Origin of the sequence: Blautia sp. MSK.18.38 (assembly GCF_024460535.1) — a bacterium.
Classification (GTDB): Bacteria; Bacillota; Clostridia; order Lachnospirales; family Lachnospiraceae; genus Blautia_A; species Blautia_A fusiformis.
This window is the reverse complement of the sequence record NZ_JANFYP010000012.1, coordinates 1-57,671: the sequence shown is the minus strand read 5'-3', so window position 1 is coordinate 57,671 and position 57,671 is coordinate 1. Positions and strand designations below refer to the sequence as shown.

The window sequence follows — 57,671 nt, the reverse complement described above, 5'->3', positions numbered from 1 at the left end:
AGAAAGCGATAGGTCAGTGACAAAAGTCCATATCGGACCAACGGCCCCGCCCCCACCGCCAGGATCACCAGTAAAAGCGCAATGCCCAGACTGTTTCTTACAAGAACAGCTGTGGTAAGGACCAGTTCCGTAACTGCATTTACCGCGCTCCCGATCCCAGGAAGAGCACCTGCAGTTTTTCCTACAGCACTCCGCTTCAGAGAATCCATTACCGGAGCTACAAGCCCACGCACCACCTGCAGTCCTGCTGCCACTCCAAGTAATGTCCGAAGCCCCCAGGAGATCACAGTCTCGATCAGCTCAGCCATTTTTCCCAGCATTTCTTCCCTGGAAAGATGATTCACAAATCTCAGGAGAATATATAAACTCACTCCGGGAAGCAGTACTCGTTCCAGGATCCATTGAAAAAGCCACACCAGAAGCAGTACTCCCTGATAAAAAGCAGCTGCACTGGATGCACCTGACGCTGCTGCCACTGCCATAAAATACACCGGTGAGAGTTCCTTCATAAACTCCGTGATCCACGCAAGCATTGAAAGCAGTGATGCACTCAACCCGGAAAAACTGTTCATCAGAAGAGTAAAAACAAGAAGATACACCACATAAAAACTGATCTCTCCCACCTGCCCGTTATCAAAGGCACCGGCAAACCCGGAAAAAACGGCAGCGAACAACAGCAGAAGCAACAACTTCACGATCAGCTCTTTTTCTCTTTCAATACCATAAAAAAGGAGACTGTGCAAAAATTCCCGCACACTCTCCTCCGAAAGCACCTCTTCCCCTGACAACAGTCTGTGAAACGCTTCTGCAACAGAAAATGTTTTTTCTCCAAGCATCTCATCTACCATGGACTGCAGGTCGGTAAGCTCCATCTGATCTGTGATCTGTTGTTCCGCCGAAGAAGCATAAACGATCACACCGCCAAAACAGCTTATAACTACAGCCAGAAACAGGGCTGCACAAATCTCTGACCAATATCTTTTCATGCAAGAAATCCCTGTATGGTATCCAGCAGTGCCAGAAGAACCGGCATACTTAAAACCATTACAGATAACCGGCAGAACAGTTCGATCTGTGCACCAGTGGATGAATATCCTGCATCTCTGCATATACCGGATGAAAATTGTCCGATATAGGTGATCCCGATCATCTTCAGCAAAGTAGTAATATAGCTTCCATCAATCGGAAGACTCTGTTTCAGTCTCTCCAGAGACTGGAACAGATAGCTGATCTTCCCTACCGCTAATCCCAGTATCACAAGACCTATTCCCATCGTAACAAGGCTTACATACTCCGGTGCACGGTCTTTCAGAAGAATCCCCAGAAGAACCCCCGCTGTTCCCAGAACAGAAATCTTCAGAATATCCACGGTTCTTTCCCTCCCCTACAGTACAAAAAGCTGCTGGATATTTTTAAAAAGCTCATAAATATACGGCACGATCCAGAACAGTACTAAAAGAAGTCCTGAAAAACTCACCAGAAAAGCCTGTTCCTCCCTTCCGCTATGTTTCAGGATCTGAGAAAGAACAGAGACCAGGATCCCTACTGCACCGATCTTAAATATGATACTGACCTCCAAATGATCCCTCCTTTTCTTCTGAAAGCCTGTCCTTCTTACTACTGTCTGATAAACAATACTATACTAGGAGAACCGCAAGCAGCAGGCCTCCAAGAATCCCAATTCCCTGGTACAGTTTTTTCTTTCCGGAAACCTCCGCTTTCCGCTTCAATATCTCTGCTTCCAAATTATTTTCATACAGGGAAAGCTGTCGCATCTGCATTTCCAGATCCATATAGCCCAGATATTCTCCGAAAGAAAAAAAAGCGTCCTTTTCCCCATGGGTAAGGCAGCTTTTTTTCAGGGCGCTTTCCGCACATTCCCTGCATATCTGTGAAAGTTTTTCTCCTGTTCCCGCTTTCATCCTGTCCGCGGCACTGATGAGAAACTCTCTGTATTTTCCATTCATTCTTCCTGCTGCTCCATAAAAAGCATCCGGCAGTGATGCATTCCCGCAGCGGATCTCGCCTTTCAGGCAGATCACCATCTGAAGCAGTTTTTCCAGTATGCGGATCTGCTCCGAAAGTCTCATACTTCCGGAAAATCCCATTCCGGCTCCTGCCGCCACTACCAGAATACATCCTACAATCCGGTACATAGGCATTTCCCATTTTCATCATAGATTCCTTCCACGATTCCTGCACGTTCATGCTTTCCCAGAAAAATATATCTCTGGAAAACCCGCGCTTCCCACAATTTCCGGAAAAACGGCTGGGATAATGTTTCTTCCATGGAAGCTCCATGTGCAGTTGCGATCAGACGACATCCACAGTGGATAACTGATTCCACAGCCTTGAAATCTTCTTCTTTTCCAAGTTCATCCACAGCAACCACAACCGGCGACATTGACCGAATCAGCATCTGCATCCCTTCTGCTTTCGGACAGCCGTCCAGGATATCCGTACGCATTCCAAGGTCATTCTGAGGGATCCCCTGATAGCATCCGGCCAGCTCACTGCGCTCATCGACTACTCCTACCGTAACACCGGAAATATTTCCCCATCCATTACTCATCTGCCGGATGATATCCCGAAGAAGCGTGGTCTTCCCACATCTGGGCGGAGAAACGATCAAGGTATGCATGATCTGCTCTCTTGTCTGGATATATGGCAGCACTTCTTCTGCACATCCCTGGATCTCATGTGCCAGACGGACATTGATGCAGGAAATATATTTCATCCCACGGATACGGTTTCCGTCCAGGATCACCTTTCCGGTAACTCCTACACGGTGCCCACCCTGTACACTCAAAAACCCCTGGCGAATCTCATCTTCATAAGCATACAGGGAATAGCCGCTGACATACTCCAGTGTTTCCTTAAGATCCTCCCGCGTAACCAGATAAGGTTCTGTATCTTTTTGCCGGAGGAAACATTCTCCCCCATCATAAGTGAGGAACAGAGGTCTTCCCACGCGGAGACGTATCTCATATAATTTATCATAATCAAGGTCTGCATCCACCAGAAGCTGGCGGACATTACTGGCAAACAGGTTCTGGATCTGGTTTGCGTCCATGTTTTCACCTCTTACACTTAAATATATTGCGGACATGCCGGATTTAGTACCTGTTGTCTTTTTTGATGCTCTCTCGTTTTTTCTTTATTCCGACAGAAAAAAAAGACTTTCTTCTTCGTCATAGGTCTCCATCTTCGAAAGATTCAGCTTCAGGACCCGATCCACAATATTTACGGAGGACGCACGGTATGCATAGGCACAGGATTCAAACATCACATAAAGGCTGTCACCCTCCACCACGATCTGTTCCAGTCGTTCCGAAAAACGATAAGTTCTGGCAGAATTCTCGTTTACATACAAACGCTTATCGGATTGTTCATAAAACACCAGCCTGGATGGCAGGATTCCAAAAGAATGAGAGATCAAAAGCTTATCATTATAAAAAGCAATTCCCTGAACCTGCTCCGATATGGTGGAATAATCCAACGGAACTGCCATTTCAAAATCCATGCCCAGTTTCTCGTCCATGGTATTGATCAGTTTTCCCTCTTCGTCAACTCCGTATCGTGCAATTACACTTTCGTTATATTTTTCAAAGCAGCCTACATACAGACATCCCTTATAAAAGGTCATAAAAGAATCTCTCACGATCCCATAAAGACTGACTATCTGGAAAGTATCCACCGGCAGATGGCTGTCATCATAATCGTAGGCTTCTATTGTATCCATCTTTATACTCACTGCCTGTGCGATCCCGTTGATATTGGAGGAATACCATAATAACTTATGCTCCGGGTCATAGGCAAGTCCTCCCACATGAGGCTGTCCAGGCAGTATCACTTCTTTAATAAAATTATGTTTTTCCTTATCGATCACATAAATGACCGAATTATGTTTCTGTGTGCTGCAGTAAGCGCTGACCAGCACATAATCCTCTGTAACCGCCAGTCCCTGAGGCGTCATGGACGTACACATGGCAGGAGTGGCACCCTTTTTTGTGAGCAGCGTCCTGGTATTCTTCAGCCCGGGAATGACATATGTTCCATATTCCTTCTCTTTTTCTCTCCCATCAAAGGCAAAATAAGAGAAATCCTCTTTCTGGGAAAGCATCTGTTTCTGTCCCCGCAGTGTATACACTGCAGCACCTCGGTTTGTCACCACAGCTTTTGTGGGCAGCTCAGTTTTTGCACGGTAAACAAATGCATATAAAAAATAACATATGCACAGCACAAAAACAACTGCCAGGATCTTCAGAATGAAAATCCTGAAGCTGCGTTTCATCTCTTTGTTCATTTCATCGTCTCTATTTGCTATCTCAAAATGATGTCTTCGTATTCAAATCGTAATTCCAGGCTGTCTCTGGACCAGATTGCACCACTGTATCCCGGTTCCAGCTCCAGCATTATGTAATTTCCCTTATCCATGGAAATCGTACGCAGATCCCTGGACAGTCCCTCTCCGGTCCATTTGATATATGCCTCTCTCAAAACCCACTGGGCAAAAAAGGCTTTCTCCATATCATCTGCATCCAGGATTTCCCGTATCATATCTGCCGGCACCATTCTTTCAAGGAGCCGTTCGTAATTTACCTTCTTGTGGATCTGCACATCAATGCCCACCTCTTCTCCGGCAAACAGACACATCACATATTTTCCGGAATGTGTGATATTATAATGAATTCTTGGAAGCAGGGTAAAAAACGGTTTCCCATGTTCCCCCTTTGACCGAGGCTCAAAAGCAAGCTTCCGTCCAAATTCCCGCTCAAGTCCGATTTCCAGAAGCTTTTCCCCGATCATATGCTCCATGTTCTTGCCGTTATATTCATCTCTGATCTTCGTATAATAAATAATCCCATTCATAATCCGGCCTCCTCAAGAAAACGGGACGGTTCCCGTTCCTTCTCATACTGCTGTCTTACATAATACAGGCAGAGTTTCTTCTTTGCCCGTGTCATACCAACGTAGAAAAGCCTCCGTTCTTCCTCCAGATGTGCCTCCAGGACTGCCTTCCGATAAGGCATGCTACCTTCATTTACATTCATGATATATACATTGTCATATTCCAGACCTTTGACCGCATGAAGAGTGGATATCACCACTCCTTCCCGTTTCACATCCTGTTTCTTCGCCTGTTCTTCCAGCTTTCTGGTATACTCGTCCATATAGGCCATCCATTCTTCCAATGTTTTCATTCCTCTGGCACTTTCATGGATCCGGTTCAGGGTTTCCATAAGCTCTTCCGGTTTTATTTTACGATACCTTGCATATTCCTGCAAGTATTCTTCGTATCCCATGCCATTCCGGATAAAATTAATAGCTGCATAAGGGGCCATAGTCTTTAAGATCCGAAGATGTGTCTCCATCGTTGTGATCCTGTCACACATCCAGTCTTTGTCTTTGTAAAACTCTCCCAATGCTTTAAAATCAACGTTTTTTTCTGTCAGAGCGTCTCTGGCTATGTATCGGTTTGGCCGGTTCATGATCTCCAGAAATGTACTGCGGCTCCGGTCTCCTTCTGCCATTTTCAAATAAGCGATCATATTCCGGCAAATCCAGTGTCGGAACAGGTTGGGCAGTTTTTCCTTCATAGTGAAAGGAACCCCATACTCCATCAACGCAGCGACCAGTCCTTCGGTTTCCTGATTAGTCCTGAAAAGCAGCGCTGTATCTTCAATATTATCCCCTTCTTCCATCCGATTCCGCAGCAGGCCTGCAACTGCCATATATTCGTCTCTGGGATTTCGAAATTCTTTTATCTGCACCGGCTCTCCCGGTTCATTTGGTGTGGAAAGTTTTTTTGCATAACGGTTTTCATTGTAATTGATCACCTTCATAGCTGTATCCAGGATATTTCCACTGCACCGGTAATTGATATTCAGGATCACTGTCTCCGCATTTTTAAAATCTTCCGGGAAATTCAGCATGATCTCCGGGCGAGCGCCACGGAAATGATAGATAGACTGATCATCATCTCCCACCACAAACAGATTGTTCTCCGGTGCTGCCAGCATCTTCACGATATCATACTGAAGATGATTGATATCCTGAAACTCATCCACCAGAATATAGTGAAACTTTTTCTGCCATGCAGACAGGATATCTTTTCGTTTTTTCAGAAGTTCATAACAGCTCAACAGCATATCATCAAAGTCAAGTTTTCTTCTTTCATTCAGGAATTTTCGATATCCCTGAAAGATCTGTCGGAACACTTCATCCGGGCAGCAGGAAGAATAATAATGCTCCAGAGCGATTCTTCCACCCTTTACAACACTGATCTCCTTGGCAATATCTTCCACAAAATCCCCTTCCTGGGACTGTTCTGCAGCACAGTTTACCACCAGTTCTCTTAAAATCGCATATTTTTCTTCTTCTGACAGGATATTTCCTCCATTCAGACCATAAGCCTGTTTGAGGATCCCGTAAAACACTCCGTGAAAAGTCCCGAAAGTAACGCCGGTTCGCTGAACACTGGTAAATTTCAGAAACCGTTCTTTCATTTCCACTGCTGCTGCCCTGGAAAAAGTCACAACAAGAACAGAGGAAGCCGGTATCTTCCCTTCCTGGATCATATGTGCTGTTCTTTCTACTATGACGGAAGTTTTCCCCGAACCGGGGCCTGCCAGAACCATCATAGGTCCTGACAGGTGGGCGATCGCCCTTTTCTGAGATGGATTTCGTTTCATAACTGGATTATCGATCACACTCTTATTTATTTTCAAGCTTTTCGATTGCTGCATGTACACGTTTCAGTGTCTCTTCCTTGCCAATGATCTCCATGATCTCTGTTGCACCGGCCGGTGTCATCTGCTTGCCGGATACTGCTGTACGAAGTGGCCACATAACATAACCATTCTTATATCCGTGCTCCTTTACAAAAGCGCTTAAAGATGCATACAGCGGATCATTGGTATAATCCTCCTGTGCTTCCAGTACCGGAAGCACTTCCTTGAGAACTGCAAGAGAAGTCTCCTCTGTTGTTTTCATCTTTTTGTGGCGGTACATCGCACTGTCATACTCCGGAACTGCCTCAAAGAAATCTACAAGCTCCGGAATATCCGGGAATACTTCAATTCTGGTCTGAACCATTCCTGCGATCTTCTTAAGATCAAAGTCTTTTTTCAGAACTTCTTTCAGATACGGAAGTGCTCTCTCATAGAATGCCTCCGGATCCATCTTCTTGATATACTCACCATTCATCCATTTCAGCTTGGCAATGTCAAAAACTGCCGGTGATTTGTTGATATGATGATAATCAAATGCCTCCACAAGCTCCGGAAGAGAAAAGATCTCACGGTTGTCTGCCGGGCTCCATCCAAGGAGTGCAACATAGTTGATCACTGCCTCTGTCACAAATCCCTGATCGATCAGATCTTCATAGGAAGAATGTCCACATCTCTTGGAAAGCTTCTGATGTGTCTCGTCTGTGATCAGCGGACAATGAACATAGGTCGGGATTTCCCATCCGAATGCCTCATAAATACGATTATACTTCGGTGAAGAGGAAAGGTATTCGTTACCTCTTACAACATGTGTGATTCCCATAAGGTGATCATCAATTACATTTGCGAAGTTGTAGGTCGGATAACCGTCAGATTTGATCAGGATCAAATCCTCCATCTCCTCATTGTTAACGGTGATATCTCCGTAAATAACATCATGGAATGTAGTGGTTCCCTCTGTTGGCATATTAAAGCGGATAACATGCGGCTCACCTGCATCCAAACGGCGCTGAACCTCTTCCTTGGAAAGATGGAGACATCTCTTGTCATAAATAGAGATCTCCTTACCTGCAACAGTACGTTTCATGCTTTCCAGTTCTTCCTTGCCGCAGAAGCAGTAATATGCATCTCCCTGCTCAATAAGCTGTTTGGCATATTTCAGATACATGCCTGTTGCCTGACGCTCGCTCTGTACATACGGGCCAAATCCGCCATCCTTGTCCGGTCCCTCATCATGGAGAAGTCCTGTTTTCTCAAGAGTACGGTAGATGATATCTACAGCTCCCTCCACATAACGTTCCTGGTCTGTATCTTCAATACGGAGGATAAAATCTCCGCCTTCATGTTTTGTGATCAAATAAGCATAAAGAGCTGTTCTTAAATTACCCACATGCATTCTTCCTGTAGGGCTCGGTGCAAATCTTGTTCTGATCTTTGTCATTTCTTTTCTCCTCGTTTTTGTTGTTTCTCTTTATAGGTGCTATTATATACCCAAATCCTTCAAAATGTCCATAGGTTTTCCGGCGGAATACCCTGCCATCCCTCTCATGTATCTTCGCATATACAAAAAAAATCCTCTGAGACACTGTCGTCCCAGAGGATCCTAGATTTCTGCTTATGCTTCTACGCCTTTGTTCTTAAGATAATCGATCACATCTCCAACTGTGTTCAGATCTGTAAGCTCCTCTGCCGGGATCTCAACATTGTACTCATCCTCAAGAGCCATGACCAGTTCAAACAGGTCAAGAGAATCTGCACCAAGATCATCCTTGAAAGATGTCTCCGGTGTGATTGTAGATGCCTCACAATTTAACTGCTCTGCAAGCATTTCTTTCATTTTTTCTAACATGTCTTATTCTCTCCTTTAATCGTTACAGATCGAATCTGTTTCCTCTTTTTGAGCAAAGTATATAGTCTGCAAAAACAGTTGTCAAGAGGATTTTCCCAAAAAATGGCTCCAGGGCAAAAATATTTTGATTTTAAAACTATTTTACTCTTGAAATTTTATCTGACGGGCCACGCTGAGAGCTATTGCCATCTCCAGCATCAGGAACACAATGGACGTTCCTCCGTAACTGATAAAGGGCAAGGTGACACCTGTATTGGGCATCAGATTCAGTACAACGGCAATGTTAAGGATCACCTGCAGCGCAATATGTATAAAAATCCCGGTAACGATCAGTGAGCCAAACAGATCCGGTGCATTCTGCGCAATAAAAAACAACCTGTACAAAAGATATCCGAACAGGATCAGTACAAAAATCCCTCCGAAAATTCCAAGCTCCTCACAGATAATGGAAAAGATCATATCATTTTGTGCTTCCGGAACACTTCCAAGCTTCTGGATACTATTTCCAAGCCCGCGGCCAAAAAGCCCTCCGGAGCCAATGGCATACAATGCCTGCAGCGTCTGATAACCGCCTTCATCGGAATATTTCTCAGGCTGAAGCCATACAAGTACTCGCATAACACGGAAGCTGTCACTGTTCTTGGTCGTCGCAACCAGAAAAAGTACTCCGATCACAATAAGGATCACTCCTGCCGCTGCCACAGCAATAAACGGACGCATATCCGGATGTGCCACAAACACCATTCCAACTGTTATTCCCAGAATGATCATGGCTGTACTCAGATTATCTGTAAGTATATAAGCCGCAAGCGCAAGTCCTGCCCCCGGAAGTCCCAGGATCATACAGCTCTTTAAAGTTTTCACCTTTCGTCCCATTTTTCCGATCATGTAAGCCATCATGATAATAACCGCGATCTTTGCCAGCTCGGCAGGCTGGAAGTTGATCGGTCCGATATACAGCCATCTGGTAGCACCATGAGAGGAATGTCCCAGCGGAGTCCGCACAAGTCCCATAAGGATCAGCGAAGCCACATACAACGCAGTTGTAAAAGGAAGAAGGATATGATAATCCAGTATTTTTGAAATAAATAACGCTCCGATCAGACATGCTGCACTGATCAGTGCCTGTTTCTTAAAATAAAACATATCGTTGCCATAATTCACTTCTGCCATATATGAACTGGTGCTGTAAAGCATGACCAGTCCAAAGCACACCAGCAGTACAATAACAGCTACCAGATTATAATCATAATAATCAGATTTCTTATTCTGCTTTTTTCTGTTAAGCAGAGTTTTTTTCATTCTATCACCATCGCTTTCTGTATCTGCGAAGAATTTCCTGATATCCACGAGTAATAAAGAAAGTAAAAAAAATTCCCGGAAAGCCGCATAAATGCTGTCTTTCCGGGACGTTCCATAAATGGACCTGAGGGGAATCGAACCCCTGTCCGAAAGCCTATCCCTTAAGGCATCTCCCATCACAGTCGCTGATTTAACATTCCCTCGGCAGTACGCCCACCGACAGGCTTACTGCTTCAGTAGCTTCATGATACATCTACCGGGGCAAAGCTTACCCGGCAAGGTTTCTCACATGGTCGACGCCAGATTCCCGATGTGTGAGTGCAACGGGGCTGACGAGCAGCTTAGGCTGCTAACGCTAACTTTTCGTCTGCGTTTATATTTAGTTCCCGGTTGGTACGCAGTCCAGGAGTCTGCGGATGGCTTCCCTAACTTCAAAGCCCCCGTCGAAACCAGTACAAGCCCTTAAAAGACTTCTGTAACCGGATCATTTCCGGTCATCTCTGGTGGACAGACGAACTTCTTAGTCAGTTTTTTGACTGGGTTTAATTATACCAGAATGATTTTTCGTGTCAAGGATATTTCAAAAAAAGTCCAGACTGTACCGTTTTTTCTTACCTGTGCAGTCTGGAATATGCATTCAAACTTTGGTATTTTAAATACTGTCAAAATGATCTTTTAATTTTATGGCACAAAAAAACCCGCGTACGCGGGTTTTTTGCTGCATTATACACGTGAGAGATACTCACCTGTTCTTGTATCGATCTTCAGTTTGTCGCCCTGATTTACGAACAGAGGAACCTGAACCTGTGCACCTGTCTCAACAGTTGCCGGTTTGGTAGCACCCTGTGCTGTATTTCCTGCGAATCCTGGCTCTGTCTCAATAACCTCAAGCTCTACAAAAAGAGGTGGCTCGATCGCGAATACCTCTCCGTTATGAGAGCAAACCTTAACCATCTCATTATCCTTAACAAATTTCAGAGAATCGCCAACCTGCTCCTCTGTAAGACCAACCTGATCATATGTCTCTGTATTCATGAAGTAGTATAAACCACCATCCTGATACAGATACTGCATATCTACACGCTCAATACGTGCTACCGGGAATTTCTCTGTAGGACGGAAGGATTTCTCTAATACAGAGCCTGTGATAATGTTCTTGTATTTTGTTCTTACAAAGGCTGCGCCTTTTCCTGGTTTTACATGCTGGAATTCAACGATCTGACATACGTTTCCATCAATTTCAAGTGTGATACCATTTTTGAAATCACCTGCTGAAATCATAAATATTTCCTCCTTAATATATGCGGTTCTTTTTCGCTATGGATTATTCTATAATACCTTTTGCCATTTTTCAACTGTTTTTTTGTTTAAGCCTTCAATTTTTCTTCAATTTCTGCGATCAGTTCATCAAAAGGCTTCACTCCTGTGACAACTTTAATGTCCGCAAACTTCTCATAAACCGGATCTCTCTGTTTCAGAAGTTTCTTGATCTTCTCTTCTTTATTCTCAGTTCCTTCCAATGTGGGATTGTTACTTCCTTCCAGACGTTTGATCAACGTTGCGGCAGATCCCTTCAGATAGATGATCGTTCCCATACTCTGGAGATATTTCTGGTTCTGCTCCTGAAGAGGCAATCCCGCACTTACAGAGATTACCTTCCGTTCGCTGTCTGTGGACAGTTCCTTGACTGCCATAGTCTCCAGCGCACGGTAAAATGCTTCTCCAAAGCGTTCAAATATCTCCTTTACTGACATGTTCATTTTTTTCACGATCAGTCTGTCCACGTCAATAAACGGAAGCCCCAGGTCCTTCGCCAGTCTCTTTCCAACTCGTGTCTTTCCTGAACCCATAAAGCCGATGATTACAATATGGTTCATGAATTCTTTCCCTCCTCTTTTTGGTAAAAATGTAATACTATTTTTTCCAGATAACGCTTCAGCACGATCTGGATCTCCTCTTTTGGATGAATCGGTTTCACAAGGATCGTCCGGATCCCCGCCCTCTTTGCTCCATAAATATCCGTAAACAGCTGATCTCCTATAAAAATCGTCCTGTCAAGATCGGTTCCGATCACCTGGCAGGCTTTTTTATAATTTTTCCCAGCCGGTTTATGGGCATTTTCTATAAAATCCCCCTCTACTGCTTTGGCAAAGGGCTCTACACGAGGTTTCTGGTTATTGGATACAAAACAGTATCGAAACCCGAGAGCCCTTAGCTTTTCAAACAGTTTCTTTGCCCGGTCATCTGCCGGTGCCCCGTGGGGAACAATAGTATTATCGATATCGAAGAGCAACCCTCTGTATCCTTCTTTGTACAGCTTCTCATAATCGATCCCATACGCAGAATCCAGATATTCATCCGGAAAAAAACATCTGAACATCTATTCCACCTCAGTCCTTTCCTATCGCTCGCAAAGAGGAATATACTCTGCTTCCGGAAGGACATTCTTATATGCGGGACGGATGATCTTATCCACATTGATAAGCTCTTCCATACGATGTGCGCTCCAGCCTACGATACGTGCAATAGCAAACATCGGTGTGTAAAGCTCCAGCGGCAGATCCAGCATGCTGTAAACAAATCCGCTGTAAAAATCCACATTGGCACTGACACCCTTATAGATCTTACGCTCCTCTGCGATAACCTTTGGTGCAAGACGCTCTACTGCAGCATACAGCTGATAATCCTTCATTCTGCCCTTTTCTCTTGCAAGCTGTTCCACATAGCCTTTAAAGACTTCTGCACGTGGATCTGAAACAGAATAGATCGCATGTCCCATACCATAGATCAGTCCACGTTTATCAAAGGCCTCTTTATGAAGAAGCTTCTTAAGGTATGCACTGATCTCCTCTTCATCACTGTAGTCATGTACGTGTTTACGCATATCGTTAAACATTTTTACGACTTTGATGTTGGCACCGCCGTGTTTCGGGCCTTTCAGAGAACCTAGTGCTGCCGCGATCGCAGAATACGTATCTGTCCCGGAAGAGGAAACCACATGTGTAGTAAAAGTAGAGTTATTACCACCGCCATGCTCCATATGAAGGATCAGAGCAATATCAAGGATCTCTGCCTCCAGTGCCGTATACTTCTTATCCGGTCTTAACAGACGCAGGATATTCTCAGCTGTGGAAAGCTTCTTTTTAGGCTGATGGATATAAAGACTCTTGCCTTTCTCATAGTGGTTATAGGCCTGATATGCATAAACAGATAACAGCGGGAAAACGCTGATCAGGTTGATACACTGACGGAGCACATTCTCCAGTTCAATATTATCCGGGTCTTTGTCGTAGGAATAAAGTGTCAGCACGCTTCTTGACAGAGCGTTCATAATATCTCTGGATGGTGCCTTCATAATGACATCCCTTACAAAATTCCGCGGAAGCATACGCTGGTTCGCAAGAATCCCGGAAAATCCATTCAGTTCTTCCTGATCCGGAAGCTTTCCGAAAAGAAGCAGATAGGTTACTTCCTCAAAACCGAAGCGCCGGTCATTGATAAAACCATTTGTCAGATCCTTAATGTCATACCCGCGATAAGAAAGCTTACCTGCGCAGGGAACCTCTTTTCCGTCCACGATCTTCGTTGCCTGGACATTGGAGATCTGGGTCAGTCCTGCAAGGACACCCTTTCCATTCAGGTCACGCAAGCCTCGCTTGACATCGTATTTGCCATATAAAGACAGATCCAGTTTGTCATTCTCACGACAGATCTGGGTAAGTTTCTCAATCTCAGGTGTCACTTTCATGTTGAATTTGCTCATCAGTTATTTCCCCTTTCGATTTCTGTTTTATTGCTGTTCGATAACGGTCCCTCCTCATTCCCCTCTCAAGCAATTCTGGTCTTATTTGTATATCCCGGCGTAGCTGGCCGGGATATTTCAGATATATTATAACATTTTTTTCGGTTCCGGTCTATGCCGAAAATATAACCGAATACCTGCTTTACAGTTTATCGGTTATGAGCAGGCAGCGAATGCGGATCGCAAATCTCTTCTTGTCTATCTGCGATCAGCCCTGCTTATATGTAGCAAAGAACTCTTTCATCTTCTTCATTGCCTTGTCAAGCTGGCGGATATCCGGCAGATAAACAATACGGAAGTGATCCGGCTGGTTCCAGTTGAATCCCTTGCCTGGAACAACAAGCACCTGTTTCTCATGAAGAAAATCCAAAGCAAACTGTTCATCATTGAAAATATTGAATTTCTCAGTATCGATCTTCGGGAATATATAAAATGCCGCATGTGGTTTTACAACGGAAATTCCCGGAATATCATTCAGTGCCTTGTAAATAAAGTCTCTCTGCTCATAAACACGTCCGCCCGGCTGCGTATATTCATTGACACTCTGATATCCGCCAAGTGCAGTCTGTACAATAGACTGTGCCGGAACATTTGAGCAGAGACGCATGGAAGAGAGCATATTGATTCCCTCTATATAACCCTTCGCCTTACTTTTTGCACCACTTAAGATCATCCATCCGATGCGGAAACCTGCGATCATATGAGACTTGGACAAGCCTGAAAATGTTACACAGAACACATCGGGTGCAAGGGATGCAATCGAAGTATGTTTATATCCATCCATAACAAGACGGTCATAGATCTCATCAGAAAAGATGATCAGCTCATTTTCTCTTGCAATGTCTGCGATCTGTTCCAGGATCTCCTTCGGATATACTGCACCTGTAGGGTTATTGGGATTGATGATAACGATCGCCTTGGTCCTTGGTGTGATCTTGCTCTTGATATCCTCAATATCCGGATACCAGTCAGACTGTTCGTCACAGATATAATGAACTACATTTCCGCCTGCCAGTGTTGCAGTAGCTGTCCACAACGGATAATCCGGAGCCGGGATCAGGATCTCATCCCCGTTATCAAGCAGCGCCTGCATACAGAGGTTGATCAGTTCACTGACACCATTTCCCGTATAAATATCATTAATGGTAACTCCCGGGATCCCGCGAAGCTGTGCATACTGCATGATCGCTTTTCTTGCAGAAAAAATGCCCTTGGAATCGGAATATCCCTGGGAAGTACGAACATTACTCAGCATATCCAGGATCACTTCCTGAGGTGCTGAAAACCCAAACGGATACGGATTACCAATATTCAGCTTCAGAATCTCCATTCCATCTTCTTCCATTCTGGCAGCCTCATCCACAACCGGTCCGCGCACATCGTACAGCACGTTGTCAAGCTTTGATGATTTCCCGAATGTTCTCATAAAAACCACTCCTCTTCTAATTTTCACTATTATTTAACCATTTTAATTTCATAGTCAAAAAATATTTATTCTATATCATCTCACATTTAGGCTTTCAACGCAAGAAATAAAAATTTAAAAAAATTAAATTTAGCACTTCCCTTTTTTAGCATGTTAATGTATAATAGCACTCGAATTTAGTTTTCAACGCAATTTAATATGTGATGAGGAGGAAACAACAATGTCTTACACAGAAGAAGTTTATGAAAGAGTTGTAGCACAGAATCCTGGCGAGCCAGAATTCCATCAGGCAGTTAAGGAAGTTCTCGATTCCCTTAAAGTCGTAATTGACAAAAATGAGGAAGAGTATCGTAAACTTTCTATCCTTGAGCGTCTTGTAGAGCCAGAGAGGATCATCTCCTTCAAAGTACCGTGGATCGATGATAACGGAACTGTACAGGTTAACAAGGGATATCGTGTTCAGTTCAACAGCGCCATCGGACCATACAAAGGCGGCTTAAGATTCCATCCTTCTGTAAATCAGGGTATCCTGAAATTCCTTGGTTTTGAGCAGACCTTTAAAAACTCTCTTACAGGTCTTCCGATCGGCGGTGGAAAAGGTGGCTCCAACTTCGATCCTAAGGGTAAATCTGACAGAGAGGTTATGGCATTCTGCCAGAGCTTTATGACAGAGCTTTGCAAATATATCGGCGCAGATACAGATGTTCCGGCTGGTGACATCGGTGTCGGCGGACGTGAGATCGGTTATCTCTTCGGACAGTATAAGAGAATCCGTGGCCTTTATGAGGGTGTCCTTACAGGAAAGGGTCTTTCCTTCGGAGGTTCCCTGATCCGTACAGAGGCTACCGGTTACGGTGTTGTATACATGCTCAACGAGATCGCCAAAGCTCACAATGATTCCGTAGAAGGAAAAACAATCGTTGTAACAGGTTCCGGTAATGTAGCTATTTACGCTGTTGAGAAAGCTACTCAGCTTGGTGCCAAGGTTGTTGCAATGAACGACTCCAACGGATATGTCTACGATCCGAACGGAATCAACCTTGACGTCGTAAAGGATATCAAAGAAGTAAAACGTGGACGTATCAAAGAATATGCAGACCGTGTTGAGGGTGCTACCTACACTGAGGGACTTGGCATCTGGAATATCAAATGTGATATCTACCTTCCATGTGCTACTCAGAACGAGCTTGGTCTTGACGGAGCTAAAACACTGGTTGCAAATGGCTGCAAATACGTCGTTGAAGGTGCAAACATGCCTACTACTCTTGATGCAACAACATACCTTCAGGAGAACGGTGTTCTCTTCATGCCTGGTAAAGCCGCAAACGCTGGCGGTGTTGCCACATCTGCACTTGAGATGAGCCAGAACTCCATGAGACTTTCCTGGACAAGAGAAGAGGTTGATGAGAAACTCCACCACATCATGATCGATATCTTCCACAAAGCTGATGACGCTGCTAAACGTTACGGTATGGAAGACAACTATGTTGTAGGTGCAAACATCGCCGGCTTCGAAAAAGTTGTTGACGCTATGAAAGCTCAGGGTATTGTTTAATTAAGTTTCCTGAATCATTAATATATATTTATAGCAGGGACCGCAGAGGATTTTTCCCAGGCGGTTCCTGTTTTTTTGTATCCACTTTTACGATCTCTGAAAAATCGAACATTCATGTTTCAAAAAAGGCCGGTTGTCTTTTGACAATCGGCCTGAAATCTCCTGCATTTGCAGTCTATTCATTTAATCTCTTAATTGATCAGCTTCTTCAGCTCATCCATAAAGGTACTGACATCTTTAAACTCTCTGTATACAGACGCAAATCGTACATACGCCACCGCATCCAGATCCTTCAGATGCTCCATAACGATCTCTCCGATCTTGGTACTGCTGATCTCACGGTCTTCTGACCGGAAAATATCTCCTTCTATGGAATCGATCATCTCTTCCACTCTCTCAATGGGAATGGGGCGCTTATAGCAAGCACGAAGAACACCATCCTGGATCTTGGAACGTTTATAGCTTTCCCGGTTCTGATCCTTCTTGATCACAGTCAGCGGAATCGTTTCCACCTTCTCATAAGTTGTAAAACGCTTTCCGCAGGCATCACAGAGACGGCGGCGGCGGATGGAATTGGTATCCTCTACAGGTCTGGAATCTACAACTCTTGTATTATCCTGGTTACAGAACGGACATCTCACAGAACTCTCCCCCTTTCCGGATCAGTAAATCATTACTAAATTTGTTTTTATTATAAAATAAATGCACATAATGTGTCAATAATCGGACTTGCATAAATTTTACAGATTTTCCATAAAATCATACCAGGTGATGAATTTATGCGCATCTGTGAGCTGAAACAAAAAGAAGTGATCAATATCCATACCTGCCGCAGTCTTGGCTGCCCTCTTGATGTGGAATTCTGCTGTGAAACCGCACGTCTGAAAGCCCTGATCATGCCGGAACCGGGAAAATTTTGCTGGTGTTTTTCCAAAGAAAATGAATATTCCATTCCATGGGACTGCATCCGCCAGATCGGCGAAGATATCATCCTTGTTGATTTCCGTAATGAAAAACTGCTGTCCGGAGAATAAATACCTCCTTATTGTCAAGGCCCTTTATTTTTTATATTTTCCCTGAAAAAGTATATTTCAACCGCCCTCTGAGAATCATCTTAATGTACTGACAAGACAAGGAGGATTCTAAGATGGCACTGAATAAAGTTGAAATCTGCGGAGTAAATACCTCAACCCTTCCCGTTCTCGATCAGGAAGAAAAGGCGGAGCTCTTTAAAAGAATCAAAGCTGGCGATGAAGAAGCCAGGGAATTGTACATCAAAGGCAATCTGCGGCTTGTTTTAAGCGTGATCCGGCGTTTTCAGAACAGCAGTGAAAATCCGGATGACCTTTTTCAGATCGGCTGCATCGGCCTGATCAAAGCGATCGATAATTTCGACACCACTCTTCAGGTAAAATTTTCCACCTATGCAGTTCCCATGATCATCGGAGAGATCCGAAGATATCTCCGTGATAACAACAGCATACGGGTCAGCCGTTCTCTGCGGGATATCGCTTACAAAACCATCTATACCCGGGAAAACTATATGCGGCAGCATCTCAAAGAGCCTACCATTGCAGAAATCGCTGATGAGATCGGTATCGACAAGGAAATGATCGTCTATGCCATGGATGCGATCCAGAGCCCGGTAAGCCTTTTTGAGCCCGTGTATTCCGAAGGCGGAGATACCCTATATGTTATGGATCAGATCAGTGATAAAAAGAACCTGGAAGAAAACTGGGTGGAGGATATTTCTCTTCGAGATGCCATGAACCGGCTTGGAGAGCGTGAACGTCACATTATCGATCTCCGCTTCTACGAGGGAAAAACCCAAATGGAGGTAGCTGATGAGATTGGTATCTCCCAGGCTCAGGTCAGCCGACTGGAAAAACATGCTCTTCGCAGTATGCGAAACTATCTCCGGAATTGATTCATCTCTCTTCAGACAAAAAGCTGCAGCAGAATATCTGTTATCCTGCCGCAGCTTTTATCTCTTATTTCAGCGCTTTCTCAATTTCTTCGATCACGATCCGAAGCGCCTTCAGCCTTGCATATTTCTTATCTACGGATTCCAGAATGTGCCATGGTGCATAAGCAGTGCTGGTTTTCTGAAGCATCTCATCTACTGCTGTTTCATACTGATCCCATTTTTCACGGTTTCTCCAGTCCTCATCCGTGATCTTCCACTGTTTTTCCGGATTGCTCTGGCGGTCGTTGAACCTGGCAAGCTGGGTGTCCTTATCAATGTGGACCCAGAATTTCACGATCACAGCGCCCCAGTCAGAAAGCTCCTTCTCAAATTCATTGATCTCATTGTAGGCACGTCTCCAGTCATTCTCGCTGCAGAAGCCCTCCAGACGTTCTACCATCACTCTTCCGTACCACGTCCGGTCAAAGATGGCAATGTGACCATCCTTGGGAAGCCTTGTCCAGAAACGCCACAGATAATGACGGGCTTTTTCATGAGGCTCCGGACTTGCGATAGGATGTACCTCAAATCCACGGGGATCAAGAGCCTCCGTGATCCTCTTGATATTTCCTCCCTTTCCGGCAGCATCCCAGCCTTCATAGGTGATGATCACAGGCACTCTTTTTCGGTAAAGACGGTTATGCAGGCTTCCAAGCTTTGCCTGCAGTTCCTTAAGCTCAGCCTTGTACTCTTCATCCCCCACTTCTTTTCCATCCAGAGGAATCTCGCTTAATCTGGGCATCTCCATCAGAGGAAAAACATTCTGCAGGATCGGCACTGCATGTTTGCTGTTTTCCATGGCAACCTCTATATTGCTAATCATGGTTTCCAGTACCTGCAGTTCTGCCCACTTCCGGTCACCGGCATCGACAATATACCATGGAGCCGCAGATGTATTGGTATCCTGCATATACTGGTCGAAAATCTTTCTGCACTTCTTATAATGATCATTCTGCCAGAGATCATATTCATTGACTCTCCATCTGGTATCCTTGCTTTCCAGAAGGATGCCCATACGTTTTTCCTGTTCTTTCCGATCGATCTGCATAAAAAATTTCAGGAGTACATATCCATTATCCGTCAGCTGACGTTCAAATCTCCGGATACTGTCAATCCGTTTTGAATAATTGTCACCCTTCAGCTTTTTATCCATACGTTCACGACAGGTCTGATCCATCCATCCTGAATCCAGGAATGTAAACTTGCCCGCTTCCGGGATTTCCCTGAAATATCGGTAAAGAAATGGTTTCCGAAGTTCTTCCTCTGTAGGTGCTGACATAGTCGCAACTTTGAAGAAACGAGGATCGATATTCTTGATCACTTTACTTATAGTACTTCCTTTTCCGGAAGCTCCCCAGCCTTCAAACAGCACGATCACCGGAATCTTATGCTCTTTCAGAGCCATCTGCAATTCATATAATCTGGTTCTTGCAGCACTTAAACGCACTTTGATATCCTCTTTTTCCGGAATCTGTTCCGGGTTCCAGTTTTTCAACATCTGCATCGTCCTTCCTCGAATTTTTTGAATATTCTTATTATACCACAGGAGTCCCTGTTTTACGACGAATTTTACATAGATTTAACGCATCATTCCGAAAAAATATCCATATTGCACAATTGTAACTCTTGTTAAACAGCTAAAAATATTTTTTAACCTATTGACATTTTGATCTTCTCTTCATACAATATAGGCGCTGTTCGTTATTTTTTTAACTCGTAGTCAAACGGATATTCGCAACCCCGCAGGGGACTTCCTTGATTCGGTTAAAACAGCACAAAAAAGCTGCCCCAAGCAGCAAATCTCAAGGAGCCGATCATGAAACTTACAGAAGAACTTCTGAAAGAAATGGAAAAGAAAAAAGAACTCTACGGTGACGGCATCATCATGCCGGATGGGGATTACCGCCTAATCCAGGACGGACATTTGAAGACCCTTATGGCCCTTTTACCATATACGGAAAACGAAATCTGGAAAATGATCCCGGAAGATGATTCCGCTCTTTTCTGGCTGGTAGAAAAAACAGGCTGCGTGCTGACAGATGTCAATTCCGCCATTGGAATGAAAATGACCCCCGCACAGCAGAAAACTTACGAAGCACTTTCCAGCCGTGGGATCGTCTCTGATGAATACTATGACCTTACCAGGCAGCGAGAAAAAGCCCGCGCCCAGCATGCTGCAAAGCAGAACATATAGATCACGTAAATGTTCACAATACACATTTACCCCATAATTTCATATACCCAAAAGCAAAAACTGCCATCGGAACCGCAAGCCTCAAACAGGCCCATAACTCCGGTGGCAGCTTTTATTATTTATATCTCTCAGTCGTCATACCCTTCCAGGAAGGAATGTTTCACACCATCTTTCTTATAGGCAATGACTGTATGAAGATTCACATTTTCCACACTTCGGAAAATATTGCTTTCAATATGAGGATTTACCTTCTTAAGCTCTGCAATAAGATTCTTGATCTCCATTCGTTTGGAAACACTGGTTCCATCTGTACGACAGGTAGTACAGGTATCGGTAAACTTGCAGGCACACTGGATAAAATGCAGGTCATTGTAATCTCTCCAGTGCTTGATATCTGCCTCCCGGATCAGATACATAGGGCGGATCAGCTGCATCCCTTCGAAGTTTGTGCTGTGGAGTTTCGGCATCATGGTCTGTACCTGTGCTCCATAAAGCATTCCCATCAGGATGGTCTCAATCACATCATCATAGTGATGTCCAAGGGCGATCTTGTTGCATCCAAGTTCTTTTGCCTTGCTGTAAAGATATCCTCTCCGCATACGGGCGCAGAGATAACACGGAGATTTTTCCACATTGTAAACTGCATCAAAAATCTCAGTCTCAAATACTGTGATCGGGATTCCGAGAAGCTTGGCGTTGTGTTCGATCACCGCACGGTTGGCCTCATTATATCCCGGATCCATCACAAGAAATACCAATTCAAAAGGAAACTTGTTATGACGTTTCAACTCCTGGAACAGTTTGGCCATCAGCATGGAATCCTTACCACCGGAAATACAGACCGCGATCTTGTCTCCCGGCTTCACCAGTTCATAGTCGTTGATTCCTCTGGCGAATCTGGAAAACAGCTGCTTGTGGAACTTCTTGCGGATACTCAGCTCGATATCTTTCCGGCGCTGTTCCATTGCTTCATTTTCCTCTTCTTCACTGTCCCCTTTATTGGACTCTTTCCGCATCTGCTGGAAAAGCCAGCCTGTATATCCACCCTTCAGGCTCAGTGCGGGAATTCCTTTTTCCCGGAGCATCCCTGCCCCTTCCTGGCTGAAAAGTCCTCTGGTACAGTAAAGAACCGGAATCTTATCCCCTTTCAGTTCTTCTGCCCGTTCTTCCAGTTCCTGCTCCGGAACAGAAATCGCTCCCGGGATCATTCCATATTCCACAGTTACTTTATCACGGGTATCTACCAGAAGATATTTTTCCCGTTCCTTCTCTATTTCATCAAAAGAAATCTCCAGTGTTTCTTCACTCATGCTGTTTTTATTCCTTTCCTTACAGCTCCTCCCTGATCGTGCCGTCACAGGCAATGGTCACTACCTGCCATGGGATCATCTTTCCGCTTCGCTCCATGGCACGGATCACTGCATTCTCGATGCCTCCGCAGCAGGGAACTTCCATGCGGACGATACGGATACTCCGGATGGAATTATTTCCTATGATCTCTGCAAGCTTATCTGCATAATCTCCCTCATCCAGTTTGGGGCATCCGATCAGCGTCACATGATCTTTCATGAATTTCTCATGAAAACCTGCATAAGCGTAGGCAGTACAGTCTGCCGCGATCAGAAGCTGTGCATTTTCAAAATATGGTGCATTGACAGGAACCAGTTTGATCTGTACGGGCCACTGGGCAAGGCGGCTTGTCTGTTCCCCTGCATTTTGGGGAACTTTTTTCTGCTCTGCCTGCACCGGCGGTTCCTGCTTTTTATTAAGGCTTCTTGCCATACTTCCGGGGCACACGTGTGGCTTCCCTGCTGGCATCGAGGCCTCTGTTTTCTTAAGCTTCATTCTTTTTTCCACTGCCTCCGCGTCATAATCTGCGGCTTCCCGCTCTATAATACGGATCGCATCGGCAGGGCAGGCCGGAAGACAGTCTCCCAGTCCGTCACAGTAATCATCCCGGATCAGTTTTGCCTTGCCGTCTATCATGGCAATAGCTCCTTCGTGGCAGGCAGCTGCACAGGCACCACAGCCGTTGCATTTCTCTTCCTCAATGTGTACGATCTTTCTTATCATGATATCATCTCTCCCTGATTTTTATATTTCTGCAAATGTTTTTTTGTTTTCACTGACATCATACAAAAATCCCGGAGATTCTTCGGTAACATATGTTACCTTACAGATATAACTCCATTTTTTCCTGATCTTTCACAAGGATCTGACGCCTGTCAAGTTCCAGGATTCCTTCTTCCTGCATCTTTCCCAGTTCTCTGGAAAGAGACGGCCTGGTAATGTTTAAATAATCCGCCATCTCTTCTCTGGAAAGATTCATGTGGATCTGTCCTTCACTGTCCTGGCATTCTACAAGGAAACGGACGATCCGCTCCCGGAGACTGCCACTTCCAAGGATCCGAAGCTTCCGGTTCATATTGTAAGCCTTCCCGGCAAAAACCTCAAGAAGATTTTCCCGAAGTTTCCGGCTTAAACTATTTTCTTCCCTGTCTGTAAAGATCCGGCTGCTCATGATCAGAACGGAAACCTGCGTCAGCGCTTCCACATACATGTCATAGGAAGCTTTCTCCATAAAGGCATAAACCTCCCCGAACAGAGCCCCTGGATCTTCCAGCTGCGCCAGAAGGATCCTTTTTCCGGAAAACGTCTCTTTTGCGATGATCACACTTCCGTTAAGAAGCATATAAACCGAATCCGGCCGGTCTGTTTCCTGAAAGATCCGCTCCCCTCTGGAATAAGTCCGCACCGTTCCTTCCTGCTCCATGAGGTTTAGGAGTTCTTTTTCTTCCAGGTTTCTGCAGAGCCGGCTTTGTCTTAAAATGGCCATCCATTCTTCTCTTCTTTTTTCTTCCACTTTTTCACCTCATCTCTGTACAGGTTTTTATCACATTTCTGCAATCTCTGTCAACTCCCGTGAACTTCATAGGTTCCCAGCCTGTACTTTTTTCTGAAAATCAGTTATAATATTTTTGTTTGTAAAAAAATTTTCACCAAGGAGGATACCGGAAATGAAAACACAGAATCAGACTATGCTCTCTGAGAATACACTGACATCCCGGCCCACAGATATTATTGCGGGATTTCCTGTACGTCCCGGTTTTTTTGAATTAAATGGCGCTACTCCTCTTTCCAACGGAGTCAACTTTACCGCACATACCCGCCACGGTACATCCTGCGAGCTTCTTCTTTTCCACTCCGGAGAAGAGGAACCCTTCGCAGTCCTTCCTTTTCCCAATGCCTGTCGTATCGGTGATGTCTACTCCATGATCGTCATGGGACTGGACATCGAAGATCTGGAGTACGGCTACCGCATTGACGGTCCTTACGAACCGGAAAAGGGTCACATCTTCGATAAGACAAATGTTCTTCTTGATCCTTATGCCAAAGCCGTTGCCGGTCAGCGTGAATGGGGCCAGCAAAAGATCGGAAGCTATCATGCCCGTGTGGTACGTGATTCCTTTGACTGGGAAGACATGCCGCAGTCCACCCGTAAGATCAGTGACCTGATCATCTATGAGCTTCACGTCCGCGGCTTTACACAGGATTCTTCTTCCGGTGTTATGCACCCGGGAACCTTTGCCGGTCTTCGTGAAAAGATCCCTTATCTCAAGGAACTGGGGATCAACGCCGTAGAGCTGATGCCGATCTTCGAGTTCGACGAGAATATGAATGCCCGTACTGTAAATGGCAAACGGCTTCTGGAATACTGGGGATACAATTCTGTCAACTTCTTTTCTCCAAACACCAGCTATGCTTCCAAGCCGGAGCATAACTGTGAGGGAACTGAGCTGAAAGAGCTGATCCGTGAGCTCCACGAAAATGGCATCGAAGTAATTCTTGATGTTGTATTCAATCATACCGCCGAAGGAAACGAGCTGGGAAAAACCTTCTGCTTTAAGGGCTTTGACAATAAGGTTTATTATATGCTGACTCCAGAGGGAAATTACTACAATTTTAGCGGATGTGGAAATACGCTGAACTGTAACCATCCCATTGTACGTCAGATGATCCTTGAATGCTTACGTTACTGGACCATCAACTACCGTGTGGACGGCTTCCGCTTCGATCTTGCCAGCATTCTCGGACGCCATGAGGACGGTTCTCCACTTAACAATCCGCCCCTTCTGGAGCTTCTCGCTTACGATCCGGTCCTTAGAAATGTCAAACTGATCGCAGAAGCCTGGGATGCCGGCGGGCTGTATCAGGTTGGTTCTTTCCCTGCCAGCCGCAGATGGGCTGAATGGAATGGCCGTTACCGTGACTGCCTCCGTTCCTTCCTGAAGGGAGATTTCTGGAATGCCTGGGACGCTGCATGGAGTATTTCCGGTTCCGGTGATCTGTACGGAGGCTTTTATTCTGATCATAATGACAATTATGCAGGATACAATTCCTGTGTCAATTTCCTTACCTGCCACGATGGCTTCACCATGTATGATCTTTATTCCTACAATGAAAAACACAACGAAGCAAACGGCTGGAATAACACCGACGGTTCCAACGATAACCGCAGCTGGAACTGTGGAGAAGAGGGCGATTCCACCAACCCCGAAGTGCTCTCCCTCCGCTTCCGCATGATACGAAATGCCTGTGCTGTACTGATGTCCAGCCGCGGAACCCCGATGTTCCTTGCAGGTGATGAATTCGGAAACACAAAACACGGAAATAACAATACCTACTGTCAGGATAACGAAACCTCATGGATCAACTGGAAGCTTCTGGAGAAAAATCACGATCTTTTTGAATTTTTCAAATTTATGATCCGGTTCCGTAAAGACCACCCTGTTATCTCCCGGAAGCTTCCCAACGCAGTATGCGGTATGGAAAATATCCACACTCATAACATTGACGCAAGGGATGTGACCATTCCAAGAGATGCCCACACCTTCGCTGTAAGCTTTGCAGGCTATGATAAGAGCAAAGGCACTGATGACCTGATCTACATTGTGATCAACGCATACTGGGAGGACGTAACGGTCACACTTCCGGAGCTTGCCCGTCCCGGTGCATGGTATCTCTGTGTCAACACGTTCGGTGACGGAAATGGCCGTTATTTCTACGAAAAAGGCCAGGAGCCACGCATTGAACACGATTTCTGCATGCGGCCCAGATCCGTTGCCATCTTTACCGGCCGCAATTATTAGAATTTATATCAGGGGCAAAATTCTTTTTGTCCCTGTCTGAAAGAAATGGAGTATTTTGAATGGAATTAAAAAACAGAACTTTGTCCAATTTTGCAGAACTTGTAGAAACAGGTGAATGTAAAAAATTCCGCGGTCGTCTGAAGACAGGTATCGACCTTGGTACTGCCAATACCGTTCTTGCCGTTGTCGACCGGAATAACCGTCCCATAGCCGGAATTTCCGCACCATCCCATGCGATCCAGGATGGAGTGATCGTCAATTACTATGAATCTGTCCAGCTTGTGACAAAGCTTAAAAATGAGCTGGAGGAAAGGCTTGGCACAGAACTTACTTACGGTGCTGCTGCCATCCCTCCGGGAGTTTCTGAAGGCAGTGTCAAAAGCATCGGCTATGTTCTGGAGGGTGCCGGTTTCGAGGTTACAAATATCGTGGACGAGCCTACTGCCGCAGCTGCTGTCCTTAAGATCACAGACGGTGCTGTTGTGGATGTGGGTGGCGGCACAACCGGTATCAGCATCCTGAAAGACGGAAAAGTTATCTACACCGATGATGAGGCTACTGGCGGCAGCCATATGACCATGACAGTCGCCGGTCACTATAAGATCCCTTATGAGGAAGCCGAAGTATTGAAAACTACTCCGGAAAAAGAAGACGAAATTTTCCCTGTGATCAAGGCCACTGTAGAAAAAATGGCTGTGATCACCGAGAAATTTCTAAAGGGCTATCAGGTTCCGGCTGTTTATGTAGTTGGCGGTTCTTCCATGTTTAAGGAATTTACTACCGTTTTTGAAAAGAGGCTGAAGCTTCCGGTATACCGTCCGGTCCATCCGCTTCTTGTTACGCCCCTTGGCATCGCATATCACTGTGAGCTGCCAAAAATCTAAGCTCTTCCCGGTCTGGTCCTACGATTCTCCAGAAGGCAAACAACCTCCACTGAATCGGTGAGCGGGAACATATCAACCGGCTGCATCTTCTTTACCAGGTAATCTCTCTTAGTAAGGCAGGCAAGATCTCTTGCCAGGGTTTCCGGGTTGCAGGATACATAAACAATTTTTTCCGGTGAAAGAGTCAAAAGGGAGTGAAGGAATTTACGGTCACTTCCGGAACGTGGCGGATCCATGAGAACAACCTCCACCTTCTCTCCCTCTGCTGCCATTCCTTCCATAAACCATCCTGCATCTCCCGGAACAAAACGAACATTACGGATCTTGTTTTCCCTGGCATTCATTCTGGCATCACGGATAGCATCACGGTTCAGTTCTACACCAATGACATCCCTGGCATTCCCGGAAGCGATGATCCCGATAGTACCTGTGCCGCAGTAAGCATCGATCACCCTCTCTTTTCCTGTCATTGCCGCAAACTCCATAGCCTTTCCGTAAAGTACTTCTGTCTGCACAGGATTTACCTGATAAAAAGAAGATGGAGAAATACGGAAGGTCAGTCCCATAAGTCGATCTTTGATGAATCCCGGTCCGTAAAGTACGATATTGCGGTCTCCAAGTACCATGCTTGTCTGTCTGTCATTGACATTGAGAACCACCGTAGTGATCTCCGGATGCTCTTTACGGAGAGCTTTTACAAAGTTATTCTTAGATGGAAATATTGGAGAAACCGTAACTAATACCACCATGATCTCTCCTGTGGAAAAGCCTCTCCGCACAAGCACATGGCGGAGAAGTCCATATCCTGTATCCTCATCATAGGTCTTGATCTTAAAGGATTTCAGCATACCACGTATGGTACGGATGATCTCCTGACTTTTTTTATCTTCGATCATACAGTCATCTACGGAAACGATCCTATGACTCTTCTCCTCATAAATCCCGGAAATTACGTTTCCCTTCCGGTCACGGCCAAAAGCTGCATGAACTTTGTTTCTGTAATAATAGGGATCTTCCATTCCAATGATCGGCTCTACTTTTCCGAATTTTTTCAGAAGGCCTTCTGTAATTCTCTGTTTCCTGCGAAGCTGCTCCTGGTAGGATACACCCTGATAACGGCAACCGCCGCATTTCTTCGCAACTGAACAGACATTCTCTTTCTGTTCCATTTTTATCTCTCCTCTTTTATGGGCACAAAAAAGATGTTCCCAGTTATTTTCACTGAGAACATCTTATCAGACCTTTTCTTTTTTTACAAGAAAATCCTTGGCCTACTCCTGATATGGCTCATTAAATACAAGAATATGTTTCTTCACATTCTCGTAAGTACCCTGGACCATAGCCTCATTGAGGTCAAAGAAATTATGCTTGTCTGTTGATTCCATATATTTCTCCACATGAGCTGTCAGGCTGTTAAAGCTTGCTGTGGCAATATTCACCTTACGGATGCCAAGAGAGATCGCCTTCTGGAAATCTTTATCGGTGATGCCACTGCCGCCATGAAGAACCAGCGGAATATCCACTTTCTCATGGATCTTCTCCAATACATCAAAAGCAAGCGTCGGCGCTACCGGATAATTACCATGGGCATTCCCGATGGCAACTGCAAGCGCATCAATACCTGTCTCTCTTGCGTAAACGACCGCATCATCCGGATCTGTGCAGCGGATACCGTAGTCACAACTTCCATCCTCACTTCCGCCCACAAGTCCCAGCTCAGCCTCAACTGTAGCGCCGTATTTACGTGCTTTCTCCACAACGGCCTTTACTCTGGCGATGTTTTCTTCAAAAGGAAGCGTAGAAGCATCCAGCATAACCGATGTAAAGCCAAGCTCCAGAGCCTTGTCAACCGTCTCAAAAGTAAGACCATGATCCAGATGGACAGCCACATCCACCTTAGCCTCCTTTGCAGCCTGTACCATCATCGGTCCCATCAGGTGAAGCGGAGAATTTTTCAAACGCACCTCCGCGATCTGAAGGATGATCGGAGTATCCAGTTCTTCTGCTGCACGGATCGCACCTCTTACCATTTCCATATTACCAACACTGAAAGCACCGCAGCCAATATTTTTCTCTTCGGCACGTCTCAGCAGATCTTTCATTTTCACAAGTGCCATGATTTGGCCCTCCTGTCCTGTTTATCGTACACTGTTTGCATCTTACAGAAAAAAGCGGTGTCAAAGCACTACTGGCTGATACCGCTTTTTCTATGCAAAGCGGACATCTTTATTCCGCTTAACTGTACATCAGCATGCACCTATTTCCCTGTCGTAATTATAAGCCTGTCTTCTCAGCAATGAATTTTCTTGCACGGATCGCATACTCAAGCGGATTAGCCTTAGCCGGATCCTGCTCAGCCTCAACAACCATATATCCTTCGTAGCCTGCATCCTCGAGAACCTTGAAGATCGGATCATAGTTGATGCATCCATCTCCCGGAATCGTGAAGGCACCGGCTCTTACGCCTGCAAGGAAGCTCATGTTTTCTTTCTTAACCTGCTCAACAACTTCCGGACGGATATCCTTCAGATGAACATGTTTGATCCTGTGAACATATTTCTTTACAACCTCAAGAGGATCCTCTCCACAGTATGTAAAGTGACCGGTATCAAAAAGAAGACTTACATATTCAGGATCTGTATTCTCCATCATACGGTCAACCTCAGCAAGGCTCTGTACAACAGTACCCATATGATGATGGAAAGTAAGAGCAATACCATACTCCTCTTTTGCGATCTTACCAAGTTTGTTCATGCCTGTGCAGAAGGTATCCCACTCTTCGTCATTCATCTCATATTTATGTCCGAAAACCGGAGTATCCATCTGGCCCTGAACACTGTGGCTCTGCTCAGATGCGCCAATCACTTTCGCACCCATAGCTTTCAGGAAAGTAAGCTGTGCACGGAACTCCTTCTCAACCTCCTCAAACGGTTTGGTGATCAGGAAGCTTGAGAACCACTGGTTACAGATCTCAACACCACGAAGTTCAAGAGCCTTCTTAAGAACCTCAGGATCCTTCGGATACTTGTTACCCACCTCGGAGCCTGTGAAACCGGCAAGAGCCATCTCACTGACGCACTGCTCAAAAGTATTCTCTTTGCCAAGATCCGGCATATCATCATTTGTCCATGCAATTGGTGCAATACCAAGCTTTACTTTATTCTTATCAAACATTGGTCAATTCTCCTTTTTATTTGAATTATTCCATAATCTCAGAAATCTTAACCGGTCTGTGCTCCTCACTGGATTTCTTAGCTGCAAGACCCATTAATACCGGTTTCAGACCATCATAAACATTAAGAGGTGTCTCTTTGTCATTAACGATCGCATCAATAAATGCTGCAACCTCTTTACCATAAGCATCCATGTATCTCTCAAGGAAGAAGAACATCGGCTTCTCACCTGTAACACCCTCAGCATTGCTGATCACTGTGGAAGACTGGCTGTCATTGGAAATAGCAGCCATACCATCAGAACCGAAAACCTCAGCTCTCTGATCATAGCCATAGGAAGCTCTTCTGCAGTTATCGATAACAGCAATAGCACCATTCTCCATCTGAAGAGTGATAACAGCTGTATCAACATCCCCAGCCTCACCAATAGCCGGATCAACCAGATTTGCGCTCTGAACATAAACCTCTGTAGCATCGCAGCCTGCAAGATAACGAACCATATCGAAATCATGAATTGTCATATCCAGGAACATGCCACCGGAAACCTTAACATAATCAATGCTAGGCGGCTCAGGATCGCGGGAAGTGATCTTGATGATCTCCGGTTTACCAACCTTACCAGCTGCAACAGCCTGCTGAAGAGACTCAAAGTTATGGTCGAATCTTCTGTTAAAACCAACCTGATATTTCAGATTTGTGCCCTCAAGAGCATCGATAACCTCTTTGATCTTGGCAATGTCATGATCGATCGGTTTCTCACAGAAAACATGCTTGCCAGCCTTGATAGCCTCTACAGAAATCGGAGAATGAGTATCTGTAGAAGAACAGATCAGAACTGCGGAAATCTCAGGGTCGTTGATGATCTCCTTATAATCCTTAGTCGTGTGCTCAACACCCATGCTCTTAGCCCATGCAGCAGTCTCATCATTTAAGAAAGGATCTGCAACCGTCTTGATCACCGCATCCGGCACCCTTGTTGTGATACTGGTAATATGAACTCTACCAATTCTACCTGCTCCGATAATACCAACTTTAATCATAGTTTTGATCTCCTTTTGATTTATTTTCCCAATGTAATCTCCTTGCGTGTCCGAACACGCTCTTTATGCTTAATATAATATCATCGCAACACACAAATCGCAACCCCTAATATTGTACAATATTACCATCTTTTTTCTATTAAAAATGACGAGAACTATTTTTAGCCACAATATGTAATATTTTTAGGTCAACTTCACCGAAAACATCTCCAACACATTCCCATACAATCACCCCAAATCTCTCACACCCCACCACCCTCTAAGCATCCAGCACAGCATCACAGCTCACATCCCCTCAAGCATCCAGCACAGCATCACAGCTTACATCCCCTCAAGCATCCAGCGCAGCATCACAGCTCACATCCCTTCAAACATCCAGCACAGCGCCGATGCCACACCCCTTCCAGCATCCAGCGCAGCGCCGATGCCCAAACTCTCCCTGCAAACAGGCGCAAACTCAGCCCTTGCAGTCGTCCAGCGCAGCGCTGACGACCCACAACCTATCGTCAAACGACATTTTTTCTCGCTGGAAGCACCAGCCGCGGAAGGGGATGCTGTCTGGCTCTGCTTCTGCAGGAGGGGAGCTGATTCTTGGACGGCGGGAATCTGCGTTGTTTTTCAAAAGTCCGCTGTCTGAGCGGCAGCAGGCCGCGAGTTCGGACTTTTGAAAAACGCTTTTAGCAGATTTCCGGCGTCCTAGAAGCCAGCCCCCGACGAAGCCGCAGACCAGACAGCATCCCCTTCCGCGGCGTCCCTCCGCACAAAAAAAGGAGACACCCCACTTCAGTGTCTCCCCTCCGGAATCGTATACTCATTCCTTATATATATTTCCGTAAAAATCTTCGCCCTCTCCGGCGCTTCCCCATTAAACAGCAGCCGGAACAAAATCATCACCGGCTCATACCCCTGTATCCTGGCATCCTGCCCGATCAGAAAATGAATAAATCCTTCCCTCATCAGCTCATAATTCCGCCCCATAAAATCATTGGCAACCATCTTCACCTGACCAGCTTTCCCCGCTCCGGCGATTGCCTCACACACCCCCTCCTCACCATGAGAAGTAAGATATATCCCGTCAAGATCCGGAACATCCTTAAATATCCCTTCCGTAATCTCCCTGGCCCTGCCATTCTCCTCAAAGCAATACTCCGGCCCAATGATCTCAATCCCAGGATACTTCCGCGCAATTTCCTCACGGAATCCAACCACCCTGCTGCTCAGAGAAGTATTGGTACTATAGCCGGAAATCACAGCAACCTTTCCTTTTCCACCGGTCAGCTCCCCCATAAGCCCCGCAGCCGCACGGCCACACTGCACACCGTTCTGCCCTACAAAGCAAAGCCGTTTCGTATCCTCCACATCCGAAGTAAACGTCACCACCGGGATCCGAAATTCCTCCACAAACCGGTCAATTTCCCTTTTCACACGTTCCTCATCCAAAGGAACCATGGCAATACCACTAACCTCTTCCATCCGCATCTTCTCCATGGCGAGAATAACATCCTCCGCATTCTGATGCTCGATCTTATGGACCAGGACTGTACCACCAAGATTATCCACCTCAGCGCACGCCTCCTGTATCCCCTTCAGAACTTCTTTCATAAAAGGTGTTTCCGCACCCTGCAGGATCACGCCGATCTTAATATTATTTCTGCTCATGGATAGAGCACGGCCCAGTTGATTCGGCTTATACCCCATCTCATCAGCGATGGCACGGATCCTCTCAGCAACCTCCGGACGGATCCTGCCCCTGTTATTTAACGCTCTGTCAACAGTACCTCTGGAAACACCGGCAGCTTCCGCGATCTGCCTTATAGTAACTCCCATACTAAGCACCTCTTTCTATGATAATCCGGATTCTTTTCTGTATTCCGCAGGACTTAAGCCCGTAAACTTCTTAAATGTCTTGGAAAAATAATGATAATCTCCAAAACCGGAACGCAATGCCACATCCTTCACTTTACAGTTTGTTTCTGAAAGAAGCTTCTTTGCACAGTCGATCCGAAGCTCCTGCACATAATTGGAAAAACCGATCTTCATCTCCTGTTTGAAAAGATAACTGAGATAAGCAGGATTTACCTCCGCCGCATCTGCTGCATCCTGAAGGCTGATCGGCGCTTCATAATGTTCCCGGATAAACTCCAGTGCTTTTTTCACAGCAGCAGAGATTCCCTCCGGAACAGCATCCTCTTCCCCCACAAAAAGCTGTGAAATACAGGCACTGCCCTTTTCCCTGAATTTCTCAAAGCTTTCGATATCTCCATACCAGATGGGCTCTTTCTCAATTCCGGCTGTCTGATTCAATTTCTTAAGCCACTGTACCAGAAGTCTTCCATCGGTATAGCAATCCTGACAGTCAGCGAGAACCTGTGTCCAAAGCTCCTCCGCTTTTTTTCGGTCTTTCCCTGCCTTCAGCCTGGAAATCTGCCCTTCCAGCTTCTCAGCACTTTCCGGCAGAACACTGTCCGCTTTCTTCCGCCCTTCAAAATAAAGGATCTCTTTTTTCTCATAAAAATGCAGTTTCATCATTTCTCTGGCCTGCTGATAAGCCTGGCGGATCCCATCCTCTCCCATGCAGACACTGCTGACACTGATACCAAAATCACAAAGATCCTCCTGACAGTGCCGGTAGCAGATCGCTGCTGCCTCAGTCAGTCTCTGCTGCATAGCCGATGTCCTGCAGTCTCCGGAAAGATCAAGAAAACAGCAAAAAATCCCTGCGCCAAGATAGACCACTTCCGCAAATTCACTTTCTGTCCCAAGAAGCTCCTCCGTACGTTCCAGCAGTCTGTGACGGAAATGATGGGAATACTGTTCCACTTCCAGCGGCGTCCATTGTCTTTCCCTCTCTGCCCAGTTCTCCATAAACATACAGATCACAGCACTGTTAAAATATTTCCCGGCGATTCCTGCTTCCACACGCTTTTCCTCACGTGCCTGATTTTTCAGCATCCCCGAGATCAGTCCGTTAAAAAAATAATACTTCAGAGCGTGACTTCCCAGATGGATCAGCTTTCTCGTCCGTGCCTGTTCCTGACTTTTTTCTCTGCGCTTCTCGATCAGCCGGGCTGATTTTTCCAGAGTATCATAAAGACTATCCTCGTCCAAACTGTTCTTTAATACATATTCATCCGCCCCAAGGCGCATGGCCTCTTTTACATATTCAAAATCATCATGACAGCTGAGCACGATAATATAGATATCCCTGTTTTCCTCACGGATCTTTCTGATCAGCTCAATTCCATCCATCACAGGCATGGTAAGATCCGTCACAAGAACATCGATTTTTTCTTTCTGAAGGAATCCATAAGCTTCCTCCCCGTCTTCTGCATCATCCACGATCTCATATCCTGCTCTTTCCCAGGAATCCAGGGTTTTGAGATAGCTCCTTACAAGAAAATCATCATCTGCCACCAGTGTTCTGTACATTAATTTTTTCTCCCTTCTTCAGGCATATCATAGATCGCAGGCAGAAATACCGTGACCTCTGTACCGTTTCCACTGCTTACGTATTCCATTCCTCCCTGTGTCCCGTAATAAAGCTCCAGGCGTTCTTTTACATTTGGAATCCCCACTGCGGAAAGTCCGTTTGTTTTTTTTGCATGACTGTTAAAAAGATCTCGGATCTGCTCTTTTGTCATTCCTCTGCCGTTATCCTTTACTATGAGGATCAGCTTTCCTTCACTTACGTTTCCGCTGATCCAGATTTTTCCTGTTTGCCGTTTGATGTCGATCCCGTGAAGAAGAGCATTCTCCACAAGCGGCTGAAGGATCAGTCTCGGAATATAGCACCGGTATGCTTCCTCAGAGATCTCATATTTCACCTGAAAGCTTCCCTGATAGCGAAAATCCTGCAGATGGATATAATTTTTCAATATATGGATCTCATCGGCAACAGAAAGGAAGCTTCCCTTTTTGTTGATACTGGCCTGCAGAAGCTCCACGAAATCTCCAATAAGCCCCGCCAGCTCTTTTTCCCCTTTCAGAAATGCCGCAAATTTGATGGAGTTCAATGTATTATACATAAAATGCGGTGTGATCTGATACTGCAGTGCTTCCAGCTCTGCATCTTTTTTCTGCTGTTCCTCTTCGATCACCTGGGCGATCAGAGCTTCAATATAATCCAGCATGTGGTTGAATTCTTTTCCGAGGGTTCCGATCTCATCAGCAGTAGTCACTTCTGTACGGAGGCTCAGATCTCCCTCACCAACCTTCTCAACCGTGCCAGTCATAGATCTGAGCGGTCCGCAGACTACTCTGGAGAGCCACAGTGCCAGCAGCACAGCTGCCACAAAAACTGCACCAAATATTCCGATCAGAAAGAGCCGCATCCGGGAAAGTCCGCTTAAAACTTCTTTTTTCGGTACCTCCAGATATAAGCCGCAGTCTGAAAAGCTACCTCTGCTGAAAAAAGAGATCACACCGTTTTTTTCTGCATAGCCTTCCATATTTGGAACATCCTGGTCTGTAATCTCCGGAAATGTTTTTCCAATGTCACTGTAGTCTCCGGATGTCACGATTTCATCATTTCTGTCTACCAGAACTATTCTGGTGATCTTTTCATCATTGACAGCTTCCAGATATTCGTAATAAATTGCCCGTTCCCTGATATCTGCGACAACATACCCCAGAATCTCTCCGTTATCATCCTCTACCTTCTGGATCACAGAAAGAAAGCTGCCGCCTTCATGGATCGGAGATTCCACAAGAACCGGAAAGGAATCCAGTTCCTGTATTTTTTCCAATTCCTCGATATGTTCTCCTGAAATCCCCTGCTTGTTTACCGGAAATTCCTCAGAAGTCACAGCCATTTTTTTGTCTGGAAAGACAAAGTAAAGGGAGTTGATATCTTTATATTCCCGACTGTGTTCCCGGAGAAGCCCGGCCATATTTTCCAGGCTGTTTTCATTTTCTGTACAGCTGTAGTCCTTCGCATTATTTCGTATATCTGTATCCCAGGCAGTTCTCGTATTCACATAATAAATCTCTTTCAGGGATTCGTCCAGATCTTTTATAGTCTGCTGCATCCGTCCATACAGGATACCTGAATAATTTTCTTCGATCATCCCTGCTGCCCGAAAATAAAATACCACCGTAAGAGAACAGGCAGTAAACATGGTTACTGTCAGGATCGCCAGTAATATCTTTGCCCGGATACTTTTTAACATAGAACTCCTCCCTTCCGTAAAGCGGATATACGCCTCTCTATGCTATATGCCCATAAACGCAGGAAACAGCAGGAGTATCCTACCCCTGCCTGATTTCCTGTTTGCGGTTGAATATATGTTTTACAATAAAATATTTATAACTGTCCGTGTGCCTCGCGCTCGGTAAGCTCCTGCATGATCGCCGGATACATTTTGTCAAGCTTATATCCGAAAAGCGTTACAATGATCACTGCTGCAATGAGGATCGGTCCAAATTTATAAAGAGAAACGATCATCTCCAGTGCTGTTTCCGGCTGTGCAGTTATTCCTGCAGATGAGCTTACATATCCGGAACTGCTTAAAAGACCTGTGATCACTGCGGAGGCAAGACCTGCGCCAACTTTTGTTCCGATGGAACCGCCTGCAAAGATCAGACTTTCCTGACGGATATGGTTTTTCCACTGTCCGAACTCTACTACATCACCAACCATACTGAATACAACTGCGTTCAGTGGAGCAAGTCCGATGGCACGTGTGACACAGCTCATAACTATGAAGCCGAAGCTGTATGGATTCAGGAAAAACAGAATCTGGCCGCCAAGTGCAACAAATCCACCGACAAATGCGATATTTCTTTTTCCGAATTTCTTGATCAACGGTGAGCAGATGAAGATTCCCACTACCAGAACCAGGGTTTCTGTAAGGAACAGTGCGCTGTACATCCATGTATCATTGTTGAAAATATATTTGCAGTAGTACGGAAGAATGGTTCCTGTGATCGTAAAGGATACACTCTGTACTGTCCACAGAAGCATTACTGCCCAGAAATACTGATTTGCAAAAAGTGCCTTCAGCATTGTCGGAATCGGAAGCTTCTCATCTTTCTTTCTTGCTTCGATCTGAACCTTTTCCTCACATCTGAAGAAGCAGAGAAGCAGAAGTGCAAGTGCAAGCACTGCCCATACACTCATAACCTTGATCCATGCAGCCTGATCATTTCCAAGAAGCTTTACAAGCGGCAGTGTACAGGTTGCTGCAACGATCTTTCCGATAGGTGACAGTCCCATTCTCAATACACTGAGTTTATCTCTCTCTGATGATTCGCGGATCATCATTGAAGAAAGGCTTCCATATGGAAGATTGATCGCTGTATAGCATATGGTCGTACAGAAGTTATAGGTTACAAAGAGATACAGAAACTGAAGCATCCCTGTTGTACGCGGCACTGTGAAAAGCAGTACTGCTGACAGCGCAAATGGAATGCTCATCCACAGAAGCCAGGGTCTTGATTTTCCCCATTTGGAATTGGTCCTCTCTACAATGACACCCATGACCAGATCGGAAAATCCATCAAAGCATCTGGAAAGTAACATTACCAGTCCTACTGTTGCTGCGCTTATCCCTACATAATCTGTGTAAAACAGCGTCAGCAGTGTTCCGATCATTCCGAACACGATATTGCATCCTACATCTCCTCCAGCATAACACAGCCCTGTTGATACCGAAAGTTTTTTCTTCTCCATCTTATTATCCCGCCCTTTCATTTCTTTTCGTTTTTTTATTTTCGCTTTCCTTTTGATGATTCTATTTTATCGAAAATACGGGATTATCATAGTATGAGAAATTTTAGTTTTTTCGGTATTATTTTTACCTGACTGTTAAATCTGTACCAAAGTTTTTCTGGTTCTGATATCTCTACATCCTTCTTTTGTCCTATTTTTATGTTTTGTGTTTTATTTTTGGATACCAGCCTGACTTTTTACCGAATCAGTCAATGCCTCTGCCGGATTGTAAAAAATAATAAGCAGCGGATGGAAACCTGCTTGTATCAGGGATGAGAATGTCCGTCATCCTTCATATATGTATCAATATTTTCTTCGGTAAGCACCTGGGAATCCAGAATCTCATTTTCTCCTGTTCCCTCTCCCTCCAGATCCTTCACAATATACCGGATGGTTTCATAACCGATCTGATAACCGGACTGCGCGCCAAGCGCCACGATACGCCCATCCTGAACCGCTTTCAAGGCATCTTCCTGAGCATCTACGGAAACAATAGAAATCTCCCGTCCTTCAGTTGCCTCTGAAAGTCCCAGGGCCGTCACTGCACTTGTGGTCATGATTCCGTTAAGATCCGGATACTTCACTAGGATCTCATCCACATCCTTCTGGGAAACCCGCATATTGCTGTATCCGTTCCGAACCATTTCAATGATGATCCCAGGCTCTTTTTCCATATATTTTTCAAATCCGGCAACACGCATCCGGTGTCCAGCCTGCTTAAAATCACCGGCGATCACGCCAATCTTTCCTTTATGATCCAGAGCCTTTGCAAGCTGCTCGCCCAGCTCATAGCCTAGTTTTTCATTGTCAATTCCAATATAAGGGATTTCTGAATCCTCTATGGGAGTATCACAGGCATATACAGAAATCCCCTTTTCTCTTGCGAAATTTAAATAATCTTCGCATTCATAGGAATCTATAGGAGAAACTGCCATCGCCTGGATATCGGTTTTCAGAAGATCCCGGATCATATTTTTCTGAACCTCTTCTTCTGTTTCGGAATCCGGGGACAGAATCACCACATCTGCATGATATTTTTCTGCTGCATCTTTCATTCCGTCGCAGACAGACAACCAATATTCACTGCTTTTAGATTTTGTAACAACACCGATCGTTACCTGCTCTTCTTCTGTTTTCTTTGCAGAAGAAGAGCATCCGGAAAGGCTGCAAACTCCTATGACTGCCACCAGAATACAGATATACTTTTTTCTCATGAGGGATATGCCTCCTTTTCTTTTGCAGCTATATTTGCCACGGGAAAAAAGACTCCGGAGCCTTTTTCTCCGGTCCGGAGTCTTTTCCTATCTGGCAATGCAGGGTTTACATTTACATTTTACCAGAGTTTTCTGTAGATTTCTTTTACTTCCTCTTCTGTTACATCACGCATGGTATTCTGAGGACTTCCACTGTCCATGGCATCATGTGCCATTTTGTCGATGACGTTGAAGAACTCTTCTTTATTGATACCGAACTGCTCCAGAGTCGGAGTATCCAGTTCATTTACAAGTGACTCTACTGCTTTCAGGAATTTCTCAGCCGCTTCCTGATCAGAATCAGTTGCATCCGCCACACCAATATCACGTCCCAACGCTCCGAATCTGTCGTATGCTCCGGGAAGCGCAAAGGTAAGGCACTCCTTCAGAAGCATGGCATTGGAAAGTCCGTGTGCTACATGGAACAGTGCTCCGATCGGACGGCTCATTCCATGAATAATGGTAACAGATGCATTGTTAAATGCGATTCCTGCCTCAAGAGCAGCGACAGACATCTGTACACGAGCTTCTTCATTCTTTCCGTCTTTATATGCAACCGGAAGATATTTAAAGATCCTCTTTACTGCAGATACTGCAAAAGTATCGGAAAGTGTCTGTGCTTTTCTGGATGTATAAGCTTCCACACAGTGGCAAAGTGCATCAAGACCTGTTGCTGCTGTGATCTTTGGAGGTGCAGTCATAGTAAACTGTGGGTCGATAATGGCAAGATCCGGCATGAGAACTTTGCCTTTAAGAAGCATCTTGATGTCTTTTTTGGTATCCGTGATAATCGTGAACTGTGTTGCCTCAGATCCCGTTCCTGCTGTGGTAGGGATCGCCGCCATTGGCGGCATCTTTACATCGATCACTTTTCCCATGTAGTCGGAAATGCTTCCACCGTTTACTACCAGTGAGCCGATGGCTTTCATGGAGTCAATGGGGCTTCCGCCTCCCAGAGCTACCAGGAAGTCACAGTTCTCATCTTTATAGATCTGTAAGCCTTTTTCGATCATGGTATCTGTTGGCTCACCACAGATGTCAGAATAAATGCTGTATTCAATGCCCTGATTTGTCAGCGCCTTCTCAACTTTTGCACAGTTTCCCAGGTCGATCATTACTTTATCGGTTACGATCAGAGCTTTTTTACCAAGGAGTTTCAGTGCTCCTTCTGCCATGTCCAGTGCTCCGGAACCGGAAATAATTTCTCCAGGTACAATAAATTCTCTTGCCATTGTCAAAATCTCCCTTCAGTCAGTACAATTTTTTTCATAATAGCAGCAGGTCTACTGCTGTCCGCTCCTCACGAACAACAGCATTTTCCTCTTCCTGCTGCCTGTTATTTACGATCCAGTATCAGTATCTCCGAATCCTTAAAACTCGGCGTCATGAAGCCAGGTATATCTCTCATCCTCGCAGCGGTCTGTCTGCAGCCACGGATTTCCGTCAATGTGGCGGATCATCCAGCATGTATACATCTGATATCCAGGTGCAACTGCCTGCGGATGAAGCTCTCCTCCTGGAATTGCGGAAAAGCTCTCGTCTGTACTCTTAAATACCTGATCACCGACAAAGCTTGCTCCAAATCCTTCCGGATGATCAAATTTGAAAAAGTATGTCTCAGGCTGCGGATGTCTGTGCGGCAGGTATCCGGACCAGTTTCCTCTGTCATTGAGAACCTCACCAAGAACCATATTGGACTCCGGTGAAATGTCATGATCGAAGATGGTGTTTACTCTTCTCTTCGCAACATTTCCGAACTTGCCTACGCAGGAATATCCCCACGGAGCATCTTCCGGTTTGTAGAGTTTTGCACCGAAATCTTTCTCGTTCTTTGTGCACTGAACAAGGATCTGTGACTCTGCATTTGCTACGACTGTAATCTCAGTTCCTGTGCATCCGTGAACACACCATGGTCCCTCTGTGAACACGTCTTTTCTGGTTGCTGCTGCTTCGTTTCCGTTCCATTTATAGGTAATGTTTCCGGAGAGGAGGAGAACTGCTGTCTCCTCACCCTCTCTTAAAAATGTTCTTGTCTCTCCTGCTTTCATACGGTAAACACGGATGTCCATCATCATGGCCTTGTACTCATTATCGTATGTTGTAAGAATCTTTTCGCCTTTTTCGTCATATTCCGGATAACCAAATACTTTACTCATTTTCTTACCTCCCAGATTAGTACAGTCTTGCCTCTTCACGGCCTTTCATAACTCCCTCGCAGGCCTTTCTTACGCTTTCTTTCTCAGATGTTGTTGCGATTCCTACATCCCACCAGGACTCATATCCGTCTGTCATGGTCTTCGGGATAACTTTGAGATCAAAGAGGCATGCGATCTCCTGCTTTTTGGCATCTTCCAGAGCGTCTACCAATTCCTGGATGGTGCGGCAGGTATAGGTCTTCAGACCATAGCCTTCGCCGATCTTTGCATAATCTACAGGGATCAGATCTCCGGTCGGTTTCTTGCCGTCTGTATAACGGAACTCTGTTGCAAGGCTTCCGATTCCGTGGTTCATCTCAAGGTTGTTGATGCAGCCAAATCCGCAGTTATCGAATACCATGATATTGACTTTCTGTCTCTCCTGCATGATAGTCATGATCTCACTGTGAAGCATCTGGAAGCTGGAATCTCCAACTACGCAGTATACTTCATTATCCGGCTCAGCAAATTTCACGCCGAGGGTAGCGGCAACCTCATATCCCATACAGGAATATCCGTACTCTGCATGATATCCGCCACGTTTGTCTGTTCTCCACATACGCTGCATACAGCTTGGAAGGGAACCGCCTGCTGTGATGATGGTTGCATCTTTGTCGATAGTTCTGTTGATCGCTGCAAGTGCTGCTGTCTGTGTGATCTTTCCGTTTGTAAGCTTTACATATTCCGGGATCGTACGAGGATCTCTTGCCTTGATCAGCGGCTCAAAATCATCTCCTGTGTACTCAATGCTTCCAAGGCGCTCCATCTCTTTATCCCATGCAGCTTTTGCTTTCTCGATCTCATCTGTATATGCAGATTTATATCCTCTTGCACGAAGCTTTTCTGCTAGTGCTTCTACGGTAGCTTTTGCATCACCCACTGCTTTTACTGCATCCATCTTGTATGCGTGGAATCTGCAGTTGTTGATACTTACAAACTGAACATCCTCATTCTGGAACAGATGCTTGGAGCTTGTTGTAAAGTCAGACATTCTGGAACCGATAGAAATTACCACGTCTGCGTCTTTACCAATGATGTTGGAAGCGTAGGTTCCTGTTACACCGATACCGCCAAGACAGTACGGATTGCCGGACTGGCAGGCACTCTTTCCGGCCTGTGTCTCGCCGAATGGGATCTTGAATTCCTCGCAGAATTTCTCAACAGCTTCTCCGGCTTCTGAGTAACGGACACCACCACCAACAACGATAAGCGGTTTCTTCGCTCCTGCGATGACCTCTGCCACATCCTCAAGCTCTTCCTCTACTGCAACCGGTCTTGTGATCCTGTGCACTCTCTTCTTGAAGAAGTACTCCGGGAAGTCAAAGGACTCACCCTCAACATCCTGGCAAAGTGCGATGCAGCATGCACCTGTTTCAGCCGGATCTGTAAGAACTCTCATTGCATTGATCAGAGCGGTCATGACCATCTCCGGTCTTGTGATCCTATCCCAGTATTTGCAGACTGGTTTGAATGCATCGTTCGTACTGATGGCAAGGCTGCTGCTCTGTTCCAGCTGCTGGAGAACCGGGTCAGGCTGGCGAGATGCAAAAGTATCTGCCGGAAATACAAGAAGCGGAATATTATTTACAGTTGCTGTTGCACATGCTGTTACCATGTTTGCAGCTCCAGGTCCGATGGAGGAAGCGCATGCAATGATTTTTTTGCGGTTGCTCTGTTTTGCAAAAGCGGTAGCAACGTGACACATACCCTGCTCATTTCTTCCCTGAAGAACCTTCAGCTGTCCCGGATTTGTATCCAGTGCCTCACCAAGTCCTACAGCAATACCGTGTCCGAAGATCGTGAAAAATCCTTCTACGAATTTTGTCTCCACTCCGTCCATGGAAACATACTGATTATCCAGAAATTTTACAATTGCCTGTGCAGTTGTCATTCTTACTGTCTTTGCCATTTTTTCCACTCCTTTTCTTTATACTCTTGCGATCATTTCGCCAAATTTTTCTTTTTCATCTTTAATAAATGCGTGAACTTCATCCGGTCCCGGAAGGGAATCGGAGCAGTTGTTGCTCTTAACCATCATGGATGCCTCAGCAGAACCAAACTCCAAGCAGTCAATGATCTCCCAACCCTGATACAGTCCATACAGGAATCCGGAGCCGTATCCGTCGCCGCCGCCGAAGCCTTTTCTTGCCTCAACCGGGAATGGCTTGATGCTGAACTTCTGTCCATCAACTGTGTAGGCTGTGGAACCCTTCATACCGTGTTTGATGACAACGATCTTTGCATTTTTTGCCTGCCAGTAAGCTGCACTCTCCTCATCAGCCATGCCTTCTTTGATCAGTTTCTCTGTAAGGTCAAACTCTTCTCTGGAGCCCATGATGATGTCAGCTTCCTTAGCTACGATGGAATAGTAGATGGAAATCTCATCTGCATTCTTCCAGTTGTACTCTCTGTAATCAATATCAAAAATGATCTTTGTGTTTACTTTCTTAGCAAGCATAACTGCTTTGATCGCTGCTTCTCTGGAAGGGCTCTCTGCAAGAGCAGTTCCGGAAATAAGGATCGCTTTTGCATTTTTGATATAATCCTCGTGGATGTCGTCTACATGAAGCTGCAGATCTGCAATACGGTTACGATACATGAGGATACTGCTTTCCTTTGGAGAAAGCATCTCGGTAAAGGTAAGTCCCAGCTTCTCTCCGTTTGTACATTTTGTGATCTGTGAGGTATCGATTCCTCTCTCATCAAAATAATCTACAACATACTCACCGAACTGATCATCCGAAACCTTTCCGATAAATCCTGCTTTCAGGCCATGCTTGGTAACACCTACAGCGATGTTTGCAGGAGATCCTCCTACAAATTTCTCAAACATATGTACCTTCTTCAGGGGTTTGAACTCCTCCTTTACCTGATCGTTGTAAGCAGGATTAAAATCAATGGCAACTCTTCCAAGGAGCACCAGGTCCATTGGTCTGGATTCATCAAATTCGATATACTTCATGATCTTACCTCCGTTTGTTTGATGGTTTATTTTTTACTTCTTTTTTATGTGCTTTTTTGATTTGCGTGCTTTTTCTTTTATTTAGCGTGCTTTATTGCGTGTTTCTTATGATGTTAATATAGCACCGTTTTACAATTTGGGCAAGTACTTCTTTTCATTTTTCTTTTTTTCAGTTATTCTATACAATTTTTGTAGTTTTCTTTTGTTCAAAGTAGCTATTATCTACATGTGTATTTGCGTGTTGATTTTTTAGCACGCTATTGGCACGCAATCAAATGTATCCAGACAGTCGTTTTCTTGGAATCTATATTTCATATCGTAGTATCTTACAGATTTCCTGTAATATAAAAAAGCCTGCAGTTTTCATTCTGCAGACTATTTTATATGATACTTTGCACAATACATGTTCAAAGGTTATATTTTGTTTTGATCTTGATATCTGTAAAGAGATATTCTCTCTCCGGCTCCTGTCCTTTTGTCAGGATATCCGCCAGGATCCTTGGCGGTTCATACCCCTGGACATATCCATTCTGGTCGATCAGAAAATCCACATGATCATTCTTCAGTGCCCGTTCATTCTTCGGAGTCTGATCGTAGATCACAACGTAGGGCCTGCGGTCAAGTCTCAGCTTTTCAAATGCCTTCCCCACTCCTGCCTGGCCTCCGGATACAACCAGGATCCCGCTGATCCCTGAAGTACTCATCATGGCATTTTCTATAATGTGCTCCACCTCAGCTGCTTCATCAAAGCTTCCGTGAACACCGGCGATCTCCAGATGTGGAAAAGCCCGCTTGGCTTCCTCCACAAAGCCATCCACTCGCTGATTGTCAACATGATTGCTAAAATATCCGGTGATGATCAGGATCTTTCCATTTCCTCTTGTCAGCATTCCAAGGAGTCCGGCCGCAGTACGTCCGCTCTTGCGGTTATCCATTCCCACAAAACAGGTTCTTCTCGTTCCTACAATATCAGAGTTAAAGGTTACTACTGGGATATTCTTCTCTTCGATCAAAGCATTCAGTTTCTCCCGGACAGCCTCACTGTCTACCGGCATGACCGCAAGTCCCCGGATTCCCTCCTGTTCCAGTTTCTCAATGGCCTGCAGCTGTTCCTCTTCATCAACGGAAAGCCCCTCTTTCAGAATCAGCTGGATCCCTTTTTCTTTCAGTTCCACGGCTGCCTTCTCAATACCACGGTTTACTTCCTGCATAAAAGAAGATCTGGCAAGCTGTGTCACCACTCCGATCTTCAGTCTTTCATCTTTAGCTGTTCTGGAATGTTTCCGTTCTTTTTGTACATATCCCATCTCGTCTGCCAGACGGCAGATTCTCTCTGCCACCTCCGGATTGATCCGTCCTCTGTGGTTCAATGCTCTGTCCACGGTTCCCCTGGAAACCCCTGCCTGTTCTGCAATCTGCTGTATTGTTACCGCCATAAATCCTTCTCCTGCCTCTGCCTTACTGTGTCGTTGCCAACTGTTCCGTCCGGCAATAATCTTTCTATAATACATTTATATAGTTTTTTCGAAAAGGTGTCAATATGTAAGTGCATTATACAAGGCAACCAACCCGATCTTATCCCCGCACAGCCATATGATATACTTCTTTATAAGAAATCCCTGTTTTTTCACAAAGTTTTTTTACGCTTTCGTATTCCGGATAATAATATTCCTGTCCGTCAAAAATGCAGACCTTCACTTCTACATTTCCCAGCGGGGTTGTAACCGTTCTTTTCTCTCTTTTCAGAATGGTTCTCTCCATCTCCTGGCGACGGATCCCAATGGTTGTCGTTTCTCTGAAAATGATCTGCTCCATCGCTGAAACCTGTTCTTTTTTACATAGAACGGTAAGCAGCCATGCCGGACGGTTTTTCTTCATAAATACAGGCATGTAATTGGCCTCTCTGGCTCCTGCCTCATACAGAAGCTCCATAACATAGCCAAGCGTTTCTCCTGTACAGTCATCAATGTTGGATTCCAGCTTTATAATGGTGTCTATTTCCGTACAAGCATCATTGCCTGAAGCCTCCTCCTCGGATTCCCGGATCAGCATGGCACGGAGAATTCCCGGGCACTCATACTGGCGCTTGCCTGCTCCGATACCGATCTTCTCCACCGTAAAATCTTCAGGCAGTTTTTCTGATGTAAGGAATGCCGCCACAATGGCTGCTCCTGTAGGCGTTATCAGTTCACCCTGCACCGATGTGATATGCAGCTTCAGCTGATGAGCACTTACAATATTACTTACCGCCGGTACCGGCACCGGAAGGATTCCGTGCTGACAGCGAATCGTTCCGCTACCCTCACAAAGTCTTGGAACGATCACTTCCTCCACATCCAGATCATCCATACAGATTGCAACAGAAAGAATATCCACAATGGAATCCACTGCACCCACTTCATGGAAATGGACCTGATCCACCGGTACATTATGGGCTTTTGCTTCTGCCTCGGCAAGAATCTTAAAAATCCTTTTTCCATAGGATTTTGCACGATCTGTCATATCTGCATGGTCGATAATCTCCATGATCTCGTTAAGGCCACGGTGTTCATGGTGATGGTGTCCGTGGTGGGAATGCATCGTTTCTGTATATGTATGACTGTTTCCATGGGTTTCCTGTACATGATGTTCATGAGAATGGGGATGCTCATGGGCTTCATGACTATGTTGATAATGATGTTCCCCATGATCCTGGCTGTAAGAATCTCCATCATGCCCATACAGATATTTCATATCATGATCATGATTCTCATGATCATGATCCAGTAGTACATCAAAATCACAGGCATCGATCCCTGATTTCATCACACGGCTGATCTTTATGTCGAAACCTTTTACCGGCAGACTTTTAAGAGTTCTCACCAGTTTTTTCTGATCTGCACCCAGATCCAGAAGAGCCGCAACTGTCATATCCCCGCTGATCCCGGAGGTACACTCCAGATATAATTTGTTTCTCATTTATTTTCCCTCCGCAAGCCGATTGATCTGGGTTGCCAGATATCCTGCCCCAAATCCGTTGTCAATATTTACTACTGCAATTCCGTTGGCACAGGAATTGATCATTGTCAGAAGCGCTGACAATCCATGAAAGCTGGCGCCATATCCCACAGAAGTAGGTACCGCGATCACCGGACGTTTCACAAGACCACCCATAACACTTGCCAGCGCACCCTCCATTCCTGCTACCGCAACCACACAGTTAGCCTCCTGGATGGTATCCAGCCTGGAAAAGAGTCTGTGCATACCACTGACTCCCACATCATAGATCCTCTCCACATGTGTGCCGAAATACTCTGCTGTCTGGGCAGCTTCCTCCGCAACAGAAATATCTGCTGTTCCGGCTGTACATACTGCCACCTTTCCGATATGCTCCTTCTCTTTTTCAATCTTCAAAATTCCGGAAACAGGATCATAAACCACATCAGGAAGAACCTTTTTTACCAGTTCATACTGATGTTCTGACGCCCTTGTTCCAAAGACTTCTCCATCTTCCTCATAAAGCTTCTGATAGATATTCAAAAGATGTTCGTCTGCTTTTCTCGCACAGTAAACTACCTCTGCAAAACCGGTCCTCGCTTTTCGGGTAGTATCCAGCTTCGCATAATCCATTTCTTCATATCCCTCTTTTTTCAGAAGGTCCTCTGCATGCTCCACAGAGAGCTGGCCTTTTTTTACCTTTTCAAGGATCTGCTGTAAAGTCATCTTTTTGCCTCCCTGTTTTCTTCGTAATATAATAACACAATAGCCAGACATTTGCATCATTTCCGCAAATCGTCTGGCTATCTGCTATTCAAACCGTTCACTGTCCGGTTCTTTTTATTTATGCGACTGCCTAGGCCGCCTTCTGTTCTTTATCTGATCATCTCCGTATATTTGGCCGAGATCTCATCAATATCTCCATATGCGATCAGTTTTCCTTTTTCAAGTATCATTGCTTTATTGCACAAGCGCTGTACCTGTTCCAGAGAATGGGATACAAACAGTACCGTAACGCCCTTATCAAACATACTTAAGACTTTCTTTTCACTCTTTTTCCGGAATTTGGCATCTCCTACAGAAAGGACTTCATCCAGGATCAGGATATCCGGTGATACCAGTGTGGCAATGGAGAATCCAAGCCTTGCCTTCATACCGGAAGAATAATTCTTAATAGGGACATCGATAAATTCCTTCAGTTCAGAAAACTCAACGATCTCATCAAATTTCGATTCCAGAAACTTCTTGGAATATCCGAGCATCGCACCATACAGAAAAATATTCTCACGTCCTGTATACTGCGAATCAAAACCGGCTCCCAGTTCCAGAAGAGGAACCAGACGTCCGTTTCGGACCACCTTGCCTTCGGTAGGCTTGAATACACCGGCAATTACTTTGAGCAGAGTACTTTTTCCCGCTCCATTAAGTCCCAGGATTCCTACACGGTCACCTTTTTTCACCTCAAAATCAACATTCTGAAGAGCCCAGAATTCATTATATTTAATTTCTTTTTTTAAGAATTTAATCACGTAATCCTTCAGGCTGTCTACCTTTTCTTTACTGAGATTAAACTTCATACTTACGTTATCTACAACTACTGCAGGTTTTTCCATATTTTTCTCCTGTTAAATATAAAGGATAAATTCATCCTGTTTCTTCTTGAAACAGAACATTCCGATGGCAATCGTCACAAGGCTGAATACCAGTGCGTATGCCGCATAATGCAGATTCATCGGCTCTCCGAACATTCCTGAACGAAAAACATCGATGGTACAGTACAGCGGATTATATTTCAGGATCCATGAAAAGCCACTTTTCAGCAGTCTGGACGGATAATAAAAGATCGCACAGGTATACATGATCAGCATCAGCGCTACTGACCACAGATATTCCATATCTCTGAAAAAAACGCCAATCGTAGCAAGGATCATTCCACAACCATAAGACAACAGAAATACCAGGATCAGCGCGATCGGGATCTGGAACATATAAAGTGTCGGCTCCACACCAAGTACTGCTCCTACCGGAACCAGCACGATCAGTGAGATCAGGAAGATCACATAGTTAAAAAGTACACTTGACAGCGGATAGAGATATTTTGGCACATAAACTTTCTTGATCATTGCCGAATTCGCTCTTACTGATTTCAATGCCGCTTTTGTGGCACTGGAATAGAATGTGTACAAAAGACGTCCTGTCAGGATATATACAGGAAATGTCCGATCCTTGTTTCCAAACAGGGTACCGAATACGATCGTCAGTACGATCATGGTAAGCAACGGCTCAAGAAGAGACCAGATGATACCAAGATAGGAACGTCTGTACTTCAGTTTGATTCCTTTTTTTACAAGCTCTCCCAGAAGAAACCTGTAACGTATAAAAGTATTTACGTATTCTTTCATAGCATCTCCAATATTCAATTTTATTTTTTCACACGGCTGTAAATCATAATATACTATTTTGAGAAATCTGGCAACCTTATTTTCGCCAAAAAAAGGCACGCCAAAGCGTACCTTTTTGAGAAATGTGTTAGTTATGATCTTATCTCTTGATATTGAATGCCCGGAATCCCGGATATACTGCTGCATCTCCAAGCTCTTCCTCAATACGGAGAAGCTGATTATATTTTGCCACACGTTCGCTTCTGGAAGGAGCTCCTGTCTTGATCTGGCAGGTATTCAGTGCCACTGCAAGATCTGCAATGGTTGTATCCTCTGTCTCTCCGGAACGATGGGAAGAAATCGCTGTATAGCCAGCTTTATGTGCCATTTTGATGGCTTCCAGAGTCTCGGATACAGAACCGATCTGATTCAGTTTGATCAGAATAGAATTTCCGCAGCCAAGGCTGATACCTTTCTCAAGACGCTCTGTATTTGTAACAAACAGGTCATCACCTACAAGCTGTACTTTTCCTCCAAGTTCTTTTGTCATGATCTGCCAGCCTTCCCAGTCTTCCTCATCAAGGCCATCCTCAATAGAGTAGATCGGATATTTTTCGATCAGATTTTTCCAGTGATCAACAAGCTCCGCAGATGTAAATTTCTTTCCGCATTTCGGAAGAACATACTCCCCCTTTTTGTTTCCTTTCCACTCACTGGATGCAGCATCCATGGCAAGTACAAAATCCTTTCCAGGCTCATATCCTGCTTTTTTCACTGCTTCAAGGATGTACTCAATGGCTTCCTCATCGCTTCCAAGGTCTGGTGCAAAACCACCTTCATCTCCAACGCTTGTTGCAAGGCCTTTTTCTTTCAGAAGTGCAGCAAGAGCGTGGAATACCTCCGTACACCAGCGAAGTCCCTCTTTAAAGCTTGGTGCTCCTGCCGGCATGATCATGAATTCCTGAACATCAACGGTATTCGCAGCATGTGCACCACCGTTTAGGATATTCATCATCGGAACCGGAAGTCTGTTTCCGTTCACCCCACCAAGAAATCTGTAAAGGGGGATGTCAAGAGAAATCGCAGCCGCACGTGCGCACGCAATAGAAACCGCAAGAATGGCATTTGCGCCCAGTTTTGATTTGTCCTTTGTTCCATCTGCTTTGAGCATGGCAGCATCCACTGCATAAATATCAGATGCATCCATTCCTGCCAGCGCATCATTAATTACTGTATTGATATTTTCAATGGCCTTCGAAACACCTTTTCCTCCAAAACGGCTTTTATCCTGATCTCTCAGCTCAAGTGCTTCGAATTCTCCTGTGGACGCTCCGCTTGGTGCTGCTCCTCTTCCGACCGTTCCATCTGCCAGATAAACCTCTGCCTCTACGGTCGGATTTCCTCTTGAATCAATGATCTCTCTTCCAATGACCTTCTCAATCTCTAAATAATCCATTTGATATTTATCCTCCTGTCTGGTCTTTTCGCCCTGTCCGTAACTCCTGTTCAGGCCGCATTTTGTCAGGGGATACGGCCCGCCACAAATTTTACGCATTAGTTAGAATCCGCTAACTGTTTACAAGTTTACTATATCTAACTTTAACGGTCAAGAGGAGTTATTGCCATTTTTTTCTCAATTACTCTTCTGATATTTCCATGTTTTTTCAGAACATTCCGCAGGATGTTGCGAATTTTACTTATTGACAAGGCTTTACTACTTATGATATCATAACCGCCGGTATCAAGCGGATATTCGTAAACCGCTCTGCTGCCTGCTTACAGCCAAATAACTGCTTCGCAGTTTGATTTGGTCAAAAAACCGAATATGGTTTATGACAAAATCCTGTCATATATTGGAAACGCACATTCTCCTGAATGATTAACGAACAACACATGCTCTGAGGTTTTACATTATCACTTAATCATTTTAAAGGAGGATTTTTTATGCCAAAAAACAAATTTCAGGAAGTTATCTTTACCCTTATCATGGTATTTTTCATGGTTTACGCCATGATTTGCTACAACATTTCCCTGAACACAGGGAGTATGACAAACCGTGTGTTCCTTGACGCTTTTCATGAACTGGTGATCATGGGACCGATCGCATTTATCCTTGACTTCTTCCTTGTATCCAAGCTTGCTTTTGGTTGTGCAATGCGCATGGTAGATTTCAAAAGCTGCCATCCGTTCAGCAGGATCCTTGCGATCTCCGTTCCTTCCGTTGCTTTCATGTGCCCGTTAATGAGCCTCGCGGCAACCATTCTCTTTAAGGATGCAGGAAATCAGTTTGTAGCTGTATGGCTTCAGACAACCGCATTCAACTTCCCGATGGCATTCTTCTGGCAGCTAATCTATGCAGGTCCGATCGTACGTTTTATTTTCAGACATATCTTTCCTGAAAAGGAAAACGTAAAAGAAGCGACAGAAACTATGTAAAATTAAAGAAAGCACATTGCTATGGTTGAACCACCCCAAAAGTCATACTTTCCGGTGGCGGCTCATTCCATACAATGTGCTTTTTATTTTTCACGCGAATCTTTCTCATCGGATCTTCGAATCTCTCAGACTGTTTTCTTTAATTCCGGCATCTTAAGTATCTTCACGATCAGCGGGATCACCATAATGACCCAGACTATCGGTTCTGCTACGATCACGCCGGTATATCCGAGAAGTGGCACCAGAGTCACCGCGATCACTACTTTTCCGATCATCTCCAGCGCACTGGAAACCAGAGGGATCACCGTTTCTCCAAGGCCCTGCATAGCATTTCTGAGGACACTGATCACAGCCGTTACGAAATAAAAGATCGTATCAAATTTAAGATAATTGGCGGCATTGCGGATCACCGTTTCATTATGGCTTCCTGTGACCAGATAGATCAGCTGTTTTCCAATGGTAAAACTGAAGATCACAGTCATCACGGACCAGATACAGGTATACAGAACTGCAAGACCAATTCCATAGCGTACCCGGTCCATTCTCCCTGCACCTGCGTTCTGGCCACAGAAGATCGCCATGGTCTGGCCGAACACGCCAAACATGATCATAAACATCTCTGTGATCTTACGAGCTGCTGTATGTGCCACAATGATATCTCTTCCCAGCCGATTGATGGAGGTCTGAAGTGCCAGTGTACCAAGATTTACAAGAGAGCTTACAAGTCCCATAGAAAGTCCGGCACTCAGCATATTTTTCATCATATTTCTTTCGAGACCGAAAAAATCCTCTTTTTTCAGCCGTAGGATCTCATACCTGCGGATCATGTAAAACCAGCATATAAGAAATGCCAGCGTCTGTGAAAGTACCGTGGCAACGGCAGCTCCCTGAACTCCTGCTTTTACTACCAGAATAAAAAACAGATCTCCTGCGATATTTAAAGTTACAGACACTGCCAGGATCACAAGAGGCGTCACCGTATCCCCAAGTGCGCGCAGAGATGCCGCGCAGGTATCATAAAGAAACGTTGCCAGCATACCTGCGATAATAATAAAGATATACTGCCTGGCAGTTCCCGTCAAATGATCCGGAACATTCAGGAACCTCAGGATCGGATGCAGAAACAAAAGTCCCAAAACAGTCAGGATCAGAGAAATCACGCTGCCCATTACAAGAGACAGCGCAAAAGATTTTCGTACTTCTTCCCGGTTTCCGGCACCGAATTTCTGTGCGGTGACAATGGCAAATCCATTTGCAAGGCCCATCAGAAAACCGATGATCAGACCGCTTAAAGGACTGGTGGCCCCTACTGCCGCCAGCGCATCTTCTTTAAGAAAGCTTCCCACGATCCGGGTATCTGCCAGGCTGTACGTCAGCTGCAAGAGATTTCCCAGAAATACAGGAAGCGCAAAGGACAGGATCAATGTGGAAGGCTTCCCTTTTGTCAAGTCTTTCATGTCATCCTCCCTCAGTCAACGATATCATTCTGAAAACGGGAAAGATGCTCATAAGGAAGGATCATCCTTCCGCGGAACAGTCCGCAGCCATCATTGATCAGGCTGTTGTTTACCGCACCAAACATATTAACGTCCAGCGCAGCAAGATCCAGTCCAAGAAGCCGCATACCCCGCTCATAGGCCTCGTCAAAATAGATACATTCCCCCTGGGGAACCGCGTCCCTTCTCCTGCGTTCACTTTCCTGTTTTTTCTCATAGCTTAAATGGTTGGCGGAACCAATCTCCGCAACATCATCCATTTCTTTGGTCCGCAGCTGTACTTCCATATAGCTTCGGGAACTGTTATCATAAAACGTGATATGCAGAGACTGATAATCATCCTCACTGTTATTACAGATGTAATCCCTATAGTAAGGCTTTGCTTCTCTGCTGAGCAGTGGCGATGTACTTTCCTGCACTCCTCTGGCCGGCTCTGCGGTAAATCCTCTTTCTTCCAGAAATCCCGGAAGTATATTGGCGATCTCATAAAGATAACGAAGCTCTTCTTCTCTGACATTCTCACCATTTTTCAGATGACATCTGGGCATGGCGATAACGATCCTGTAGGCAATAAAATCGCGGAAACAGCTTAACCGTTCCTTGATCTGGGATACAGAAGGATATTCCCCATATTCTTTATAGTAGTCATAAATAAATTCTACTAAACTTTATATCTGATTTTTGATTATCCCTATAAATATTACACTTTCAAGCTTTTCGAAGTATAGAAAAACACTCATTTTACCACGAATATACCACGATTAAACGAGCCTTGATATGACGATAAAATAGCACTAAAAAGACACCATTGACACATTGAAGTGGTGTCTTTTATTAATAAGCAGTCAATCCTAAGACTAACTGCTTTTGCAAAATAAAGGTAATCACTATTTTGTTTGTTTCTTTAGAATAATATAGCTTGCAATCACAACTACAAAGAATACTAACACGAAAACTAAAGTATGAAATATTCCTATCGGATAAGGTGCAATCCACCCTTCTAGTTTGAAAACCAATCCTGAAATATATCCTGTAATCATAGAAATAGGCATAAAAGTAACTCCGATTATATTAAGCCAATTTACATAAAAGGGGGATTTTTCTTCCGATAGTATTCTCGCTATAAAATATCCAACAATCCCTATAGCTTGAATAATCATTGAACCCCAAACTGCTTCCATTGTTTGTTCTGCATACCAATTACCAAATGCACAAAACAGCCCAATAACAACAAAAGCTGTTGATGATATATAAAGTACCTTACTCGTAAGCTCTTTATTTTTTTGTTCTTTGTCTGCTACTGGTTCAATTCCCTTTAGGATATAGTCAGTTGTTACTCCAAAAAAATCACTCATTATAATTATTTTTTCTAAGTCAGGCGTACTTTGTTCACTTTCCCATTTGGAAACAGCCTGCCTTGAAACTCCAACTTTATCCGCAAGTTCCTCTTGTGATATTCCTTTTGATTTCCTTAAATATTGTATTCTGTCTGCCATATTCATTAGCTAACACTCCTTTCTTTCATGGTGTAATTTTAGCAATATTATCAGTTGCATAGCCACCATTTAGATATGGAAATATGTCAACTGGCAGTTGCAATGATGTTTTTTGACAAATCAGCAGAATATTCTTGCTTATAACGTAATTTAAACATATCCATATTATAACAGTTCCATATATCCGCCACAACAAAAATCAGCACACCCCCCCCCTTGACATTTTTCTGTCTTGAAAAATACACACTTTTTCTTTCTTCCTCTTGATTACCAACCACAGAAAAGAAAAAGCCCTGTCAAGAGCCTTGCCACCATTGGTGGTGCTTTGCACTCTTTACTGGGCTTTTTGTTTGCTGTATCTTTCATTCAAGAGGAAAATTAAAGACCTCTGTTCCATTTCTCTTTCAGATAATCTTCATAGTCCGTTTCATCAAAATCTAACTGTGGCGAAGTGTCGGGAATGTTATTTCTGCTGTCTATGTCCGCAAGTTGACGGAATATCCAGTCATCATAAGGGTCATGGTATTTATACTCTTTGGGCTGTTCTCTGTATCGGTCTAACCCTCGCATTTCCTTATGTACTTTCATCATGCGTTCTATTTTTTGACGTTGTATCAACTGCTTGATTTCCATAAGTTCTTCTAACTCCGTAACCTCATTGGTAATGTAGTTATGGATATACTGTATGAGTTTGGTTTCCATGTAAAATCTGCATTCTTTTTCATCATTGAAAAATTCATTTTCAGACAGATAATCTAAGGAAACATTGAAGTCCTGTTCCCGTTTGATAATATCCATGATATATGGTTCGGTGTGGTCAATATACTTCCATTCTCCTGATAATAATTCATTGGGCGTTACTCCCAGCACGTCCATTATCTTTTCTAATGTGTCAAAGGTAGGATAATTCACACCCCGTTCAATCTTGGAAAGGCTCTGCATATTGATACCGATTTTATCCGCAAGTTCCTGTTGTTTCATTCCTCTGTGTTTTCTTATGGTCTGTATATTCTCTCCTAAGAAACTGATTTTCTTTTCATAATGTTCCATAACTTAGTATAACCGCTCCTTTCGTTGCTTTTCTCGGTGTTTATAAGCATATCATACTTAATATTTATCAAAAAGTCAATCAAAACTTCTTGACAAGTAATTCTAATGGCGTTATTATCGTATTAGATAGGGTAATTAAGCACGCTAGGGTCAATCACACGCTTGAGTAAGCATAGAAAAGATGTATTTTCATTTTGATAGCATGAATAAGCATGGACTATCAGACCGAAAATAAGGTTTCTGACTGGGGCTGTTCCGTTTAGCCACGAGTCTTACAAGGCTCGTGAGCGTTAAGAACGGATCAGACACAGGAAGAAAGGGAACGCCTTTAGGCGTTCATAAAGGGCGTATATGTAACACCGCCCTGCGCATACATGTCATAGTACCTAGAAACTGTGATAAATAAAGGAAAAAACACGATTTTTACTCCGCAAAAAAACGGGAAGTACGAAAGGAGAAATGCACTATAACTACACACAAAAATTTATCCGTTAAGATTGATTACATCAGCATTGTATTTGATACTGCAACCGCTGAAGATGTAATCATGCACATTTTAGGTTTACCGACTGATATTTTCAATGTCTATCCGGCAAGCATTAAATACAAAACCTATCAAGCACGCTGGCAGATTGGAGATATTTATGTATCGGGGGACGCAAGAAAAACAGAGGATAACCCACAAGGGTTAGGCTGTTATCTTGTTATGACTGGCAGAGGGTGTGATGATATTTTCCGTATTCTCGACAGTAGGAATTATACCTTTGGTGATATGTTCCGACGCTGTGAGCGAAGATACGGACTGGATAACTTCCATTTCACAAGACTTGATATTGCCATTGATGATAAGAACGAAAAGCCATTCTTTACCATAGAGCAGATAAAGAAGAAATGCGAAAAAGAGGAATTTATTTCTAATAGTGAGGGCTACCACTTTGACGAAAGCAAGTTTGATGATTTCGACACCGCAAAGACTGTTTATATCGGTGCTGGAAAATCGGGATTGTCCTATCGCTTTTATGATAAGGATAAGGAAGTCTGTTCAAAACATAATAAGACGCTTGAGGAAGTCGGCAGTTGGAAACGGACAGAAATGCAACTGCGTGATGATAAGGCTCATGCTTTTGCCATGACATTCAATGACAGACCGCTGGAACTTGGAGAACTGGCTTTCGGGCTATTGGCAAACAACCTACGCTTTGTCGTACCAAACAGAAACGAAAGTAATAAGAGCAGGTGGAAAACTTGTCGGTTTTGGGAACGTTTTTTAGGGGCTGTGGAAGTCTTGAAACTGCAAGTACCAAAACAGCAAAATTCCCTTGAAGAAACACAGCAATGGCTCACAGAGGGTGGCGTGATTTCCGCTGTCAAAAGTTTTTACTTCTTGGAAGAACATGACGCATTAGGTGGACTGGAAAAAGTGGGAACTATGCTTGATAAGGCAAGATACAGTAATTCCCTTTCCAGTAAACTAACCGCCCATTTACAGAGGATAAACCGCACCGACCTTATCACCTATATCCAGTATGACACAAAACAAGGGAAAGGGGGTATCTGATGAATAACAACGATATTCCTGTATGGGAAAAGTACACCCTTACCATTGAAGAAGCGTCAAAATATTTCCGTATCGGAGAAAACAAGT

At 44.6% G+C, this 57,671-nt stretch carries 52 protein-coding genes, 1 other RNA gene and 1 pseudogene (1 of these 54 running past the window's edge); 9 read left to right on the top strand and 45 right to left on the bottom strand.

Annotated elements, in window-relative coordinates; genetic code table 11:
* From NE638_RS09195 to NE638_RS09115, 17 genes are all read right to left on the bottom strand, one after another.
* Nucleotides 1-986 carry the 5' portion of a stage III sporulation protein AE gene (locus NE638_RS09195; protein WP_173746069.1) on the bottom strand. Its footprint begins 157 nt before the window's first position, so the window shows 986 of its 1,143 coding nt (coding positions 1-986); it begins with the start codon at nucleotides 984-986; its stop codon lies beyond the left edge, outside the window.
* Nucleotides 983-1,369: a SpoIIIAC/SpoIIIAD family protein gene (locus NE638_RS09190; protein WP_022426372.1), complete on the bottom strand. Its 387-nt coding sequence runs from the start codon at nucleotides 1,367-1,369 to the stop codon at nucleotides 983-985. Before NE638_RS09190 ends, NE638_RS09195 begins: the two co-directional genes overlap by 4 nt.
* Nucleotides 1,370-1,384: 15 nt before the next feature.
* On the bottom strand, nucleotides 1,385-1,579 hold the full coding sequence (spoIIIAC, locus tag NE638_RS09185) for a stage III sporulation protein AC (protein ID WP_021650700.1): 195 nt from the start codon (nucleotides 1,577-1,579) through the stop codon (nucleotides 1,385-1,387).
* A 58-nt stretch (nucleotides 1,580-1,637) separates the two neighbouring features.
* On the bottom strand, nucleotides 1,638-2,156 hold the full coding sequence (locus NE638_RS09180) for a stage III sporulation protein AB (RefSeq protein WP_021650701.1): 519 nt from the start codon (nucleotides 2,154-2,156) through the stop codon (nucleotides 1,638-1,640).
* A complete protein-coding gene (gene spoIIIAA / locus NE638_RS09175; RefSeq protein WP_015524435.1) occupies nucleotides 2,141-3,073 on the bottom strand; it encodes a stage III sporulation protein AA in 933 nt (310 codons plus the stop codon). The genes NE638_RS09180 and spoIIIAA overlap by 16 nt, the downstream gene beginning before the upstream one ends.
* An 84-nt stretch (nucleotides 3,074-3,157) precedes the next feature.
* The gene (locus tag NE638_RS09170) at nucleotides 3,158-4,306 is read right to left on the bottom strand and encodes a YncE family protein (protein ID WP_173746068.1); all 1,149 of its coding nucleotides are present in this window, start codon (nucleotides 4,304-4,306) and stop codon (nucleotides 3,158-3,160) included.
* A 17-nt stretch (nucleotides 4,307-4,323) separates the two neighbouring features.
* On the bottom strand, nucleotides 4,324-4,872 hold the full coding sequence (locus NE638_RS09165) for a 4'-phosphopantetheinyl transferase family protein (protein WP_015524433.1): 549 nt from the start codon (nucleotides 4,870-4,872) through the stop codon (nucleotides 4,324-4,326).
* Complete coding sequence (locus NE638_RS09160) at nucleotides 4,869-6,731, bottom strand: ATP-dependent helicase (RefSeq protein WP_330603426.1); 1,863 nt, start codon at nucleotides 6,729-6,731, stop codon at nucleotides 4,869-4,871. Before NE638_RS09160 ends, NE638_RS09165 begins: the two co-directional genes overlap by 4 nt.
* On the bottom strand, nucleotides 6,718-8,172 hold the full coding sequence (gene gltX / locus NE638_RS09155; protein ID WP_015524432.1) for a glutamate--tRNA ligase: 1,455 nt from the start codon (nucleotides 8,170-8,172) through the stop codon (nucleotides 6,718-6,720). Before gltX ends, NE638_RS09160 begins: the two co-directional genes overlap by 14 nt.
* A 174-nt stretch (nucleotides 8,173-8,346) precedes the next feature.
* A complete protein-coding gene (gene acpP / locus NE638_RS09150) occupies nucleotides 8,347-8,580 on the bottom strand; it encodes an acyl carrier protein (protein ID WP_015524431.1) in 234 nt (77 codons plus the stop codon).
* A 141-nt stretch (nucleotides 8,581-8,721) separates the two neighbouring features.
* Nucleotides 8,722-9,882 (bottom strand): FtsW/RodA/SpoVE family cell cycle protein, encoded by a 1,161-nt coding sequence (locus NE638_RS09145; protein WP_092070471.1) that lies wholly within the window; start codon nucleotides 9,880-9,882, stop codon nucleotides 8,722-8,724.
* A 116-nt stretch (nucleotides 9,883-9,998) separates the two neighbouring features.
* Nucleotides 9,999-10,344, bottom strand: a transfer-messenger RNA (tmRNA) gene (gene ssrA / locus NE638_RS09140).
* Nucleotides 10,345-10,605: 261 nt separating this feature from the next.
* Nucleotides 10,606-11,163 carry an elongation factor P gene (gene efp, locus NE638_RS09135; protein ID WP_118608911.1) on the bottom strand — a complete coding sequence of 186 codons (558 nt, stop codon included), beginning with the start codon at nucleotides 11,161-11,163 and terminating at the stop codon, nucleotides 10,606-10,608.
* 86 nt (nucleotides 11,164-11,249) lie between these two features.
* On the bottom strand, nucleotides 11,250-11,759 hold the full coding sequence (locus tag NE638_RS09130; RefSeq protein WP_118608910.1) for a shikimate kinase: 510 nt from the start codon (nucleotides 11,757-11,759) through the stop codon (nucleotides 11,250-11,252).
* Nucleotides 11,756-12,262 (bottom strand): YqeG family HAD IIIA-type phosphatase, encoded by a 507-nt coding sequence (locus NE638_RS09125; protein ID WP_118608909.1) that lies wholly within the window; start codon nucleotides 12,260-12,262, stop codon nucleotides 11,756-11,758. Before NE638_RS09125 ends, NE638_RS09130 begins: the two co-directional genes overlap by 4 nt.
* A 21-nt stretch (nucleotides 12,263-12,283) precedes the next feature.
* A complete protein-coding gene (locus tag NE638_RS09120; protein ID WP_118608908.1) occupies nucleotides 12,284-13,645 on the bottom strand; it encodes a citrate/2-methylcitrate synthase in 1,362 nt (453 codons plus the stop codon).
* A gap of 247 nt (nucleotides 13,646-13,892) precedes the next feature.
* On the bottom strand, nucleotides 13,893-15,110 hold the full coding sequence (locus NE638_RS09115; protein ID WP_015524426.1) for an aminotransferase class I/II-fold pyridoxal phosphate-dependent enzyme: 1,218 nt from the start codon (nucleotides 15,108-15,110) through the stop codon (nucleotides 13,893-13,895).
* Nucleotides 15,111-15,330: 220 nt separating this feature from the next.
* Between NE638_RS09115 and gdhA the strand changes: the two genes are divergently transcribed.
* On the top strand, nucleotides 15,331-16,665 hold the full coding sequence (gdhA, locus tag NE638_RS09110; RefSeq protein WP_021650707.1) for an NADP-specific glutamate dehydrogenase: 1,335 nt from the start codon (nucleotides 15,331-15,333) through the stop codon (nucleotides 16,663-16,665).
* A 191-nt stretch (nucleotides 16,666-16,856) separates the two neighbouring features.
* On the opposite strand, the gene nrdR is transcribed toward gdhA, so the two are convergent.
* Nucleotides 16,857-17,306: a transcriptional regulator NrdR gene (nrdR, locus tag NE638_RS09105; RefSeq protein ID WP_021976805.1), complete on the bottom strand. Its 450-nt coding sequence runs from the start codon at nucleotides 17,304-17,306 to the stop codon at nucleotides 16,857-16,859.
* A gap of 138 nt (nucleotides 17,307-17,444) precedes the next feature.
* Between nrdR and NE638_RS09100 the strand changes: the two genes are divergently transcribed.
* Both NE638_RS09100 and sigG read left to right on the top strand, forming a co-directional pair.
* Nucleotides 17,445-17,699 carry a YlmC/YmxH family sporulation protein gene (locus tag NE638_RS09100; RefSeq protein ID WP_015524424.1) on the top strand — a complete coding sequence of 85 codons (255 nt, stop codon included), beginning with the start codon at nucleotides 17,445-17,447 and terminating at the stop codon, nucleotides 17,697-17,699.
* A gap of 113 nt (nucleotides 17,700-17,812) precedes the next feature.
* Nucleotides 17,813-18,592 (top strand): RNA polymerase sporulation sigma factor SigG, encoded by a 780-nt coding sequence (sigG, locus tag NE638_RS09095; RefSeq protein WP_015524423.1) that lies wholly within the window; start codon nucleotides 17,813-17,815, stop codon nucleotides 18,590-18,592.
* A 64-nt stretch (nucleotides 18,593-18,656) separates the two neighbouring features.
* On the opposite strand, the gene pap is transcribed toward sigG, so the two are convergent.
* Nucleotides 18,657-20,129 carry a polyphosphate:AMP phosphotransferase gene (pap, locus tag NE638_RS09090; RefSeq protein ID WP_044960998.1) on the bottom strand — a complete coding sequence of 491 codons (1,473 nt, stop codon included), beginning with the start codon at nucleotides 20,127-20,129 and terminating at the stop codon, nucleotides 18,657-18,659.
* 318 nt (nucleotides 20,130-20,447) lie between these two features.
* On the opposite strand from pap, the gene NE638_RS09085 reads away from it, so the two are divergent.
* Nucleotides 20,448-20,825, top strand: coding sequence for a hypothetical protein (locus NE638_RS09085; protein ID WP_021650710.1), 378 nt, complete (start codon nucleotides 20,448-20,450; stop codon nucleotides 20,823-20,825).
* 128 nt (nucleotides 20,826-20,953) lie between these two features.
* Here the strand turns inward: NE638_RS09085 and NE638_RS09080 are convergent, their stop codons facing one another.
* The 3 genes from NE638_RS09080 to NE638_RS09070 form a co-directional block, all read right to left on the bottom strand.
* Complete coding sequence (locus NE638_RS09080; protein WP_021650711.1) at nucleotides 20,954-22,135, bottom strand: ATP-binding protein; 1,182 nt, start codon at nucleotides 22,133-22,135, stop codon at nucleotides 20,954-20,956.
* A 19-nt stretch (nucleotides 22,136-22,154) separates the two neighbouring features.
* Nucleotides 22,155-22,898, bottom strand: coding sequence for an ATP-binding protein (locus tag NE638_RS09075; RefSeq protein WP_114001748.1), 744 nt, complete (start codon nucleotides 22,896-22,898; stop codon nucleotides 22,155-22,157).
* Nucleotides 22,899-22,998: 100 nt separating this feature from the next.
* Nucleotides 22,999-23,688 (bottom strand): Crp/Fnr family transcriptional regulator, encoded by a 690-nt coding sequence (locus NE638_RS09070; RefSeq protein WP_021650714.1) that lies wholly within the window; start codon nucleotides 23,686-23,688, stop codon nucleotides 22,999-23,001.
* A 154-nt stretch (nucleotides 23,689-23,842) separates the two neighbouring features.
* Here NE638_RS09070 and NE638_RS09065 point away from each other — a divergent pair, with 154 nt between their 5' ends.
* Nucleotides 23,843-25,975, top strand: coding sequence for a glycogen debranching protein (locus tag NE638_RS09065; protein ID WP_173723196.1), 2,133 nt, complete (start codon nucleotides 23,843-23,845; stop codon nucleotides 25,973-25,975).
* 59 nt (nucleotides 25,976-26,034) lie between these two features.
* Complete coding sequence (gene eutJ / locus NE638_RS09060) at nucleotides 26,035-26,859, top strand: ethanolamine utilization protein EutJ (protein WP_015524418.1); 825 nt, start codon at nucleotides 26,035-26,037, stop codon at nucleotides 26,857-26,859.
* On the opposite strand, the gene rlmD is transcribed toward eutJ, so the two are convergent.
* The 19 genes from rlmD to eno form a co-directional block, all read right to left on the bottom strand.
* Nucleotides 26,856-28,028, bottom strand: a complete 1,173-nt coding sequence (rlmD, locus tag NE638_RS09055) for a 23S rRNA (uracil(1939)-C(5))-methyltransferase RlmD (protein WP_173746067.1) — start codon at nucleotides 28,026-28,028, stop codon at nucleotides 26,856-26,858. The two genes, eutJ and rlmD, sit on opposite strands and share 4 nt — an antisense overlap.
* Nucleotides 28,029-28,130: 102 nt before the next feature.
* Nucleotides 28,131-28,976: a class II fructose-bisphosphate aldolase gene (locus NE638_RS09050; protein WP_173746066.1), complete on the bottom strand. Its 846-nt coding sequence runs from the start codon at nucleotides 28,974-28,976 to the stop codon at nucleotides 28,131-28,133.
* 157 nt (nucleotides 28,977-29,133) lie between these two features.
* A complete protein-coding gene (iolE, locus tag NE638_RS09045; protein WP_118513334.1) occupies nucleotides 29,134-30,033 on the bottom strand; it encodes a myo-inosose-2 dehydratase in 900 nt (299 codons plus the stop codon).
* A 25-nt stretch (nucleotides 30,034-30,058) separates the two neighbouring features.
* A complete protein-coding gene (iolG, locus tag NE638_RS09040; protein ID WP_015524414.1) occupies nucleotides 30,059-31,072 on the bottom strand; it encodes an inositol 2-dehydrogenase in 1,014 nt (337 codons plus the stop codon).
* 783 nt (nucleotides 31,073-31,855) lie between these two features.
* Complete coding sequence (locus NE638_RS09035; protein WP_015524413.1) at nucleotides 31,856-32,899, bottom strand: LacI family DNA-binding transcriptional regulator; 1,044 nt, start codon at nucleotides 32,897-32,899, stop codon at nucleotides 31,856-31,858.
* A gap of 15 nt (nucleotides 32,900-32,914) precedes the next feature.
* Entirely contained in the window at nucleotides 32,915-34,501 is a 1,587-nt protein-coding gene (locus NE638_RS09030; RefSeq protein WP_173746065.1) for a response regulator transcription factor, read from the bottom strand.
* Nucleotides 34,501-36,240: a cache domain-containing sensor histidine kinase gene (locus NE638_RS09025; protein ID WP_173746064.1), complete on the bottom strand. Its 1,740-nt coding sequence runs from the start codon at nucleotides 36,238-36,240 to the stop codon at nucleotides 34,501-34,503. The genes NE638_RS09030 and NE638_RS09025 overlap by 1 nt, the downstream gene beginning before the upstream one ends.
* Nucleotides 36,241-36,374: 134 nt before the next feature.
* Nucleotides 36,375-37,742: an MFS transporter gene (locus NE638_RS09020; RefSeq protein ID WP_243238986.1), complete on the bottom strand. Its 1,368-nt coding sequence runs from the start codon at nucleotides 37,740-37,742 to the stop codon at nucleotides 36,375-36,377.
* 305 nt (nucleotides 37,743-38,047) lie between these two features.
* On the bottom strand, nucleotides 38,048-38,995 hold the full coding sequence (locus NE638_RS09015; RefSeq protein ID WP_173746062.1) for a substrate-binding domain-containing protein: 948 nt from the start codon (nucleotides 38,993-38,995) through the stop codon (nucleotides 38,048-38,050).
* 119 nt (nucleotides 38,996-39,114) lie between these two features.
* Nucleotides 39,115-40,266 carry an iron-containing alcohol dehydrogenase gene (locus NE638_RS09010; RefSeq protein ID WP_015524408.1) on the bottom strand — a complete coding sequence of 384 codons (1,152 nt, stop codon included), beginning with the start codon at nucleotides 40,264-40,266 and terminating at the stop codon, nucleotides 39,115-39,117.
* A 138-nt stretch (nucleotides 40,267-40,404) separates the two neighbouring features.
* The gene (locus tag NE638_RS09005) at nucleotides 40,405-41,190 is read right to left on the bottom strand and encodes a 5-deoxy-glucuronate isomerase (protein ID WP_015524407.1); all 786 of its coding nucleotides are present in this window, start codon (nucleotides 41,188-41,190) and stop codon (nucleotides 40,405-40,407) included.
* A gap of 16 nt (nucleotides 41,191-41,206) precedes the next feature.
* The gene (gene iolD, locus NE638_RS09000) at nucleotides 41,207-43,138 is read right to left on the bottom strand and encodes a 3D-(3,5/4)-trihydroxycyclohexane-1,2-dione acylhydrolase (decyclizing) (protein ID WP_015524406.1); all 1,932 of its coding nucleotides are present in this window, start codon (nucleotides 43,136-43,138) and stop codon (nucleotides 41,207-41,209) included.
* Between the two features lie 18 nt (nucleotides 43,139-43,156).
* Entirely contained in the window at nucleotides 43,157-44,191 is a 1,035-nt protein-coding gene (iolC, locus tag NE638_RS08995; RefSeq protein ID WP_173746061.1) for a 5-dehydro-2-deoxygluconokinase, read from the bottom strand.
* Between the two features lie 407 nt (nucleotides 44,192-44,598).
* Complete coding sequence (locus tag NE638_RS08990) at nucleotides 44,599-45,627, bottom strand: LacI family DNA-binding transcriptional regulator (RefSeq protein ID WP_173746060.1); 1,029 nt, start codon at nucleotides 45,625-45,627, stop codon at nucleotides 44,599-44,601.
* A 139-nt stretch (nucleotides 45,628-45,766) separates the two neighbouring features.
* Entirely contained in the window at nucleotides 45,767-47,149 is a 1,383-nt protein-coding gene (larC, locus tag NE638_RS08985; RefSeq protein WP_118608901.1) for a nickel pincer cofactor biosynthesis protein LarC, read from the bottom strand.
* The gene (larB, locus tag NE638_RS08980) at nucleotides 47,150-47,893 is read right to left on the bottom strand and encodes a nickel pincer cofactor biosynthesis protein LarB (protein WP_022426321.1); all 744 of its coding nucleotides are present in this window, start codon (nucleotides 47,891-47,893) and stop codon (nucleotides 47,150-47,152) included.
* A gap of 149 nt (nucleotides 47,894-48,042) precedes the next feature.
* On the bottom strand, nucleotides 48,043-48,780 hold the full coding sequence (locus NE638_RS08975) for an ABC transporter ATP-binding protein (protein WP_021651749.1): 738 nt from the start codon (nucleotides 48,778-48,780) through the stop codon (nucleotides 48,043-48,045).
* A 12-nt stretch (nucleotides 48,781-48,792) separates the two neighbouring features.
* Nucleotides 48,793-49,569, bottom strand: a complete 777-nt coding sequence (locus NE638_RS08970; RefSeq protein WP_059086856.1) for an ABC transporter permease — start codon at nucleotides 49,567-49,569, stop codon at nucleotides 48,793-48,795.
* A 139-nt stretch (nucleotides 49,570-49,708) separates the two neighbouring features.
* Nucleotides 49,709-51,004 (bottom strand): phosphopyruvate hydratase, encoded by a 1,296-nt coding sequence (gene eno / locus NE638_RS08965; RefSeq protein ID WP_044961624.1) that lies wholly within the window; start codon nucleotides 51,002-51,004, stop codon nucleotides 49,709-49,711.
* Nucleotides 51,005-51,492: 488 nt separating this feature from the next.
* On the opposite strand from eno, the gene NE638_RS08960 reads away from it, so the two are divergent.
* On the top strand, nucleotides 51,493-51,984 hold the full coding sequence (locus NE638_RS08960; protein ID WP_110103019.1) for a DUF2798 domain-containing protein: 492 nt from the start codon (nucleotides 51,493-51,495) through the stop codon (nucleotides 51,982-51,984).
* A 125-nt stretch (nucleotides 51,985-52,109) separates the two neighbouring features.
* On the opposite strand, the gene NE638_RS08955 is transcribed toward NE638_RS08960, so the two are convergent.
* From NE638_RS08955 to NE638_RS08940, 4 genes and pseudogenes are all read right to left on the bottom strand, one after another.
* Nucleotides 52,110-53,441, bottom strand: coding sequence for an MATE family efflux transporter (locus NE638_RS08955; RefSeq protein WP_110103020.1), 1,332 nt, complete (start codon nucleotides 53,439-53,441; stop codon nucleotides 52,110-52,112).
* Between the two features lie 11 nt (nucleotides 53,442-53,452).
* A pseudogene (locus tag NE638_RS08950) lies at nucleotides 53,453-54,145 on the bottom strand (guanosine polyphosphate pyrophosphohydrolase); the annotation flags it as partial.
* Between the two features lie 222 nt (nucleotides 54,146-54,367).
* Nucleotides 54,368-54,982, bottom strand: coding sequence for a helix-turn-helix domain-containing protein (locus NE638_RS08945; protein WP_173746059.1), 615 nt, complete (start codon nucleotides 54,980-54,982; stop codon nucleotides 54,368-54,370).
* Between the two features lie 372 nt (nucleotides 54,983-55,354).
* On the bottom strand, nucleotides 55,355-56,026 hold the full coding sequence (locus tag NE638_RS08940; RefSeq protein WP_008393244.1) for a helix-turn-helix domain-containing protein: 672 nt from the start codon (nucleotides 56,024-56,026) through the stop codon (nucleotides 55,355-55,357).
* A gap of 496 nt (nucleotides 56,027-56,522) precedes the next feature.
* Between NE638_RS08940 and NE638_RS08935 the strand changes: the two genes are divergently transcribed.
* Together NE638_RS08935 and NE638_RS08930 are read left to right on the top strand one after the other, a co-directional pair.
* Nucleotides 56,523-57,584 carry a replication initiation factor domain-containing protein gene (locus tag NE638_RS08935; protein ID WP_330603429.1) on the top strand — a complete coding sequence of 354 codons (1,062 nt, stop codon included), beginning with the start codon at nucleotides 56,523-56,525 and terminating at the stop codon, nucleotides 57,582-57,584.
* On the top strand, nucleotides 57,584-57,671 hold an 88-nt coding region (locus NE638_RS08930; protein ID WP_255647178.1), incomplete at its 3' end, for an excisionase. The genes NE638_RS08935 and NE638_RS08930, both read left to right, overlap by 1 nt.

Bases quoted from the DNA above. Each gene is read 5' to 3' on its own strand.
- NE638_RS09180 (WP_021650701.1), bottom strand. From the start codon at position 2,156: ATGTACCGGATTGTAGGATGTATTCTGGTAGTGGCGGCAGGAGCCGGA.
- spoIIIAA (WP_015524435.1), bottom strand. From the start codon at position 3,073: ATGGACGCAAACCAGATCCAGAACCTGTTTGCCAGTAATGTCCGCCAG.
- NE638_RS09170 (WP_173746068.1), bottom strand. From the start codon at position 4,306: ATGAACAAAGAGATGAAACGCAGCTTCAGGATTTTCATTCTGAAGATC.
- NE638_RS09165 (WP_015524433.1), bottom strand. From the start codon at position 4,872: ATGAATGGGATTATTTATTATACGAAGATCAGAGATGAATATAACGGC.
- gltX (WP_015524432.1), bottom strand. From the start codon at position 8,172: ATGACAAAGATCAGAACAAGATTTGCACCGAGCCCTACAGGAAGAATG.
- acpP (WP_015524431.1), bottom strand. From the start codon at position 8,580: ATGTTAGAAAAAATGAAAGAAATGCTTGCAGAGCAGTTAAATTGTGAG.
- NE638_RS09145 (WP_092070471.1), bottom strand. From the start codon at position 9,882: ATGAAAAAAACTCTGCTTAACAGAAAAAAGCAGAATAAGAAATCTGAT.
- efp (WP_118608911.1), bottom strand. From the start codon at position 11,163: ATGATTTCAGCAGGTGATTTCAAAAATGGTATCACACTTGAAATTGAT.
- NE638_RS09130 (WP_118608910.1), bottom strand. From the start codon at position 11,759: ATGAACCATATTGTAATCATCGGCTTTATGGGTTCAGGAAAGACACGA.
- NE638_RS09125 (WP_118608909.1), bottom strand. From the start codon at position 12,262: ATGTTCAGATGTTTTTTTCCGGATGAATATCTGGATTCTGCGTATGGG.
- NE638_RS09120 (WP_118608908.1), bottom strand. From the start codon at position 13,645: ATGAGCAAATTCAACATGAAAGTGACACCTGAGATTGAGAAACTTACC.
- NE638_RS09115 (WP_015524426.1), bottom strand. From the start codon at position 15,110: ATGAGAACATTCGGGAAATCATCAAAGCTTGACAACGTGCTGTACGAT.
- gdhA (WP_021650707.1), top strand. From the start codon at position 15,331: ATGTCTTACACAGAAGAAGTTTATGAAAGAGTTGTAGCACAGAATCCT.
- NE638_RS09100 (WP_015524424.1), top strand. From the start codon at position 17,445: ATGCGCATCTGTGAGCTGAAACAAAAAGAAGTGATCAATATCCATACC.
- sigG (WP_015524423.1), top strand. From the start codon at position 17,813: ATGGCACTGAATAAAGTTGAAATCTGCGGAGTAAATACCTCAACCCTT.
- pap (WP_044960998.1), bottom strand. From the start codon at position 20,129: ATGTTGAAAAACTGGAACCCGGAACAGATTCCGGAAAAAGAGGATATC.
- NE638_RS09085 (WP_021650710.1), top strand. From the start codon at position 20,448: ATGAAACTTACAGAAGAACTTCTGAAAGAAATGGAAAAGAAAAAAGAA.
- NE638_RS09080 (WP_021650711.1), bottom strand. From the start codon at position 22,135: ATGAGTGAAGAAACACTGGAGATTTCTTTTGATGAAATAGAGAAGGAA.
- NE638_RS09075 (WP_114001748.1), bottom strand. From the start codon at position 22,898: ATGATAAGAAAGATCGTACACATTGAGGAAGAGAAATGCAACGGCTGT.
- NE638_RS09065 (WP_173723196.1), top strand. From the start codon at position 23,843: ATGAAAACACAGAATCAGACTATGCTCTCTGAGAATACACTGACATCC.
- eutJ (WP_015524418.1), top strand. From the start codon at position 26,035: ATGGAATTAAAAAACAGAACTTTGTCCAATTTTGCAGAACTTGTAGAA.
- rlmD (WP_173746067.1), bottom strand. From the start codon at position 28,028: ATGGAACAGAAAGAGAATGTCTGTTCAGTTGCGAAGAAATGCGGCGGT.
- NE638_RS09050 (WP_173746066.1), bottom strand. From the start codon at position 28,976: ATGGCACTTGTGAAAATGAAAGATCTGCTGAGACGTGCCGAAGAGAAA.
- iolE (WP_118513334.1), bottom strand. From the start codon at position 30,033: ATGTTTGATAAGAATAAAGTAAAGCTTGGTATTGCACCAATTGCATGG.
- iolG (WP_015524414.1), bottom strand. From the start codon at position 31,072: ATGATTAAAGTTGGTATTATCGGAGCAGGTAGAATTGGTAGAGTTCAT.
- NE638_RS09035 (WP_015524413.1), bottom strand. From the start codon at position 32,899: ATGGGAGTTACTATAAGGCAGATCGCGGAAGCTGCCGGTGTTTCCAGA.
- NE638_RS09030 (WP_173746065.1), bottom strand. From the start codon at position 34,501: ATGTACAGAACACTGGTGGCAGATGATGATTTTCTTGTAAGGAGCTAT.
- NE638_RS09025 (WP_173746064.1), bottom strand. From the start codon at position 36,240: ATGTTAAAAAGTATCCGGGCAAAGATATTACTGGCGATCCTGACAGTA.
- NE638_RS09020 (WP_243238986.1), bottom strand. From the start codon at position 37,742: ATGGAGAAGAAAAAACTTTCGGTATCAACAGGGCTGTGTTATGCTGGA.
- NE638_RS09015 (WP_173746062.1), bottom strand. From the start codon at position 38,995: ATGAGAAAAAAGTATATCTGTATTCTGGTGGCAGTCATAGGAGTTTGC.
- NE638_RS09010 (WP_015524408.1), bottom strand. From the start codon at position 40,266: ATGGCAAGAGAATTTATTGTACCTGGAGAAATTATTTCCGGTTCCGGA.
- NE638_RS09005 (WP_015524407.1), bottom strand. From the start codon at position 41,190: ATGAGTAAAGTATTTGGTTATCCGGAATATGACGAAAAAGGCGAAAAG.
- iolD (WP_015524406.1), bottom strand. From the start codon at position 43,138: ATGGCAAAGACAGTAAGAATGACAACTGCACAGGCAATTGTAAAATTT.
- iolC (WP_173746061.1), bottom strand. From the start codon at position 44,191: ATGAAGTATATCGAATTTGATGAATCCAGACCAATGGACCTGGTGCTC.
- NE638_RS08990 (WP_173746060.1), bottom strand. From the start codon at position 45,627: ATGGCGGTAACAATACAGCAGATTGCAGAACAGGCAGGGGTTTCCAGG.
- larC (WP_118608901.1), bottom strand. From the start codon at position 47,149: ATGAGAAACAAATTATATCTGGAGTGTACCTCCGGGATCAGCGGGGAT.
- larB (WP_022426321.1), bottom strand. From the start codon at position 47,893: ATGACTTTACAGCAGATCCTTGAAAAGGTAAAAAAAGGCCAGCTCTCT.
- NE638_RS08975 (WP_021651749.1), bottom strand. From the start codon at position 48,780: ATGGAAAAACCTGCAGTAGTTGTAGATAACGTAAGTATGAAGTTTAAT.
- NE638_RS08970 (WP_059086856.1), bottom strand. From the start codon at position 49,569: ATGAAAGAATACGTAAATACTTTTATACGTTACAGGTTTCTTCTGGGA.
- eno (WP_044961624.1), bottom strand. From the start codon at position 51,004: ATGGATTATTTAGAGATTGAGAAGGTCATTGGAAGAGAGATCATTGAT.
- NE638_RS08960 (WP_110103019.1), top strand. From the start codon at position 51,493: ATGCCAAAAAACAAATTTCAGGAAGTTATCTTTACCCTTATCATGGTA.
- NE638_RS08955 (WP_110103020.1), bottom strand. From the start codon at position 53,441: ATGAAAGACTTGACAAAAGGGAAGCCTTCCACATTGATCCTGTCCTTT.
- NE638_RS08945 (WP_173746059.1), bottom strand. From the start codon at position 54,982: ATGAATATGGCAGACAGAATACAATATTTAAGGAAATCAAAAGGAATA.
- NE638_RS08940 (WP_008393244.1), bottom strand. From the start codon at position 56,026: ATGGAACATTATGAAAAGAAAATCAGTTTCTTAGGAGAGAATATACAG.